Below are 57,671 nucleotides of genomic sequence, written 5' to 3'. Positions count from 1 at the left end.
ACGCGCAAGCGCGGCAGAGCGGGATGGTTCATCGGGGCGGACGCGCTTACTGGCGGGTGGCGCTGGCGGGCAGGATGATGCCCGAATCGCTGCCATTGCCGTTGCCGTTGGCGGCGCCTTGCTGCTGCTGTTGCAACTCGGCCAGGCGCTGTTCGTACAGCGCTTGGAAGTTCACTTCGGTCAGGTGCAGCGGCGGCATCGAGGTGCGCGTGATCGCGTCGGCGATGTTGGCGCGCAGGTACGGGTACAGCATCGTCGGGCAAACAATGCCCAGCAGCGGATCCAGCTGTTCTTCGGGGATGTTGGCCGCTTCGAAGATGCCGGCTTGCGTGCCTTCGACCAGGTACACGACCTTGTCGTTGATGCGGGTGGTGACGGTGACGGTGACCGTGGTTTCGAACACGGTGTCGGCCAGACGCTGGCCGCCCACGGTGATGCTGACTTCAACCTGGGGCGCTTCTTGCTCCAGGAAGACGTGAGGCGCGTTCGGCATTTCCAGCGAAAGGTCTTTCAGGTAGACGCGTTGCAGGTTGAACGAGGGCGCGTCGTTGCCGCCTTCTTGCTGGGTGTTTTGGTCTTGATCAGCCATGAGTGATTCCGTTGGTGGAGGGGGCAAAAGTAGAGGCGATTAGCCGTTCAGCAGGGGGGCAAGGCCACCCGAGCGGTCCAGGGCCATCAGGTCGTCGCAACCGCCGACATGAGTATCGCCGATGAAGATTTGCGGCACGGTGCGTCGGCCGGTACGTTCGATCATGACATCGCGCTGTGACGGATCGCGGTCGATCTGGATGATTTCCAGGTCGGTCACGCCACGCTGCTCGAGCAGGGCCTTCGCGCGTGAGCAATAGGGACAGTAGTCCTTGCTGTACATGACGACTTTATTCATAGGCGCTCCTCGATAGATTCAAGATTGATGATGGGACAGCCCCGGTTCAGCCCTTTTGGGTGACCGGCAGGCTGGCGGCCGACCAGGCGCGCATGCCGCCATCGAGCGGCACCGCGTCGGCAAAGCCTTGTGCGCGCAGCTTGGCGGCCACGCGGGCCGAATCGCGGCCATTGTCACAAACCACGACCAGCGGCTTGTTCTTGGGCAGCGAGGCGGCTTTCTGTTCGATGTCGGCTGCCGGCACATTTCGTGCCTGGGCGATGTGGCCGGCCTGGAATTGTTCGACGGGACGCACGTCCACCCAGACGGCGTTGCGCTGGTTCACCATCTGGATGGCCTCGCCAGTGCTGACGGCCGAGCCGCTGCGGCCCTTGCGCAGGGCAGGAATCGCCAGCATCACGCCGGAGATCACGGCGACGCCGACGATGAAGACGTTGTTTTTATCGAGCAAGAATTGCAAAAGATCCACGGGTCATCCTGAAGTGCGGCAGCTAGCCGGATATGGGCGAACCCTCGGCCAACCCGCGGGCGCCGCGCCAGGGAATTGGACGAGTGCGCCGGGGCAAAATCAAGGGCAAAATCACTCAATTATAAAATGAGCGCATTCTTTAACCATCCTTTAACTTTAACCCGCGCGGAAAGCGTGCCAAACCATGCATAAACTTGTTCTGATGCGCCACGGCGAAAGCCAGTGGAATCTGGAAAACCGCTTCACCGGCTGGACCGACGTCGACCTGACCGAAACCGGCCGCGAACAGGCTCGCCGAGCCGGCGAACTGCTCAAGAAAGAAGGCTACACGTTCGACCTGGCGTACTCGTCGGTGCTCAAGCGCGCCATCCGCACCTTGTGGATCGCGCTGGACGCCATGGACGCGATGTACACCCCGGTGGGTGTGAACTGGCGCCTGAATGAACGCCACTACGGCGCGCTGCAAGGCCTGAACAAGGCTGAAACCGCCGCCAAGTACGGCGACGAACAGGTCCTGATCTGGCGCCGCGCGTACGCCATCGCCCCGGAACCGTTGTCGCTGGACGACGAACGCCACCCGCGTTTTGACAGCCGCTACGCCAAGATCCCGGCCGATCAGCTGCCCGCCACCGAGTGCCTGAAAGACACCGTGAACCGGGTGCTGCCGTTCTGGAACGATTCCATCGCCCCGGCCATCCGCGCCGGTCGCAACGTGCTGATCGCCGCCCACGGCAACAGCCTGCGCGCGCTGATCAAGCATCTGGACAACGTGTCCGATGACGACATCGTCAACCTGAACATCCCCACTGGCCAGCCGCTGGTCTACGAATTGGATGATGACCTGCGCCCGATCCGCCACTATTATCTGGGCGATGCCGCCGAGATCGAGGCGGCCATGGCTGCGGTTGCCGCTCAAGGCAAGGCTAAGAAGGACTGATATCTCTATGCGTCGCACGGCAGGGTTGTTGTTGGCGGTCATGTTGACCGGTGGGGCGCTATCGGCTCGCGCCGCGCCCAACGACCTTGCCGGCCGCCAGTCTGACGCCGAACGTCAGCAGGCGGCGCTGCGCGACCGTATCGAGAATCTGCAAAAAGAGATCGACGGGCGCGAAGCCGCCCGCAAGGAAGCCGCCGACGCGCTCAAGCAGTCGGAATCGGCCATCTCGAAGATCAATCTGCGCCTGCGCGAACTGGCCGATGCCGGGCGCCAGGCGCAGACGGACCTGACCAGCCTCGAAAAGCAGATCGGCGTGCAGGAAACGGTGCTGGCCAAGCGTCGTACCGAACTGGCCGATCAGCTTCGCACCCAATACACCAGCGGGCTATCGCCCTGGACAGCGCTGCTGTCCGGCGACGATCCCCAGGTGCTGGGCCGCAATCTGGGCTACCTGGACTACGTGTCGCAGGCGCGAGCCAATGCCGTCAAGGCACTGCGGGCCGACATCGACCGTCTGGCCGCGCTGCAAACGCGCGCCGACGCCCGCCGTGCCGAGATTGAAAAAGTCGTGGCCGAAACCTCCGAGCAGAAGGCTGCATTGGTCGGGCAGCAGAAAGAACGCGCCACGCTGTTGGCGCAACTGGAAGGGCAGATCGCCGCCCAGCGCGCCGAAGCCAACAAGCTGGGGCGTGATGACCAGCGCCTGTCGCGCCTGATCACCGATCTGGACGCGGCGATTGCCAAGCAGATCGAAGAAGCCCGCAAGGCCGAAGAGGCGCGCAAGAAAGCCGAAGAGGCCCGCCGCATTGAAGAGGCGCGCCGCGCCGCTGAAGAATCCCGCAAACGCGCCGAAGCCGAGCGCCGCGCCGACGAGGCCCGCAAGAAAGCCGAGGCCGATAGCAAGCGGGCTGCCGAAATCGCCGCCCGCCGCGATCGCGATAGCCGCGATGCCCGCGACGCCGCCCAGGCGCGCGAGCAGGTCGAAGCGGCGTCGCGCCAAAGCCGTGGCCCGGTCGCCGTCGCCGATCCGGATGCCGCCGGATTACGTCCTGCTGAACAAAAACACACGCGCCTGACCGATCCGGCCCAGGCGCCGACCCAAGCGCCGGCCCAGGCGCCCGCCAAATCGGAAGATCCTCCAAAAAAGGCGGAACCCGCCGAGGCCGAGACCACTCCAACCCGCAGCGCATCGGCGCAGCAGACCCGTGCTGCCCCGCCCGTGGGCGGCGGCAACGGCCTGAAGCATGGCCTGACCATGCCGGTGCGTGGCCAGGTGCAGGGCCGCTTCGGGGTTGACCGCCCCGATGGCGGCGTCTGGCGCGGCGTGGTGCTGCGCGCGCCCGAGGGCACGCCCGTCAAAGTCGTGGCCCCCGGCACGGTGGTCTACGCCGAATGGCTGCGTGGTTTTGGCAACCTCATCATCGTGGATCACGGGCAGCAATACCTGACGGTCTATGCTTACAACCAAAGTCTGCTCAAACGGGTGGGGGATTCGGTGACAGGTGGCGATACTATTGCTACGGTAGGGGCAACCGGCGGCCAAGTGGAATCCGGCCTATACTTTGAAATTCGCCATCGTGGCGCTCCTGTGGACCCGGCCCAGTGGCTGGCCCAATAGGTTGGTAGGTACAAGTCGTTGGTAAATTACCAAACCCCCATCGGCGAAAACAAAATTCGGGAAGTGTGCATGGGCACTCGCAAGTTTCGCGGTTTCGGTCTGATTGCCATCGGTGCGGTGGCTGGCGTATTGCTTAGCGTAGGGGTGACGGCAGTCGCCCAGCGCGGCAGCCCTTTGCCCTTGGACGAGCTCAGGCAACTGAGCAATGTTTTCGCGGCCATCAAGAACAACTATGTCGAAGCGGTCGACGACAAAACCCTGATCGACAACGCGATCTCGGGCATGGTCTCGAACCTTGACCCGCATTCGGCCTATCTGGATGCCGACGCGTTCCGTGAAATGCAGACGGCGACCCAAGGCGAGTTCGGCGGCCTGGGTATCGAAGTTGGCGCGGAAGACGGCTTCGTCAAGGTCATCTCGCCCATCGAAGATACGCCCGCCGCGCGCGCCGGCGTCATGGCCGGTGACCTCATCATCAAGATCGACGACACGCCCACCAAGGGCATGACCCTGAACGATGCGGTCAAGCTCATGCGTGGCGCGCCCAAGTCGCCCATCACTCTGACCATCATGCGCGCCGACCGTCCTCAGCCCATCGTGCTGAAGATCGTTCGCGACGTCATCAAGGTTCGCAGCGTGCGCAGCAAGATGCTGGATAACGGCATCGGCTACGTCCGCGTTGCCCAATTCCAGGAAAAGACCGGCTCCGACCTGGCCAAGCAACTGAAGGACCTGGGCGCGAAAGAAGCGCCCAAGGGCTTGGTGCTGGACCTGCGCAACGATCCGGGCGGCTTGTTGACCAGCGCCATCGGCGTGTCGGGCGCGTTCCTGCCGCCGGATGCCCTGGTGGTGTCCACCGATGGCCGTACGCCTGACGCCCGCCACAAGTATCTGGCCACGCCGTCGGAATACGCTCGTGGTGAAAGCAACTACCTGTCCGGCTTGCCGGCCTGGACCAAGACGGTTCCGATGGTGGTGCTGGTCAACGTCGGTTCGGCTTCGGCTTCCGAAATCGTGGCCGGTGCGCTGCAAGATCACAAGCGCGCCAAGGTGCTGGGCAACCGCACGTTCGGCAAGGGCTCGGTGCAGGTGATCCTGCCGCTGTCCGAATCCACCGCCGTCAAGTTGACGACCTCGCGCTACTTCACGCCCAGCGGTCGTTCGATCCAGGCCACGGGTATTGAACCGGACTTCGTTGTTGCCGACACGGCCGACGGTGACCTGTTCCGCCTGCCGCGCGAAGCCGACCTGCAACGCCACCTGTCCAACCCCGAGACCGCCAACGAGGTGAAGTCCAACTCGGCGCAAGACAACGTGGACGTGCCGACCAAGGTGTTCGAATTTGGCGGCAAGGACGACTTCCAACTGCAACAAGCGCTGAATGTGCTGGCCGGCAAGCCGGTACAGAAGGGTTCGGCGCGCGCCCAGGCCAAGGCGGATGCCAAGGCCGGTGGCGGCACTCCCACGCGCATGAAGATCACGCCGACCGGAGTCGAGCCCAGCAAGGACAAATGAACGACGAGCAACTGCTGCGCTACGCCCGCCACATCCTGCTCGACGAGCTGGGTATCGAAGGGCAGGAAAAACTGCTGGCGGCGCGTGTGCTCATCGTAGGGGCGGGTGGACTCGGTTCACCCGCCGCGCTCTACCTGGCAACTGCCGGCGTAGGCGACATCACCCTTGCTGACGACGACACTGTCGAGCTCAGCAATCTGCAACGCCAGATTCTCCACACCACCTCCAGCGTTGGCCGTCACAAGGCCGAGTCGGGGCGCGACATGCTGGCCGCCTTCAACCCGCAGGCGCGAGTCCATGCCCGCGTGGAACGCTTGCAAGGCGATGCGCTGTCCGATGCCGTTGCCGCGGCGGACCTGGTGCTGGACTGCACCGACAACTTCACCACCCGCCACGCCATCAACCGCGCCTGCGTGCAGCATCGCAAGCCGCTGGTGTCGGGCGCCGCCATCCGCTTTGACGGGCAGGTCAGCGTGTACGACCTGCGCGACGACAACGCGCCGTGCTACCACTGCCTGTTCCCGGAAGCCGACGACGTCGAGGAAGCCAACTGCGCCACGATGGGCGTGTTTGCCCCGGTGGTGGGCATTATCGGCAGCATGCAGGCGGCCGAAGCCCTGAAGCTGCTGTCCGGCGTAGGCGAAAGCCTGTCGGGCCGGCTGCTCTGGCTGGATGTGCGCACCATGCAATGGCGCAGCGTCAACGTACAGCGGGACCCGGAATGCGCCGTTTGCGGCCATCGGGGGCGCTGAAACGGGCTTTTTCGCAACGCGAATCCCAGGGTCCGGCGTGCCCTTATTGCCCTTGCGGACAATATTAAAGGCCTGAAATACCTGCTATAACGCCAGCCAGCCTACCGAAATCAAAGGCGGCAATGTGGACGTGACGGCGTGGAAACAGGACTGAAGTTCAGCTTGCCCCAGTGGCGCCTGACGCGCTGGCTTACCCATTCCGGGCCGGATACGCCCGCGGACATCCGTGCCGCGCTGATCGCCAGCCTGTTCGGCACGCTGCCCATCTTTGCCGGCGGCGTCATCAACACCTTGATGATTTCGGGCGTGGTGACCTGGCGGCGGCCCGAACCGCTATACATATCCTGGCTGCTGCTGGAAGTGGTGCTGGCCATCGTGCGCGTCACGATCCTGCGCGCGGCCTTGCGCGCCGCGCCCAAGGGCGGCAACACCCATACCGACCTCTACATTCTGTTGGCGCTGCTGTGGGCGTTCAGCGTGGGGTACGGCGTCTTCATCACCTTCATCAATGGCGACTGGCTGGCCGCAACGCTGGCGGGCATATCCTGCGGCGCGATGGCGGGCGGCATCTGCTTTCGCAACTATGGCGCGCCTCGGCTGGTGGCCGCCATGATCTTCCTGAGCCTGGGCCCCATGTGCCTGGGCGCCTTGTTTACGGGCGAAATCGTTACGGCCATCGTCTTTATCCAGATTCCGTTCTACCTGGTCAGCATGACCATCGCGTCACATCGGCTCAACCGTATCCTGGTCTCTACCATGCTGGCCGAACGCGCCAGCGAACGCCGCGCCAATGAAGACGCGCTGACCGGGCTGGCCAACCGCACCGGCCTGCAAGTGGCCCTGGAGCGCGTTTGCGCCAGTGCGCGCGGGCACGACAGCGACGCGGCGCTGCTCTATATGGACATGGATGATTTCAAGCGCATCAACGACACCTACGGGCATGCGGCGGGTGACCTGGTGTTGACCACGATCGCCCGGCGCATGCGAGCCATGCTGCGGGTGGACGACGTGGCGGCTCGCATCGGCGGGGATGAATTTATCGTGCTGGTCACCGGCATCGACGCCACGGCGGCGCTGCGGCTGGGCGAGCATCTGCTGCTGGACGCCTTGCAGCCCATCGCGTTGGCGGACGGTACGCGGGTGATTGTGGGGATGTCGATCGGCATCTCGATCATCTCGGCCGGCAACCGCAACCCGCAGGCGGCGCTGGATTCCGCCGATGCCGCGCTGTACCGCGCCAAGGCCAGGGGCGGCCGCTGCTGCGAAGTCGACGGCGGGGCGGCCCGGGTGGACGAAGCCACTGTGGCCGGCGGCGACAGCGCGACGGCGGCGGCCTGAGAGCAGGTAAGAGCCTCAGCAGCGCCGGCAGTACCGGCAGTACCGACATCGCGCGCCCCTATCCATTCCTGGACTGAAAGTTATCAGATAACCTGAAAAGTTGTCTATAATCCGCCGATGCTCACCAAAAGCCTCACCCTGACTGAACAAGTCGCCCAGCAGATCGCCACGGATATCGCCGACGGCGTGCATCCGGTTGGCGCCAAGCTGCCGCCCGGCCGCGTGCTGGCGGACCAATACGGCGTCAGTGCCGCCGTCATCCGCGAAGTTACCGAACGGCTGCGCGCTCAGGGCCTGATTCAAAGCCGCCAAGGGTCGGGCAGCACCGTGGTGTCGCGCACCGGCGGGCAGGGGTTTCAGGTATCCAGCGGCATCGCGGTCAACCGCGAGCAGTTGGCCAACGTCTATGAATTGCGCATGGAACTGGAAGGGGGCGCGGCAGCGCTGGCCGCCATGCGGCGCAACGCCGCCGACCTGACCGCCATGGCCCAGGCGCTGGCCTCGCTTGAAGCGCATCTTGAGCACCCCGAGCAGGGCGTTGAACACGACATCTCTTTTCACGTTGCCATTGCCGCCGCCACGCACAACCGCAGCTATCAGGACCTGTTGCAGTACCTGAACCGACAGCTGCGCCTGGCCGTCAGCACCGCGCGGTCCAACAGCCGCTTGCACGACGGTTTGACCGCTGCCGTGCACCAGGAACACGTCGCCGTATTCGAAGCCATCCGCGCGCGCAACCCCGACCGTGCCCGGCAAGCCGCCGTCCGTCATTTGCAGCAGGCGGCCACCCGCCTGCAACTCGATCAACTTTTTCCCGCAGCCACGCCGACATCATGACCGCATCCGACTTTCCGCAACGCCTGGTCCAAGCCCTGGGCCGCGACACCGTGTTCACTGCCGAAGCGGACATCGCGCCCTGGTTGTCCGATTGGCGCGGCCTGTACAACGGCCACGCCCAAGCCGTCGTGCGCCCGCGCAACACGGCTGAAGTGGCCGCCTGCCTGGCCCTGTGCCAGCAGGAAGGCGTGCCGGTTGTGCCGCGTGGCGGCAACACCGGCCTGTGCGGGGGCGCCACGCCTGACGGCAGCGCCAGGAACGTCGTGTTAAGCCTGGACCGCATGAACGCCGTGCGTTCCATCGACACCGTCGCGAACACCCTGGTGGCCGAAGCGGGCGCCATCCTGGGCAACCTGCGCCGCGCCGCGCAAGACGCCGGCCGCCTGTTGCCGCTAAGCCTGGCGGCGGAAGATTCCAGCCAGATCGGCGGCAACGTCGCCACCAATGCCGGTGGCGTGAACGTGGTGCGCTACGGCATGGCGCGCGAGCTGGTGCTGGGCCTGGAAGCCGTGCTGCCCACCGGCGAAATCTTCAATGGCCTGCGCACGCTGCGCAAGGACAACACGGGCTACGACCTGAAGCAGTTGCTGATCGGGTCCGAAGGCACGCTGGGCGTGATCACGGCGGTGGCGTTGCGGCTGTTTCCGCGTACCGACGTGCGTTCCGTGGTGCTGACGGCGGTCGAGTCGCCCGCGCAGGCGCTGCAACTGTTCGAGATTCTGTTCGAGCAGTGCGGCGCGCGCTTGCAGGCGTTCGAATATTTCTCTGGCGACTGCCTGGACCTGGTGCTGACGCATGCCGAAGGCGTGCAAGAGCCGTTTGATCAGCGCTACCCGGCGTACGTGCTGATCGAGCTTGCCGACACCGCCGACGAAGCCGGGCTGACGGCCTTGCTGGAAAACGTGATCGGTACGGCGTTGGAACGCGGCTTGTGCCTGGATGCCGCCGTGTCGGCATCGATGGCGCAATTGCAGACCCTGTGGAAGCTGCGCGAAGAAATCTCCGAAGCGCAGCGTGCCGATGGTCCGCACTTGAAGCACGACGTGTCGCTGCCCATCGAACGCATTCCCGAATTCATGGTGTCCGCCGAGGCCCGCGTGCGCGCGCTATTCCCGGATATTCGCCCGTTCATCTTCGGCCACTTCGGCGACGGCAACCTGCACTACAACCTGTCCCGCCCCGCCGGCGCGGCGCGTGACTGGGTGGCCGTGAATGGCGCCGCGATTACCGACGCGGTGCTGGACGAGGTCAACCGCTACGGCGGCAGCATCTCGGCCGAACACGGCATCGGCCAACTCAAGCGCGACCACTTCCTGCACAGCAAAGACCCGGTCGAGCTGCGCCTGATGCGCGAGATCAAAAAAGTCATGGACCCGGCCGGGATCATGAACCCGGGCAAATTGCTGTAAGGCAAACCGCCATTGCATTGATCCCGGCGGCTTTCGCGCGCGCGGCCTGCTCCCACATCAGGTAGCAGGCCGCGCCGCAGTCAGCACCACAGTCCGCGCTTATTGCCGGTGATAGACCTCGGCACCCTTCTTCACGAACTCCACCGACTTTTCCTGCATGCCTTTCTGCAAGGCGTCCTTCTCGCTGACGCCTTGCGCCGCGGCATAGTCGCGCACGTCCTGCGTGATCTTCATGCTGCAAAAATGCGGGCCGCACATCGAGCAAAAGTGCGCCACCTTCATGGAGTCCTTCGGCAGCGTTTCGTCGTGGAATTCCTTGGCGGTGTCCGGGTCCAGCCCCAGGTTGAACTGATCGTCCCAGCGGAATTCAAAGCGCGCCTTTGACAGCGCGTTGTCGCGGATCGCCGCGCCCGGATGGCCCTTGGCCAGGTCCGCCGCATGCGCCGCGATCTTGTACGTGATGATGCCGTCCTTCACGTCTTTCTTGTTGGGCAGGCCCAAGTGCTCTTTCGGCGTCACATAGCAGAGCATCGCCGTGCCGTACCAACCAATCAGCGCGGCCCCGATGCCCGACGTGATGTGATCGTAGCCCGGCGCAATATCGGTGGTCAGCGGCCCCAGCGTGTAGAAGGGAGCTTCATGGCAGTGCTCAAGTTGCAGGTCCATGTTTTCCTTGATCAGGTGCATCGGCACGTGGCCCGGCCCCTCGATCATCACCTGCACGTCGTGCTTCCACGCCACCCGCGTCAATTCGCCCAAGGTCTTCAATTCCGCGAATTGCGCTTCGTCATTGGCGTCGTAGCCCGAGCCCGGACGCAGCCCGTCGCCCAGCGAGAAGCTCACGTCATACGCCTTCATGATCTCGCAGATGTCTTCAAAGCGCTCGTACAGGAAGCTTTCCTTGTGATGCGCCAGACACCACTTGGCCATGATCGAGCCACCGCGCGACACGATGCCCGTCATACGATCCGCCGTCATCGGAATGAACGGCAGCCGCACGCCCGCGTGAATGGTGAAGTAGTCCACGCCTTGCTCGGCCTGTTCGATAAGCGTGTCGCGAAAGATCTCCCACGTCAGGTCCTCGGCCTTGCCATCCACCTTTTCCAGCGCCTGGTAGATCGGCACGGTGCCGATGGGCACCGGCGAATTGCGGATGATCCATTCGCGCGTTTCGTGGATGTGCTTGCCGGTGGACAGATCCATCACCGTGTCGCCGCCCCAGCGTATCGCCCACGTCATCTTCTCAACTTCTTCGCCGATGCCCGAGCTGACGGCTGAATTGCCGATGTTGGCGTTGATCTTCACCAGGAAGTTGCGGCCGATAGCCATGGGCTCGACTTCGGGGTGGTTGATGTTGGCCGGGATGATGGCGCGCCCGCGCGCGATTTCGTCACGCACGAATTCCGGCGTGATGGCGGCGGGGATGGCGGCGCCGAACGATTGCCCCGGGTGCTGGCGCAGCAGGCGCTTGACCATCTTTTCGCCATCGGGACCGCTGTCGCGCAACGTTTGCAGGTAGTGCTCGCGGCGCAGGCTTTCGCGGATCGCCACGAATTCCATTTCCGGCGTGATGATGCCGCGCCGCGCATAGTGCATCTGCGATACGTTGGCGCCCGCCTTGGCGCGTCGCGGCGGGCGTTGCAGGTCGAACCGCATCGCCGTCAGCTTCGGGTCGGTCAGGCGCGCCTTACCGTAGTCGCTGGTCGGGCCGGACAGCACGTCGGTGTCGGCGCGCTCTTCGATCCAGGCGCGGCGCAGCTCGGGCAGGCCGCGGCGGATATCGATCTTGGCATCGGGGTCGGTGTAGGGGCCGCTGCAATCGTAGACGGTCAGCGGCGGATTTTTTTCTCCGCCGAACATGGTCGGCGTGTCGTCCTGCTCGATCTCGCGAAACGGCACGCGGATGTCGGGGCGCGAGCCCGTCTCATACACACGGCGCGATCTGGGCAGCGGTGCGACGGCCGCCGCGTCGACTTCGGCGGTAGCGGCCAGGAATTTGGGATTGGCGTTCATGGAAAGCTCCAAGCAAGTGGTTGGAGCCGATCGGGAATGGACTTCCGCCAGGCGTGCAGCGACGCCTGGCGGAAATACGGCTCCCAGCATCGGCATTATCCGTACTGGTACGAAGGGACTCTCTCAACCCGGCGCCGCCTGAAAAGGCGGGACGAGTACCCCTGCGCGAAAGCGAAGTATAGATCGCGCCAACGCGGCCCGGCGCATATGATGATTTGTGCGCATGAAATCATTCAAAGAACGCTTGCTTCCGAGAGCTGGTATTACTGCTTTACATTTGGATTCAGTCTGGGGCGACACCGTCATTTAGGTTCGGTACACTTTTTTCCAACCAACGCCCGGCCTGCCATCGACTCGCCGGGCATAGCTAACTTAAAAGAAGGAATCGAGCATGCAACTGACCCTACGCAAATTGGCGCCCGCCCTGGTTGTCGTGACGTTGGCGCTGGCGGGTTGCAAGACCGCCCCGACGAAACCGTCCGGCGCCGCGGCCACGCCCGAAGCCGGCCAGCAGTCGAGCGTGCCGGCTACCGCATCGTCGGTGGACTTCTACCTGGCGCAGCAACAGCCCGGCCCCGGCCTGCGCGAAATCGCGCTGCCCGACGGCAAGCTCTACATGCAGGAAGTGCCCGTGCTGACGCGCGCGGATCTCACCGACGCCGCCGCGTTGGTCGACCGTCAAGGCCAGAACTTCGTGGGCCTGCGCTTCTCTGAAGCCGGCGCGCGCAAGCTGACCGACGTCAGCACCAAGAACGTCGGCAACCGCCTGGCGCTGGTAATCGATCAGGAACTGGTCGCCGCCCCGAGCATCGCCGAACCCCTGAACCGTGGCGTGTTGGCCTTTGGTGTCGCCTCGGCGCAAGCCGCGTCCGAAATCGCCGCCAAGATCCGTGGTGATGCACCGCCCGCTCCGGCTGCCGGCGGCGCCGCGCCCGCACCTACGCCCAAGCCCTGATCACTGATCACCGATCTTCCTGCGGATAAGCCGAGGTCGCAAAAGCGGCAGAAGTTGGTTATTTGCAGGCGCTTGAATCAAAATATCCGCACCGAAAGGTGCGGATATTTTTTTTGCCCGCAAACGACGGCGCGGCTATCGCGCGCATCGGATGGACGGGATGAATCAGCCGATTTTGCGGCCGCGCGGCTTGACCGTGCGACGCGCTTGCGCGGTCTCGATGAAGGTTTGCGTCAGTGCTTCAAGCATGGCGCGATCATCGGGTGTCAGGCCGTCGAATTGCGACGGCGCAATGTTGGGAAACGGCCAGGGCGCTTGCGGACGGGGCCGTCGGGCCATGCGCGGCATGGTCTCGGCGACGCCCGCTGCGGGCAGCGTATCTGACAGGTCATAGCCTTCCATGGGTAGTTCCATGGGACCCTTACCGGTCTCCAACCACTCAGGCTCAATCTTCAGAATCTGCGCAAGCTTACGGACGGACCGGCTGGAATGCCGGAGCCCGTTTTCGTAACTGGCGATTGCACTTTGCGAGATTCGCGCAAGACGAGCGAGCGTCTTCTGCGTGTGACCACGCAGAAGACGGGCTTGCTTCAATCGGTCTGAAAATGTCTTCACGAGTCGATTGAAGCTTGCTCATGATTTACTTTGGTGGTTATAAGCATTACCTGGGTGATAGTTTTGGAGGCGAGGACACATGCATGAACGGGGCAACGTGTTCGTCGTGCAACTTGATGAAATGACGAGCAATCATTTTGTCGCTGCTTTGCGTGATTTTCAATGGCAGGTCAGCGCGTGCGCGTCACCGGACGAGCTTTTCGAACGGCTGCGCACGGACGATGTCGACGCGATGGTGTTGCGTGGGCAGGGCGCCGAGGTCCCCAAGCTGATCGCGGCCTTGCGCCGCGCGGCGCCGGACGCGGCGGTGGTGTGGCAGTCGCCGGTGGCCTCGGCGCGCGAACGGGTGGAGGCGCTGGAGGCGGGCGTGGACTTTTATAGTTCGGCCCGTATGGAGCCCGAGGAATGGGACGCGTTGCTGCGCAATGTGCGGCGCCGGCTCTTGCCGCCTTCCACCGACGGCCCTGCATGGCGCTTGGACCAACGCGTGCTGTCAGGCCCGGCCGGCGAACGCTTGCCATTGACGCTGACCGAACGCGACTTTTTTGTCCGCTTGCTAAGGGCGCCCGGCCAGTGCCTGCGGCGCGATCGCTTCTTTCCGTGCAATCCTCGCGAGGGCGCACGCAGCGTTGACGTGCTGGTGTCGCGGCTGCGCACCAAGGCGCGCCGCTTCGATATTGAACTGCCGGTGTTGGCCGTGCGCGGTTGGGGCTATATCCTGCTGCAGCACAGCCCGCCGCAAGAACCGCAGGATTAGAGAACGACCAGGTTATCCCGATGCATGAGCTCGGGTTCGGTCATGCTGCCCAGGATGCGAGCGATCTGCGACGAAGGCTGGCGCAGGATGCGTCGCGTATCGACAGACGAATAGTTGATGAGACCGCGCGCGCATTCGATGCCCTGGCTGTCCACGCAGGCCACCACGTCGCCACGGCCGAACTCGCCTTGCACGTCAGTCACGCCGATGGGCAAGAGGCTCTTGCCTTCGCGCATCAGGGCCTGCACGGCGCCGTCGTCCAGCACCACGCGGCCACGCAGGCGCAGGTGGTCGGCCAGCCACTGCTTGCGGGCTGACCACACGGGCAGCACGGCGCGCAGTTCGCTGCCGATGCATTCGCCCTGTGCCAATCGCGTCAGCACGTTGCGCTCGCGGCCTGAGGCAATGATGGTGTGCGCGCCGCTGTGCGCCGCGCGCTTGGCGGCCAGCACCTTGGTCAGCATGCCGCCCGTGCCGATGCCGCTGCCTGCGCCGCCGGCCATCGCTTCCAGCGCCGGGTCGCCCGCTTGCGCGTGCGACATGAATGTAGCGTCGGGATTCTTGCGAGGATCGGAATCGTACAAACCGCGCTGATCCGTCAGGATGATCAGCGTGTCGGCTTCGATCAGATTGGTGACCAGCGCGCCCAGCGTGTCGTTATCGCCCAGGCGGATTTCGTCGGTGACGACCGTGTCGTTTTCGTTCACGATCGGCACCACGCCCAGGCGCAGCAGCGCGAACAGCGTGCTGCGGGCGTTCAGGTAGCGGTGGCGATCGGCCAGGTCTTCGTGCGTCAGCAAAATCTGCGCGGTGCGCAGGCCGTACTCCGCGAACGCCGCTTCGTAGGCCTGGCACAGGCCCATCTGGCCGACGGCGGCGGCGGCTTGCAATTCGTGCATGACGGAAGGGCGCTTGCGCCAGCCCAGCCGCGCCATGCCTTCGGCGATGGCGCCACTGGAGACCAGCACGATCTGCTTGCCCTGCTTGTGCAAGGCAGCGATCTGCGAGGCCCAGTGCGCGACGGCGGCGCGGTCCAGGCCGCGGCCTTCGTTGGTGACCAGCGACGAGCCAACTTTGGCGACCAGGCGCTGGGCGTGGGTGACGACGGAAACGGCAGGTGTTTCAGCAGACATGGTAGGCGCCGGCTGCGGCGAAAAAAGACGTAATCGAAAGGACTGCGATTATGGCTTATTCGTCACCGCCGCGCGGCGCGGCCGGCTTGTCGGCGTCGGACCGCGTGTCGTCAAAGCGGGGGTCCGGCGCCACATAGGTGCCGTCCGCCTGGTCGCTCGACAGGTGTTCCTTTTCGCGCTCGGCGTCCAGGTAGTCTTGCAGCGCGTACAGCAGGTCTTGCGTGCCTTCGCCCGTCAGGCCGGAAATGGCGAACACGGGGCCCTTCCAGTCGTACAGTTCCAGGAAGCGGCGCTTGGTGTCTTCGGGGTCCGGCACCATGTCCAGCTTGTTCAGCACCAACCAGCGCGGCTTGGCGGCCAGTTCGGGGTCGTAGCGGCGCAGCTCTTCGACGATGGCGCGCGCATCGACCACGGCTTGCTCGACCGGATCTGCATCGGGGTCAGGGGTGGACACGTCAACCAGGTGCAGCAGCACGCGGGTGCGCGCCAGGTGGCGCAGAAACAGGTGGCCCAGGCCGGCGCCTTCGGACGCGCCTTCGATCAGGCCGGGAATGTCGGCCACGACGAAGCTGCGCGACGGCGACGTACGCACCACGCCCAGGTTGGGGTGCAGCGTGGTGAACGGGTAGTCGGCGATCTTCGGCTTCGCGTTCGAGATGCGCGTGATCAGCGTCGACTTGCCGGCGTTGGGCATGCCCAGCAGGCCCACGTCCGCCAGCACCTTCAGTTCCATGCGCAGGTAGCGATGTTCGCCTTCCTTGCCGGGCGTCCACTGGCGCGGGGCGCGGTTCAAGCTGGACTTGAAGTGGATGTTGCCCATGCCGCCCTGGCCACCGGCAGCCAGCACGACTTTTTGGTCATGGGTGTCCATGTCGAACAGGACTTCGCCGGTTTCGGCGTCATGGATAACGGTGCCCACGGGCACGCGCAGGGTGATGTCCGGAGCCGCTGCGCCGTATTGGTCCGAGCCGCGGCCGTTCTCGCCGCCCTTGGCGCGATGCAGGCGTGCGTAGCGGAAATCGATCAGCGTGTTGATATTGCGGTCTGCAACGGCATAGATGGTGCCGCCGCGGCCGCCGTCGCCGCCGTCCGGGCCCCCTTTGGGGATGAACTTTTCGCGGCGAAAGCTCGCCACGCCATTGCCGCCTTTGCCGGCGACCACTTCAATGGTGGCTTCGTCTACGAATTTCATGGTGTCTGCGCGTGTAGTGGGTAAATAGGACAGTTGCCCGCCATGGGGCGCTGCCAGGTGGCATTGGAAACTTTACTCGCCAATTGCCATAAACAAAAAAGCTTAAAACAAAAAAGCCCTGCCGCATGCGACAGGGCTTTTGCCGTTCGGCAACGCGGTAAACCGCGTTGCGCTGACCGTGGCTAGTCCGATTACTCGGCAGCGATGATCGAAACGGTTTGCTTGTTCAACGCGCCCTTGAAGCCGAATTGAACCTTGCCGTCGATCAGCGCGTACAGGGTGTGGTCCTTGCCCATGCCGACGTTCACGCCAGCGTGGAAACGAGTACCGCGCTGACGCACGATGATCGAACCAGCGGGAATCAGTTCACCGCCGAAAGTCTTGACGCCCAGACGCTTTGATTCTGAGTCGCGTCCGTTTCGCGTAGAGCCGCCGCCCTTTTTCTGTGCCATGTTTAGCTCCTGCTAAGTGGTACCGAGTCGCTACTTAAGCCGTGATGGCTTCGATGCGGATTTCGGTGTAGTTCTGACGGTGGCCCTGACGCTTCTGATAGTGCTTGCGACGGCGCATCTTGAAGATCTTGACCTTGTCGTGGCGGCCTTGCGCAAGAACCGTTGCCTTGACCACAGCGCCGGAGACGAGGGGCGTGCCAACTTTCAGTTGGTCGCCTTCGCCCACGGACAGCACTTGGTCCAGGGTGATTTCTTGCCCAATGTCTGCCGGTATCTGTTCTATCTTGAGTTTTTCGCCAGCGGCAACGCGATACTGCTTGCCACCGGTTTTTACGACCGCGTACATGGGGTGTTCCTTAAATAGGTAAATGGGTTCATTCGCGCGGCCCGCCCTGCTGGGTGGGATTGCCACTTTGGAAGGTTCGCTTTCCTGTCCGTGTGCCGGCATTTGACATGCGGCGGGCCAGAAGGAAAGGGGCCTGACTGCCAGGTACCGGGTGGAAATATCCCGAACAAGGCACCCAAAGGGTTTACGCGAACAACCGACGTAATTCGGGCATTGCTGACCGAATCCGCAATATTAGCGCGTGACTTTTCAAAAGTCAAAAACCTGTTGTGGGCTAAGGGCTTAGGTGTGGCGCGGGGGCTTCAGGCAGGCGCCACCACGCGCTGGGAGACGTGGCGCGCCACCCGGCGGATGCCCTCCATGATGTCGCGCCGGTGGGCATCGTCCAGCCGGTCGGTGGGTATCGACGTGCTGACCGCCACGCGCTTGCCCGTGGGCGTGACGCCCACATACGCGGCGTAGCACACCAGGCCGGTGGCCAATTCTTCCTGATCGTGGCCCAGCCCTGTCTGGCGCACCTTGTCCAATTCTTGATACAGCGCGTCGCGCGTGGCCAGCGTGCGGTCCGTCACGCGGGGCAGCGGGTCGGGCACGCTGGCGGCCAGGGCGTCGGGTTCCAGGCTGGCCAGCAGCACTTTGCCCAGCGCGCAAGCATGGGCGGGCAGGCGCATGCCCAAGTCGGAGACCAGCCGCACGGGGCGGCGGGCGTCCTCGCGGGCGATGTAGACCACGTCAAAGCCATCCAGCGCCGCCAGCTGCACGACTTCATTGCAGCGGGTCACGAACTCGCCGGCCGCCTCGTGGAACGCGGCTTGCAGGCCGTCGTGGCGCAGGTAGGCGAAGCCTAGCGACATCAGCTCGATGCCGATCAGGTAGCCGCCTTCTTTGCGTTCGATCCAGCGGCGCTGTTCCAGGCAGTCCAGCAACAGGTACAGCGTGCTTTTGGGCAGCTTGCAGGCCTGCGCCAGTTCGGCGGCCTTGACGGGGGTGCGGCGGCTGGCCAGCACCCGCAGGATGTCGTGGGTGCGGCGGATGGCGGGCACATCGTAGTCGGCGGTCATGTCTGTTTGTCCAACCTATTGGACTTCAATTCAGAATGTTGGACATGATAACGGCCTTCTTCTAGACTCGTTGCACCTTTATTGAAATGCCGCCCAGTCGGCATAAAGCGTGGAGACTCATGAACATAGACAACGCATTGCCCGTCGACCTGGCGGGCGCCTTGCTGGTGGGCCGTGTTTGGCGGCCGGCCCCGGTGGACGGGCCCAGCGTCGTGGTGGTGCGCAACGGCGAGGTGTTTGACATCACCGCCGTGGCCCCCACCGTGTCCGATCTGCTGGATCGCCCCGATCGCGTCACGCTGGCCAAAGGCGCGGCAGGCGAATCGCTGGGCGACGTGCGCGCGCTGATGGCCGCCACCTTGCAAGGGCAAGACGGGCCGCGCCTGTTGGCGCCGTGCGATCTGCAACCCATCAAGGCCGCCGGCGTCACGTTCGCCATCAGCCTGCTGGAGCGGATGATCGAGGAAGAAGCGGGCGGCGACGCCAGCCGCGCCGATGAAATCCGTGTGCGGATGCAGGCCTTGATCGGCTCGGATCTGTCTCGCTTGCTCCCCGGGTCCGCCGAAGCCATCAAGCTGAAAGCCGAATTGGTGGAACGCGGGCAGTGGTCGCAATACCTGGAAGTGGGCATCGGCTCCGACGCCGAGATTTTCTCGAAGACGCCCGCGATGGCATCGGTGGGATACGGCGCGCAGATCGGCGTGCTGCCCGAATCGCAGTGGAACAACCCCGAGCCCGAGATCGTGCTGGCCGTGGACAGCCGTGGCGAGATCGTGGGCGCCACGTTAGGCAACGACGTCAACCTGCGTGACATCGAAGGTCGCAGCGCCTTGCTGCTGACCAAGGCCAAGGACAACAACGGGTCATGCGCCATCGGCCCCTTCATCCGCTTGTTCGATGGGGATTTCGACCTGGACAGCGTGCGCCACGCCGATGTGTCGCTGCGCATCGACGGCGCGGACGGCTTCGCGCTGGACGGCGTCAGCCACATGCGCGAAATCAGCCGCGACCCCCAGGACCTGGTACGCCAGGCTTTTGGCGCGCACCACCAGTACCCCGACGGCTTCATGCTGTTCCTGGGCACGATGTTCTCGCCCAGCCAGGACCGCAAGGGTCCCGGCACCGGCTTCACGCACAAGCTGGGCGATCGCGTCCAGATCGCGTCCGAGCGTATCGGCGCGCTGGTCAACGATGTGCAGTTGGCCACCGAGATCACGCCGTGGACGTTCGGCGTGCGGGCCCTGTACGCCAACCTGGCCAAGCGCGGCCTGGTTCGATAGGGCGGCGACCGGCGCGCTTGCGCTGACTGGGGGGCGGCAGCGGGCCGCCCCGCACCCGCCGCACCCCGTATAATCGCTGGTCGAATCCCCCGCCATTCCTGGCGGCCCAGCGGTAAGAGCCCCCTCGCGGCTCGTTTCACTTGTCGGATACGTCTTGAATCTCCCCGCGCTTATTGCCCCCATTGCTGACGATATGAAGGCTGTCGACGCGGTCATCCGCGAGCGGCTGAATTCGGACGTGGTCCTGATCCGCACAATCGGCGACTACATCATTGGCGCGGGCGGCAAGCGCATGCGCCCGGCCATGGTCTTGATGGTGGCGCGCGCGCTGGGCTACGAAGGCACGCATCACCAACTGCTGGCCGCCGTCGTGGAATTCATCCACACCGCAACATTGCTGCATGACGACGTGGTCGACGAATCCGACCTGCGCCGCGGCCGCGAAACGGCCAACGCCGTGTTCGGCAACGCCGCCAGTGTGCTCGTTGGCGATTACCTGTATTCGCGTTCGTTTGAAATGATGGTCGAAGCCGACTCGATGCGCATCATGAGCATCCTGTCCGAAGCCACCACGGTGATCGCCGAAGGCGAGGTCTTGCAGCTGCTGAACGTGCACGACCCCGACGTCTCGCAAGACCGCTACCTGCAAGTGGTGCGCTACAAGACCGCCAAGCTGTTCGAAGCTGCCGCCCAGGTGGGCGCGGTGCTGGCAGGCGCCACGCCCGAACAGGAAGCCGCTGCCGCCGCCTATGGCCGCCACGTCGGCACCGCGTTCCAGCTGGTTGACGACGTGCTGGACTACAGCGGCGACGCCGCCGCGTTGGGCAAGAACGTGGGCGACGACCTGCGCGAAGGCAAGCCCACGCTGCCGCTGATCCGCGTGATGGAAGTGGGCTCGCCCGAACAACAACAACTGATTCGCGACGCCATCAAGACGGGCGACGCCGATTTCGCCGCCGTGGCCGCAGCCATTCAGGCCACCGACGCGCTTGAACACGCCCGCCTGGCCGCTGTGGCCGAAGCGGATCGGGCTCGCGAAGCGCTGTCGATTTACCCCGTTTCGCCTTTTCTGAATTCTCTGCTAGAATTCTGCGCTTTCGCGGTGAATAGAGATCGCTGAAGCCGAAATCCACAGCGGCGCTGAAGTTGGGCGTAGCTAGCTGGTTTGAAAGCGGGTGGGTTGTTGAAGCCAAAAGCAAAAGCTAAACGCAGAAGCTAAACGCAGAAGCCAAAGCAACCAAAGCAAAACCTGATTTTCAAAAAAGCGGAATATAGGTTCTAATAGCGGTCGCTGTTGAAACGGCGGTGATGGAAAGCGAAGGTGGGAAGCGAAAGCAAAGTCACCAGAGCATAGTCGCCGCAGCAGTCGCGAGACATGCAGCGGAAAGAAAAAACTTGGTAGCACTGAGCGCCGCTAAGTTGGTAGTACGAGTTTGTCAGCGCGGTTTTTTAGCGTGGCAAATTCACTGAATCGGGGCGTAGCTCAGCCTGGTAGAGTACTGCGTTCGGGACGCAGGAGTCGGAGGTTCGAATCCTCTCGCCCCGACCACTTATCTGTGGTCGAATTTTTGGTGGTGTTCTCGACACCAGCAGCAAGAGCCGGAACCGCGAAAGCGGCGCCGGCTTTTTTGCGTTTGCTTTCTTCCTGCGCCAGCAGGATGAACGTCGCATCGATTGCGACACCGGCTTCCTGAGCCATCAGCATAGCAGTCCGGTAGTCCGGCAAGTGCGTGCCTTTGACATAGCGATCCAAGGTCTGTTGCTTCAGACCCCACGCCTTCGCCATGCTGTTGACGCTGCGCCCCTTGAGCGCGGCTTCTACAAATTCCTGATATTCCATCGCCAGTCCTATCTTGCCGAATTACACGGATTCGGGTAATGTCGCCCTGAATTACACAAAATCGTGTAACACGGAACCGTGTTTTTTCTAACGATAACCGCCCTTGAACGGGTATGCAACTGGGCCGAACGGCCTACCGCCGAAAAAGAGGAACGCCATGCCACACGCGATCGCTGTCGCGTCCACCAAAGGTGGAGTCACGAAGACCACGACCTGCGCAAATCTCGCAGGAATATTTGCCGACTTCGGCATGCGGGTCTTGCTGATAGACGCTGATGAACAGAACAGCCTGACGAAGTACTACCCCATTAAACATCGCGCGGAGCACGGGCTGACACGCGTCATCACCCGGGGCGGCCTCGTCACCGAAGACTGCATAAGCCAGACCGCGATTCCTGGGATTGACATCATTTGCTCGGATGCTGTCGCGGGCAATCTTCAAACGTGGCTCAAGGATCGAGAAGATCGTCTGCTGATAATGCGCCGGGCAGTGAGGCGCTCAGCGGCCGTCGAGAAATACCACGGGATCATCATTGACACGCAGGGTGCTGCCGGCGAGCTACAGAAGACGGCGGCGATGGCGGCGGACGTGATCTTATCTCCCATCAAGCCGGACGTTTTATCTGCGGCTGAATTTGCCGACGGCACGCTGCGCATGATGGAGTCTCTGAACAGTCTTTCGGACTTCGGCTCGGACTTTCGCAGCGGGGACCTGTACGTCGTTATCAGCGCCCTGGAACGCAACAACAATGCCCGCCAAGTCGCGGATCAGATCCGCCGGAGCTTTCTTGGCCATCGGCAGGTGAAAGGGATTCTGGAGACTGTCATACCGCACGCCGCAGCCTATACCGCTGCCGCAACAGCACGTGTCCCAGTTCACCAATACGACCGTCGCAGGGGTGACAAGTCCCCCTGGGACGTCATGCACCGCCTGGCGTGGGAACTCTTCCCCGCGCTGAACGGCATTTATGTGGACGGTCAGGGCCAGGCCGGTGAGGCGGAGGCTTGATCGATGAAAAGAGCCAACCGACTGCCTGAACTGCCGGACATCGGCGACGTATTCCGAGCTACCGCGCCATCAGGAGGCGAACAACCGCCCTTGACGTTCTACGTGGCCGTGTCTTCGGACCACGCGCCGCTGGAAATGCGACGTGCGCGCGCTGCAGCCGTCGTTCAAACAGCACTCCTTGCGATGCGGCCCATTGGCCTTGACTCTGCGGAGACCGCTCCGTCGGAGGTCATGAGCTTCAGCGAAATGACGCTCATGGGGGTATCAAAAATGGAAGCTGCGCGCATCTTTGAGGACCCGGTCCTCCATCACTGGGTCCACCGACCCATCTTCATCGTGCCGGACCCGGCCCCGTACCTGAAGGCTTGGTCCGCGATCAGCTCAGGGAGGATCGAGGCGTGAGCACGAACAAAGAACTTGCGCTCCAGCACTTAAGCACTGAGCTGGACCTCTTGCACCGCGCAGCGGCCGGATCGCCCGAACGTGCCCTGCACTTGGGCGTTGTGCTGGGCGCCGTAAGCGCATATCGAAATCTGGGCGTACTTGGTGAAGACGACTTGCTCTTCATGGCCACCGCCCTCGCAGGCGAGGATGACAAGCTGCCTACTCTGAGGGGCAACGAATGAAGCCCGCATCGAAGAAAGTAGACCTGGACCAAATGATTGCGTCGCGGCTGAGCGAAAGATCTCCCGAGCCGGCTGCAATCGAATCGGCGGTGACCAATGTCATCACGCTGAACGTCAGGGACGACTGCCGCTTATACGAACGCAACCCGCGAACGGTCCGTAATGAAAAGTTCGACGAGATCAAAGAGTCGATCCGCAAGCGCGGACTCGACCAGATGATCGCGGTGACGCAAAGGCCGGGAGAGAAGCAGCACATCCCCGCCAAGGGTGGCAACACCCGCTTGGAGATCCTGCAAGAACTCGTCGCCGAAGGCGAAGTTCGGTTTCTGTACATGGACTTCGTGAAGGTCCCGTACCGCAGCGAGGCAGCCTTGCTCGCGGCGCATATGGTGGAGAACGATCAACGTTCGGGGCTCCTCTTTTGGGACGCTGCTCGGTCGACCTTTGACCTCAAACAGGAAGTCGAGCGCGAGCGGGGAGCCGCCCTGAGCTTGCGGGACTTTTCTGAGCACCTCAAAACCAACGAAGGCATACAAGCCTCTCCGGCGCTCCTCAGTCATTACGGCTTCACCATGAAGCATCTCGCCGACCTCGCCTGCGCGGCCAATCACCTCTCCAGACGGGATGTGCAAGATCGCTTCATACCGGCACGGAGTCGGCTGGCCGCGATTGCGTCGAAACTTGGTGCAGAGGATGCACTGGAAGAGGCTTGGACGCTCGCTATCGGCCACATGCGCGAAAACTATGTTGCGACAAAGTCGCTCGATTTTGGGGCATTCACCGCCAGACTTGACGAGAACTTTGCGCAGCGCGCGACCTTGACCGTGGACGAACTTCAGCGTGCGGCGCTAGTTGTGCAAGCGAATTCGGATATTGATGCTGCCAGTCTGATGCGCGACGCCAAGCATCCCCCGTCTGTCTCGGGCGGCACTTCCGCGCACAGCGAAGTCGTAGGTGGCGGCGAAAAGGGCTCCGCCCAACCGCCGACCTCAGGCGCGGTGGAGAAAAGCCCTGCGGAGCACCGCGAAAAGTCAGAAGACTCGCTTCCCAACCAGCATGAGAAGCCGCACGCCGCATCAGTAGTTTCGAAATCTGGCACGTTGCAATCCACGGTCGACGACAGAGGTGCTGCCGAGCGCGAGCTCTGGCACGCACTGGAGGAGCTTGCCATGGCCAGCCGTCTTCAAGGCTGCCTGCAGTCCATCGACGAACTGCCTTTGCGCTTCATGGTTGAGATTCCCTCAGATGTCGGCGGCCACTTGGGGTCCTTGCAGGAACAGGCGTTGCAGGGCGGCGACTTTGCCGAGCGCTACTACGCGTGGTGGTGGCTCGTGCTCCTCTCCCAGCAAAACACCCCCGCCGGCCTTCTCGTGATTCCGGACTGCGAGTTCAAGCGGCAGGCGGATAGCACTGAGTCCTGGCAAGAAGCATGCGAGACGTTGCTGGGAGATCCCGTATACGCCGACGGCTCGTATCACGTTGTGCGACGAATGACGGATGCCAGCGATGCGACGGGATTGATGTATCTCCGGGTCATTCAAGCGGTCCGTCAGTTCAATCAGGCATTCCCTGAGCGATCCACACAGTCCTTCTGGAGCTCGGTAGGAGTGCCGGCAGAACTCATGGGAGGTATGTCGTGAACTTCATGGAGCTGAAGCATCCGACGCTCAAGCGTAAAGCCCTGCGCGAGCTGAATGAACAGATCCGCCGGCACGCATGCGCCGATGGTGCTATCCCGCCGCATACGGCCCAACTTCTCCTGGCCGGCCTCCGTGACCGTGGACTTGACGCAATGCTGCCGGCCGTGACGGTTCGAATCTATGTGGATCCCGAAGCGCTCGTTGCTCAGCAGAGCGAGCATCAACAACGTATGGAGCTGATGGAGCAGCTTCGACGGTTTCTACGGGCACAAGCCAGCGGATCCCTGATACGCGCGCTGTTTCCGTCGATACCGACGATGGATGTCGAGCAATTGCGGACGCACATGAGACTGAGCCAGCCAGGCCCTGCGGTCGAGCTGGAGTCGGGAGAGTACTTGCGAGTTCACAGCATCTGGAAGGAATTGCAGAAATCGACCTCCGACGTTCGTGAACGCTACCTCGCGCTACACGATGCCTTCCCCAAGTACACCCTTCTTACGCTGTTCGCGGCGCTCAATCAGCGCTAGCAGGAGACCCGTATGAGCTCACCAAAGATGCAAGGCTGCGTGGCCGCGCCGGTGCCCGGCGAAAGCCATGCCGCCACTGTCACCGTTCTCGAGGGGACACCCGCGTTGCGACCCTTGGCCTACACGCTCGCCATGCGACGCGTCGCGGAACGAGCCGCCGATCAGCCTCCGATGAAGGCGATGTCCGGCCGCGCTGGATTCGGGAGGGGCGGTCGTGGATAAACGCACTTCACCCAAGACGTTTCTCCCCAAGTCCATAGGCGCGTGGAGTAACGCCAGCCCTGCGCTTGTCTTGTGGTTTCTGCTCGGGCGTGATGGCGAGTGTGGCGCCGCAGCTAACGACTCTCTGTTTGGTCACAACGAAGGGACTTCCTCGATCGACCGGAGCCCGCAATGACCACATGGGATTTCACGCTCGATCCTTACGGCCGGCGATATGCTGCAAAGAATGACGCAGGCACCGCGATTCAGCGCGACCAGGCCAACGAGCACTATCTGCTGCGTGTTCTAGACGCCCCAATCACAATCCACCGTGCTTTCGTCGAGCTCGCGGGAAGTCTGAACGCCGCAGCCATACTCAGCGATCTGGCGACCCAGTCCGACCTGGCTGAACTGGAGGGAGACTGGGTCTATCTCGACGCGGCCGAATGGCGTGCTCGCCTCGGCCTGTCCTACAAGGAGCAGCTCACTGCGCGCAAGCTACTAGAGCGCAAGGGGTTCCTTGAGACCCTGCGTACCGGAATGCCGCCTCGTACAGCAGTGCGAGTGAACTGGATTGCGGTAGACCGGGAGTTGCGTCAGCAGGCCGCAAATGCCGCGCTGGCGCGTCCCTTGCCCGTTCTCAGTAGCTGACAGTCGTATGTCGAAGAACTTCGCCTACGACCGTCTCTGGCTGGCCTTGAAGCAGAGCCGGCCCATCGCCTTTGGTCTCTTCCTGGCTCGCATGGCCGGGAATCCGAAGGCGGCGATCGTACTGTCTCAGCTCGCACACTGGACCCGAACCGGGCGTGACGTAGCTCAGACCAATGGCTGGATCTTTAAAACGCAGCAGCAGTGGTGGCTTGAGACAGGGCTGTCGCGTGCCGAGTTAGATACGGCACGCCGGCGCCTCCGCAATCTCGGGTTTGTGGAGGAGACGCTCGCGGGCCGGCCCGCCACGTTGTGGTACCGGATGAATCTGCCAAACATAGCGAGAGCGCTGGAAGTCTGCCGTAAGGAGGCCCTACCAGTGGAACTCACATTCGAGTTTATGCGCGCCCCTGAGCGCGCCGTCCGGGATCTCCTGGGTCCCACGACGGCTTATCACCGAATTCTCGCAGACGTGACGGGCGGAGTGAACGCAGGTTTGCTGCTGTCGCGTTTGCTTCAACTACAACGCAGGTCGGTCGAATCCGGCTATCCCTGGTTCAGCTTGACCGCGCTGAATTGGCAAGAGGATCTGGCGCTCAATCGGCGCTCATTGGAGAACGCCAAGGACCGATTGAAAGCCCTTGGTCTTGTTCAAGAGTTTCACCTGAATCGGGGTGCGAAACGCGTGTACACGCAGGTCGACCCAGCGTTGCTGTGCGAACTACTGGAGCAGCAGTTCGCCTCCCAGGCCGCTGTCCAAAAGAGGGCCGAGGTTGCGGGCATGGCTACCACTCGTCGTCACCAAGCATTCCAGATGGCCACGGACGATGGCATGGCAACCGCCCAGAAGCAGAGCGTCGGGCGGGCCAATGTACGAAATCAGCAAACTGGAAATACCCAACCGGAAATATCAGTTTGCGGGAATCGTCCATTGCAGATTGCTCGAAAAGTTCAAAGCAGTTTGCTGAATTCGTCCACTTCTATAAGGGGTACGACTACATCCTCGAATACACCAACGACCACAACCCACGCGAGCGCAAACGACGCCGTTTTGCTGCAAAACACATCCGTGGTGGTGGGCTTGGATTCGCTTATCTGGCCAGACGTGCTCCCTCCGGAGAGCCGAGAAGGTGCGATGACCATTCTTGGCTACGCACCGGACGTTTTCCGACAGACGCTCCTGGACGAATTCGCTGCCCGCGCTCGAAAGCAGACGGTGGAGAACCCGCTCGGATACCTGAGGCGGCTTGTGCTTCTGGCCCAACAAGGGCGCTTTGTTCCTGAACTTGCTCACGTTGAGGCGCAACGGCGTCGCAATCTCGCGGCGGTAAGCGCATCGGTTCGCGCCGCTGAGGCAGGGGTTATGGCGGACGTATCGCCGGCTTTGGAGCCGTCCTCGAAGGCGGAGGGTCGAGCCCGTATCGCGGAACTGCGGGCGGCGATGGCTGGACGGAGCACACGAACATGACCGTTTTGCAGCAAAACAGGCCCAGACAGGAAGTGCTTTGCGAGATGGCATTGCCGTCGTGGAGCAGCCTATCAGCGTCGTGGGCCAGCAGCACCCCAAAACATACTCAACAACGGAGAAGCGCCTGATGGCACCGAAAAAAATGGCGATTGATACTTCCTTGTCCGCGTTTGCGACGGCAGACACCTCCCCTTTTCCCGACGGCTACGACTTGGAGGGCGAGCGCCGCATTCTTGGTGCGTTGCTCAACGAAGATGACCCCGACCCTGCGAATCCGCTGTTTGGTCGTTTGCAGCTCTACTACGAGCGAGATGCCGAGTTCAAACGCATGCGGCAATCTCATGAGGCCCGTGCTGGCGCCGATCCTCTTGTGGGCAATTCGGAAGCCCGCCAGATAAAGTCGTTGCCTTCCCTTGTCGCGGAGAGTCAGGACGTGATGTCTCTCCACACTTTGGAGGCGCTCCGATTGTTCATGGGCAAGGCGGTCGAGCCGGGCAAGCAAGGCGCGCCGATCGCCGGAGGAAAGCGCGTGGCCGCGGCGCTTCGATCGCTCTGGTCGCTATCGTCCAATGACAATCCATATGCCGACTGGGCGCTGGTCGAGACGAAGTCTCGCATTGAAGAAGTGCGCGCGTACATCAAAGCGGAGCAAGCGCAACTTCTCCATAAGCTGGACGAGATGAAAGACAAGGGGCTGACGTACTCGGTTCTGCAATCGCGCGAGCCCGCGCAAATGCAGCTCGGCTTCGCGTCGCCCTACGGCTACATGGTGGCCCTGCTAATCGTCGAGGTGGACTATTTCACGCGGGTTTTGAAGAGCGCCCAGAGGCGCGACCTGGTGTCCGGACGGCAGGGACACGCACTGCTGCAATCGGTCAAGCACAAATGTCGGAGCGTATTCGAGCGCGTCCTCTACTGGCAGAAGTACCTGATGAATGAGGAGTTGGTCGCGCTCAGCCGCGTGGATTTCGTGGCCGGCGCCGACGCCGCGTCTCAGCAGAGAACGCAGGCCGTGAAGGCAATCTTCGGGGACGTGCCGAAGGCGGTGTTTATGGGTGAAGACGCGCCCCGTCACACCAAGCGCCGCTTGAATCTGTCTGCTGCGGAGTTACGGCTGTTGGATGCTGTCCCTCTGACCGACGAGGTTGGAGCGGGTGTCGATAAGAGCCTGTTGGCTTAGACGGAGCTCTTGATGTCGACAGCTTCAGTGCGTTTCATGTGCGGGGATCAGGCCGCTTTGCCGCCGCAGTCTGATCTTTCGGCTGCGAATGGGGACGTCCGGGCCGGATCGCGTTTGGCGTCATCCGTATCTGTGGACATAAAAGCCTTTAAGGGTAAGGGAGCGTTCCGCTCCCTGTCGAGGCAGCTATCTGAGTCCGTGGCGCAAACTCGGGATGCGATGAGCTCATTGGCGCGTGACACGACACGTTTCGATGCGGGTTGCTACCTGCGTTTGGTGGAGGAGCGTGGACGTGGAGAGATGGGACGGGCGCGCCTGCGCTGGTGCATTCGAGGACAAGCCAGGTACGTGCTTTTCGAAGCGTTGGAGCGTGCCTTGACCAGCCTTCCTCCGGCGGTCGTCGAGCACTTTCATGCCTGCGAAAAACGAGCGATGGAGCTCAATGTCCTCGAAAGCGTGTTGCGTCAAGCGGTCGATCAATTGGAGTCGTACCTGCGGAACGGGGCACTGCGCCAGAAAGCGGAGGGGGGGGGCTGAGCCGCCTGTTTTGCTGCAAAACAGGAACGGGCGATGAGCGAACTCACTAACCCAACGCGTGCATCTGCTCGCACCCTGTGCTGGGTTTGGGTCATCGCCGCCATTGCGATCGTAACGTCTCCCGCGCTGATAGCAATTGCTCTCCTCGTGCTCCACATCATGTATCCGCTCTGGCCGTATTGGACTGAGGTCGGAATTTGGATCGGCTTCGCCGCACTGCTGGCGTTCTTCGGAAGTGTGCTGGTGAACGACATCATGACGGGCCTTGAAGAATCAAGGGCGAAGCGGCGCGGTGTTGTCGTGAACGAGAGAGGTGTACCGATCCGGCAGGACGTTTTGCTGCAAAACAGAAAACGCTATGGACGAAACCAGCAATCTTGATGCCATCAAAGTTGGGCGGACGACCCAGTACAGATGGCTCAAATACATAACGAGGATAACTTTTTTGGAGTGTTGATATGGCAATGCGAAGTGAGATGGGCGGAAACGTCTTGACGAACCCGGTCTTGAAGACGGTGAAAGTGAAGGGTGAGGATCGCCAGATTTGTGAGTTGCGCGTGATGTGCGCCGACTACAAGTCGGACGGGAATGGTGGATACGTCCAAGACGACGTCCGGACATTTCCGGTGCAGGTGACCATTTGGCACGAAGGGACCGCCAAGCGCGTGTATGAGGTCGTCCGGGTCGGCGCATCCGTGACCGTGGTTGGAACGACGTATGCGCGGCCTTGGGTCAACGAGCAGAGCAACCAGGCCGAAGCTGGTATGTGCATGGATGCGGAACGGGTGACCTTGGGCCTTCAACGGGTCGAATCCGTGCAATACCGTGCGAAGGCTCAACCCGAGGCGCCGAAGGCTAGCGATACGGCTCCGGCTGCGATCTAACCCAGTGAACATATTCCGGGGGTGGCGCCGCTGCCCCTGGCTTGGAGGATTTGTGATGCGTATCAGCACGAGAAGGCCGAAGTGGGAGCAATTTCGGGAATCGCACGTTCTGCGTGTGGGCAAGGATCAGCGCGTGCTTGGCAGAGTGGACCTGATCGGATCGGTTGGATATTGGTGGCAAACGGCCGACAAAACGGATGTTGCCTACAACCTCCAGGACGCCAAGCGTAAGGTGGAGGATATTCTTAGGCTGAGCGCGGGCGTAGTGGTGCTCAAGGGCATGACGGCAAGCCCCATGGCCCGTGCGGCGTAGAGGCGACCATGCGCACTACTGTTGCTCAGCGAATTTCGTACGCTCGCGTCGCCGCTCGTGAGGCGGGATTAGGGGCAGCGGTCGTCGCCAAGAGGGCGCGCACCGCAGTGATGGGAGCCCCTCGCCGGTTGTGGGCGCTCCTAGCGATCGCCTGCTCTGGAGCGCTCGTTGTGAGCGCAATCTCTCATTTCCTGTCAGGAGGCGCGTCCGGGAGCCGAACGATCGCCGAGCTTATCGGGCGGCCGTTGAACACGGCCCTCATCGCCTACCTTGTCGGATACGCTGTCTGCTTTGGTGCATGGCACGCAATTTCGGTGTGCCGGCGGCTGGGGCGCGAGGAGATGACGCGGGCGTCCTTCCTACAGGGCAAGGCACAGCGCCCCAATTGCCCGCGCAATATCCTTCGGGAGCGTGACTGATGAAGACGCTCATCATTGCCGAAAAGCCATCCGTTGCGCGCGATATCGCTGCCGCAATCGGCGGGTGCCGCCAGGTCGGAAACTGGCTGGAAGGTGAACAGTTCGTCGTCAGCTCCGGTATCGGACACTTGGTGCAGATCGCCGATCCAGAATCTGGCCATCCCTCCGCGGGTTTCGGGGGCCTGCCCCGAATTCCACATCAGTTCGCTCTCAGTGCCATTCCGGGCACCGTAGATCAGCTCAAACTACTCGGGAAATTGATTGCCCGGCCCGACGTCTCCAAGGTGGTCAATGCTTGCGACGCAGGCCGCGAGGGCGAGCTAATCTTTAACCTGATCTACGAGTTCCACAAGGCACAAAAGCCGGTGTTTCGGATGTGGATTCAGTCCATGACTCCTGCGTCGATCCGTGAGGCATTTAAGGGGCTTCGGCCAGCGTCCGCTTTCGCGAGGCTGGGCGATGCGGCTCGGAGCCGCTCGGAGGCAGACTGGCTGGTTGGCATTAATGGATCCCGAGCGGTTTCCGCCCTGCTCGAAGCGCAGACTGATCGGCGGGAGCGAAATTCCGTCGGCAGAGTGCAAACGCCGACGCTTGCGATTGTCGTCCATCAAGAGCTCGCTATTCGCTCTTTCATTCCGAGGCCATACTGGGAGCTGCACGCGACTTTTGCGGTGCAGGCTGGGGAGTATGTTGCCCGCTGGCGTGGGCCGGCCATTGACGCAGGAGAATCCGCGGGGGATTCGAGACACCGCATATGGGATAAAGCCAAGGCAGACGCCTTGCTTGCAAGTTGCCGGGCAACTCCGCCCACATCCGTGCGCGATGAGTCTAAGGTAGTCACCAGCAGTCCTCCCAAGCTGTTCGACTTGACGACGCTCCAGCGCGAGGCCAACAAGCGGTTTAAATTCTCCGCGAAAAAGACGTTGGACCTGACCCAGGCCCTGTACGAGAAGCACAAAGCACTCACCTACCCAAGGACGGATTCGAACGCGCTTCCAGAGGACTACGTGGGCAAGGCCATAGCAGTCGTCGAAGCCTTGGCGGATAGCGCATACGGCGAGCATGCGGGACGGGTCATTGCCAACAGTTGGGTCCGTCAGGATAAGCGGATCTTTAACAACGCGAAGATCTCTGATCACTTCGCCATCATTCCGACGGGGCGACTTCCGGGCGACTTGACCGACGGCGAGGCAAAGGTCTTCGACCTGGTCGTTCGGAGGTTCCTGGCGGCCTTCCATCCGCCGGCGTCATTCGCCAAGACAGAGCGGACGACAATCGTGTCCGGGCACGAGTTCACCGCGACAGGCCGGGTGCTTCAAGACGCTGGATGGATGGCGGTCTATGGGCGAGACCCCGACGCAGAGGATGAGGCGCCGTCTCTTTGTCCACTGGTACAGGGAGAAGCCGCAGCAAACCGGGATGTGAAGCTCGTTGCCCAGAAGACCAAGCCTCCATCCAGGTTCAATGAGGCAACGCTGTTGGGGGCAATGGAAACTGCCGGTAAGCTGTTAGAGGATGACGATCTCCGCGAGGCGATGATAGAGCGCGGCCTTGGTACGCCCGCCACTCGCGCGTCGATTATCGAGGTGCTCCTGGCAGATCAAGACCGGGCCAAGCGTCCGATAGAGCCCTATTTGCGGCGACAGGGGAAAGAGCAGCACCTGGTTCCCACGGACAAGGGCATTCAGCTTGTGGAGTTTCTGGAAACCAATGGCCTTGAAGAGCTCACGTCGCCCAGGATGACCGGCGATTGGGAATCCAAACTTCGTCTTATGGAGCGCGCACAGTACGAGCGATCGCTCTTCATGACTGAGACTGCGCAGTTCGCACGTCGCCTCGTCGAGACGCTGAAGGCCAGGGCGGCTGCGTTGCCGGCAGCGCCGAAGACCTCCCTCGCTGCGCCTTGTCCTCGGTGCCAGGCCCCACTGCTGGCGAGCGCTCGTCAGGTTTCGTGCAGCGCCGGTTGCGGCTTTCGGCAGGATCGCTCGGTGGCCGGACGCGAGTTGTCTTATGCGGAGCTAACCGCGCTGTACAGCGTGGGTAAGACGGAGGTGCTGGAGGGCTTCGTTAGCAAGGCAAAGCGTTCGTTCAATGCCAGGCTTAAGCTCAATGAAGAACGACGTCTGGAATTCGAATTCGAGCCACGCGCCGGTACCGCGACGGGCGCGGGCGTCACTCCCGGAGGAACGCAGAAGGCATACCCATGCCCTCTTTGCCGTAAGCCTTTGCGCTTGCGACAGGGCTCACGGGGGGCTTTCTGGGGATGCAGTGCCTACCCAGAGTGCAAACATACTCAACCGGACGAGGGCGGTAAGCCGTGGGTTCGCGCAGGGTCTGTTGCGGCGTCGATGCCAACTGCGGAAGTATTGAGTGCCTCTGCCGGCGGTGAGCCCTGGGCGGGTTGTGCAGGGGCGGCGTGCCCTACCTGCGGGGCCGGCAAGCTTGTGAGCCGTGTTTCTTCCACCTCGGACAGACGGTTCCTGGGGTGCAGCAAATTCCCGAAATGCCGTCATTTCGAATGGGAGAAGGGCAATGGGACACGTTAGCGTGCAAGTGCCGTTCAGAGCGGCAATTGGAACGATGGGACAGGTGTCCTTTCGATTCGACGAGAGTGCCTTTCATGCGTCTTCAAAGGCCTGCCTGTCGATCGACCTGGGCACAGCGCAGGGGCGCGGCCCTGTGTCGGCGACTCTTGATGTCGAGGGAATGCGGCAACTCGTGGACCGGTTGATGGACTCGATCCTTGCAGTTGAACGACGCCAGCGGTTGGATTGCCAGGATCTGATTGGATGAGGAAGTTGCTGCTCACTGGGCCGACTGGCGGCTCTACCGTACACACTGCGCGGTGTGTACGGTATAGAAAAACTTGCGTCATAAATATGACGATTTTCATGATCGTGGTTTTGGAGGTTAGCCGGCAATGGGTAGGCCGTCCTTTCAGCTAACAGACGACCAGGCGAGACGCATCATGGTCGCCGTCGGGCGCCTGCAGGAAGCGTATCCGGCGGTAGCGGATAACCGCGCTTTTCTTGGTGGGCTAGTAAACGCGGTGCTGGAGGTTACGGGGCGCCTGTATGGCGTTCCCACGTACCAGCGAATTCTGCGGGCGTACGCACCGACGCGAAGCCCGTCCACCAAAACCATCCTCTCCGTGCTGGTGGGTGTGCAGAAAGCCATGGTGCAGACGCCGTCGACCGGCGCCGATCACGATAGCTGCGCTGCAGCTGCGCCGGCGCAGGTCCTGGCGCGTCAGGAGGACCCTACACCGGTACGTCTGCTCGCGATCGAGCTTGAGGAGAGTCGCCGCCGACGCCTGGTGCTTGAGGCAGACAAAGCTCGATTGGAGGCGGCGATGAGCGCGCAACAATGCGAGTTGGCTCGCGCGCTGGGGCAGGTTGATAGCGCTGACCGCGCCCTCTCTGCCCTGGCGGACAAGATGGCCGCGCTAGTGAATACGGTGACGCAGGTCACACAAGCCGAGCAGGGCGGGCGTGCCTTTGCGTTGCGGGCAATTGAAGCGGCACGCGCGGAAAGCCGGCTCTGGCGGGAACGCTATGAAGGATTGCAGGTACTGCGAAAGGAAGAACAAGCGCTGTTGGATTCATACAGGCGAGCCGCGTTAGGGGCCACCGGAGCGCCGCGATGAACGCCGTGGTTTCTACCGCGGCCTCTTCCATCACGAGCGGCTCAGAGGGCGTTCCGTGCGTCCTGGGATTGGTCCGCGATGACTGGGACGCCGCGGAGCGCTGGCTAGACGTGCTGGCAGCGCGTCGACCGCCGGTAAGTCCTCATACCCTCGCGAACTATCGGCGCGAGATTCAGCGTATCCGCTGGTACTGCAACCTGGTGGGATCGGATGGGCCTAGCCGGTGGTCTATCCCTGACGTGACCCGCTACCTTGCATTCCTGCGCGAAAGGTCGGGTGACCATGTTTGCGGTAGGCGCACCGCGCGCGCCGGCGATCCTGACTGGACGCCATTTCGAACCAGGCTCGGAGCGTCAGCACTCGCGAATGCGCAGAAGGTCCTGCATGCACTACTCAAGTTTTGGTTTGAGGCAGGGTATAGACGTGCGAATCCAATGGCGTCTATCGGAAGTGGCGGCGGGGTGGGGCGCGACGCGCCGCGTCGCCATGCAGTGCCTCCGGACTTGATCGAGGAAGTTCTGGAATCGATGGAACAGGCTGCGCGTGGGTCAGTCGAAAAGAGGCTGATGTTTCTGCGAGATCGGTTCATTCTGCGTCTGCTGCAGTTCACGGGGTTGCGGGCAAGTGAGGTTGTGTTAGCCACCATGGGGGACGTGGAGCTTTACGCGGATCCGAAGTCCGGACGCGCGCATTGGTCCTTGCTCGTCAGACATGGAAAGGGCGGGAAAGCCGGGCGAGTAGCCTTGCCGTCCAACGTCATGGATGACCTGCGTGCCTACCGCTACGCATTCAGCTTTCCGCCCGAGCCTGCCTCCGGAGATCCAACGGCGCTTATTCTCTCGACCCGCACGCGAAAAGTGGAAGGTCCGGGCCCTTGCTCGTCGTCGGTGGTGGGACGCCGCAGTCAGCGGCGGTGGCGGGAGATTCGACGGCGGGCTACCCTTTGGGACATACTCACCAGCGCGTTTCAGGGGTGTGCAGTGCGGCTTCGCGATGCGGGCCGGGATCAAGACGCAGGGCTGCTTGAGCGCGCTTCAACGCACTGGCTTAGGCATACGTTCGGCCGGCAATTGACGGCGATGGGCGTGGACGTGCGGGTGATCGCGAAGGCCATGCGACATGACGATGTGCGGACATCGATGGCATATACCGAGCTTAACTTTTTGGATGTTGTCCGCGAACTCGAGAAGGTGCGGCCGGGCGGCGTGTAGAGGCGTTAGCTCAGCGCGGGACACCTGCATTTACTAGATTGAGCGTTCCGAACGGGCGGAGTCCGGCCAGCAGCGCGCGCGCCGACGCTCCTAAAGCCAAACCTGGCCATGATGGCCTTCGGTGTAGAACTCTTCGAGGTAGTCCAGATACGGGCGGATCAACCGCGCGCTGTAGCCTGCTTCTTCAGCAAGCTGCCGCATTTGTCCGGGAAGAGGGCGGTATATCTTCTTGATCTTTCGCATGGCTCGGAGATTGAGGCCATGCAAATTGTTTGCATTGTCATAGACCTCATACAGATGCTCGTGGTCCACGGAAAAGCCGCGCTTCGCGAGTACCAAGTCCACTTGGCCCTCTGCGTCGTCTGGGTTTATCGGGAACCATTCGGAGTCGCGTCCAGAGTCGAGATGCTTGCGCGGATAGCCAAAAACAGACCGGCGGTGAATGTTCCCTTCAATAGCGTTTAGTTCCTGCTGCGAAATTCCGAATGTGCTCCGCCCGAGGTCGTATGTGGTAAACAAAGTGATAAACGGGTTATACGTTCGGCCTTGGGCCACCCTGCGGGCGGGTACTTCTTCTGTTGTGAGCCCAATCTTGCTGAAGCTTAGATCACGCATGTCGACTGCGATGTAGATCCAGCCATGTTTTTTGGTGGGATAGTCCTTGTAAACCGGATTAGGCTCCAGCAACTCTTGTTCATCGTTCATCGAAGATCCCTGCGATTGATGCCACGTGCCGCCATTAGGGAATCGACGCCGCTCCATCGCGAAGCGAAGTCTCCTGGCTTTCGCTCACGATTGTAACAATACTTCACAATAGACGCGGCGCGACAGGTACCTGCGCCGCCGTCCTTGCACGCCATGAGCTGGGACTTGATGTGGCCGCATACGTCGAAACCGTTTGGACCGAAGATCCCAAGCAGGGCCCGATAGAACTCGTTCTGTAGCTCGGGCAACTCGTACCCGTCCAGCGTACACGCCGGCGGGGCCCGATTGACTTTGACGATTCGCGAGGAGTAAAGTGCAGGAGCGCTGGCACGCGCAGGACACCGTCTTTCGAAGCTCCTAGAGCAGTGCTTTGATCTTCCATGGGCCGATGCCTTCCTTCCGGCTCTTTCAGAGCGACGGTGACTCTGTAAACGGGGCCTTGAGGATCGAAGCGCATGACTACCGCCAGCATTAAGCCGCTCACAGTGAACGGCATCAAGCAGCTCGCCAAAAAAATTAGCCGCGAGCACAACATCACGCACACAGACGCACTCAATCTTGCCAGTCGCCAGGCTGGCTACGAGAACTTCGTGCACGCGAAACGCCAGCTTCCGGTCGCAAATGCACCGCGCGGGTTTCCCGTCTACATCTCCGTGCACTGGTTCACCCGGCGCTCGCGCAACGATGACCAGACGCCCAACGGGCTGAGGCATGGCCGAGAACTGTTGTGTGTGCATCTCTCTCGTCCATTACCTGAAATCGTGGCTAAGCACCTCGTCGGCCACGCGCGAGGACTCTACGGTTTCCGGATGGAGTACGTCGATCATCTGGAACACCGGACCAATGTGAACAGCCAAGAGTCCGCCCGGGACCTCTTACTGAAGGCTGAGCGTAGCTTGCGTTTCATGGAAGCGACAGGCCTGCAACCGGTATCGACCAAGAGGTTCGACTCCATCTCCAGGGTGCTGACGGAGATGCCCGACAGAGACCATGACTCGGACTGGTTCGACCCTGTGAGCGGGAGCTATGTATGCCTGGACGAGCCGTATGCGGCCGCGGTCAAGGGCAGGGAGGCCAAGCGCGCCTACTGGCTGGAGAGTAATGACCTGAAAATGGTGGTGCCCCAGTGGGAGGGCATCTACTACGCCGGCGAGTGCATCCCGCACTTGGTTGGCCCGGACGGTGCCCTGCTGCAACGTGTTGCAGACACACTGGCCAGGCTGCGCCCCGTCGCGGAGCCCCACCCGTGGCCCCACGAGACAGGCATGTGCAATGACGATTTTGTCAGCCCCCAACGCGAAGCGGATGCAAAGCCGCGCCGGCGGCGGCCGGGGCCGTCTTACGGCGAGTACAACGGCGCAGTGCCGTATGGTGGTCAAACCGGTATCCCGTCGCGCTGGCGCCCGGCCAAGGCGATGCCAATTGAGCTCCATTTGCAGCTCGCCCCTCTAATGCGAGGCTTGGCGGCCGTCGGATTTTCCAGCCGCGTGCGCTCGAAGCTGGGCGCTGCCCGTTCCGAATTGGACGATTGGTGGCCGATGGAGCACCGGGATGAGCAGGGAAGGGCCTTGGACGATATCTATTATGGAGGGCCGATCGTGGTGTGCGGCGATTCGGACGTCGAGCGCCTGGCGATGCTCACGGAAGCCCGATCCATCGTCCTGCGAGGCTACGACGACTGCAAGCCGCGGCGTACGTTGCTCGCGGCGTTTGATGCGGGCGTGGCTGAACTGCAGAAGGCTGAGCGCAACGGCGCGGCTGCGTTCGCAGGCGCTCGCGGTGCGAACTGACGTCTCGAGACAAGCGCGCTCGCAGCAGAATGCCCCCGAAAGGGGGTATTTTGTTGGAAACGCTTCGCGCTCAATTGCCGATAGGTTTTGGAGTTGTGCGCAATCCGCGCTCCGGAACTAGGCATTTCAAGCGCTCTGAGAGGCAAATCAGTCTCCTAGTCCTATGATCGACCGATGGGGGCTGCTAGCACGCTCCAGGCCCTTCAAAAATGGCACTCAGCGGTATTGGGAAGGCCGCCGCGCGTCGAGATGGAGTACCCGAGATTTCGGTTTCCTGGCTTTTCTTTTGGAGGCACGTGCTTTGTGCGCGCGAGAGTTCGGCAGGATGGATTTGATGGCCCTATGCGCACAGCTTGAAGAGCGGCTTGGTGGGCCGCGTGCACCACAGGATGCGAAAAAGAGCGCCCGGAAATATCGGCCGCACGTTAACTTAACGCGCATTGCCGTGCCGTCAACCTGGCTTCAAAAAGTGCTGTTCGCCGCTCGTCGGGGCGGTCCAGTCCTTAAGCGATTAGCCCGCGTGCTCGGTCACGGATTTCGAAGGACGCGGCATCGAGTGAGCGCGACTGCGGGCGACCTGCGTAGCATTAGCTTGCGTCAGGGCGACGCGTCCTTTCCCACCGGCTGCGCCGACGAGGTCGTCCTTGGGACTTCGTGAGACCCGTTGGGCGCCTTGTGCAAATTTCGTACCTGATCCGCCTAGCTTTTTCGGTAGGCCAGCAATCTCAAAGCGTTAAAAACGACGAGCAGCGTCGAGCCTTCATGGACGGCCACTGCAGCGCCCATACTCAGCCCCATAATCGTCGCGGGCACTAGAACAGCGACGATACCGAGACTGACGTACAGATTTTGACGAATGATTCGTCGAGTCTGGCGGCTCAGTCCGACCGCAAAAGGCAGATGACGCAGATCATCCGCCATCAAAGCGACATCGGCCGTTTCCAGTGCAACGTCTGAACCGGCGGCACCCATGGCGATACCCACAGTCGCATTTGCCATGGCGGGGGCATCGTTTACACCGTCTCCGATCATCGCGATTTCAGCCTCAGCCCTAAGATCGCGAATCACCTGAACTTTGTCCTCCGGCATTAAATTGCCCCGTGCGTCCTCAATGCCCACTTTGTTTGCAATGGCGCGGGCGACGTTCTCATGGTCGCCAGAGATCATCACCATGTGGGAAATCCCCAGTTGCCGCAGATCTTCTATGGTTTCGGCAGCACCCTGCCGTGGCGTATCCATTAGTCCAATGGCACCGAGATCTCTGTCTCCCAGTCGCACGACCATAGTTGTTCGGCCATCCTCCCGCAACTCGTTGGCGGCGGCTGTCGTCGAGCTTTCGAGCTGTGGAATGCCAGACGCGCCGAACATCTCAACTTTTCCGATCCATACGCTTTGCGAACCCACTTTGGCCGTGATTCCTTGGCCAACGAAATTTTCCACCTGGGAAGCTTCTGGGATCGGATACGTTCCGAGAGTTTTGCGACCATCTCGAACAATGGCCGCGGCTAACGGATGATCACTTAGCGACTCTACTGCCACCGCAACCGCGACAAGCTCCTGTTCGGAGACTCCAGGTGCCGGCAAGATGTCGGTAATTCGAGGGCGGCCTTCAGTCAAGGTACCGGTTTTGTCAAAAGCTAGTGCTTTCAGGCTTCCAAGTTCCTCCAGCGGGGCGCCGCCCTTGATGAGTACGCCGCCCCGAGCCGCGCGAGCGATACCTGAAAGCACTGCGCTCGGCGTTGCGATGGCAAGAGCACAAGGGCTGGCTGCGACAAGTACCGCCATAGCGCGGTAGAAGCTATCGCGGAAAGGCTCATCAACAATGACCCAGGCGAAAAGCAATAGGAACGCGATGCTTAGGACGGTCGGCACGAAGATTCGCTCGAATCTGTCCGTGAACCGCTGCGTTGGCGACTTTCTAACGTCGGCCTGCTCGACCAGCGCTACGACGCGGGCAAGGGTTGAGTCGCTCGACTTACGAGTGACCTCGACCTCCATCAGGCCCGAACCGTTAATCGTGCCGGCGAACACTTGAGATTTGGGATCGACGCCGGCCGGCCGGCTGCGCGCAATGGCAGCGTCGGGCACGGGGGCCTTGTCTACTGGAATGCTCTCGCCTGTTATGGGGGCTTGATCGACACTTGAGCTTCCCTTGATGACAAAGCCGTCTGCGGGAAGCCGCGTATTCGGCTTGACGATAACCTGGTCGCCCACCTCAATTTCTTCGACTGCAATCTCGCGAACTTGGCCATCGCGACGCACCGTAGCCGTTTTTGGCGCAAGTTCTGCCAGGGCTTCGATTGCCCGCTTCGCCCGCCCCATCGCGAAATGCTCCAGCGCGTGCCCTAGGCTGAACAAGAAGAGAAGGAGAGCGCCTTCGGCCCATGCTCCGAGCGCGGCAGCGCCAGCGGCGGCAATGAGCATCAAGCTGTCGATTTCGAGGCGCCGCTCCTTCCAGCTATTGAAGGCGTCTCGCACGGTGAAAGCTCCTCCAAACACGTACGCCGAGACGTACATGGCGAGAGGCACCCATCCCGGGATAGACGGCCACCAGCGTTCAATCCCGGCCCCGGTCCCCAGCAACGCGCCGCACGCTAAAGCAAAGTACACCTCCGCTGAAAGCGCTGTAATCGCCCGGGTGATGCTAGTCGTCATTTTTACGTCCTTGCTTTGGATTTCACTGCCATTCACGCGAACCGCCGACTTATTGGTTCTCGGTCACAAGGCAACACTCAGAAGCCCCATGTGGTGTTTGGAGGAGGCGTGTCATGAAACGGCTATTCCGTACGCAATTAGTCGTTTATGATGCGCGCCAATTCCGCCGGTTTGGCCTAGTCGGAATTCTAAAAGCGGAACGGTCGACGAAGCGCATCATTACAGAATTGTAATAATAAAGACGGCAAACTGTCGAAACGCGATCTTTACATTATTAAGTCAGTCGCTTCTGCGCGACGACAACTAACGTGAGGATCACTGAGATGAAAGTAACTATTTCTAGCGCCGCCGTCGCACTTGCTTTGGGTGCTCTGAGTTCGACCGCCCAGGCCGACACATTTCACAATACAAACACTGAGATCGGCTACGAAGTTCACATTAGCGACAGCCAAAGTGGAAAAACCTCGGAGCAAGTTCGGCAGGAGCTCGTCGCCGCAAAGTCCAATAAGAGGGAATGGTTCTTTACCAACCTGAATGCGGCAAAGCCTGGTTGGATGGTTCCAACTGAAAAAACCCGTGAGCAAGTTGCGAAAGAACGCGATTCGATCACCCCCGAAGAGCGTGCGCGCCTCGACGAAATCTACAACACCGGTGCTTAAGTGCCGTCTGCTTTTGGCAGGAGGTAGCGCTCATTCGTGGGGAAATTCCACGCGTTTGGGTGCTCCTCCGTCCGTTGGCGAAACTAAATTCGAGGGTCATGTATGAGGATTCGTGTCGCAATTGCGCTTTCGGTGATGTTCCTTTCTGGCTGCGCGATGACGAGCGGCCCTGCACCAGCGGCCGAGGGCGCGAAAACGCGAGCAGAAGTGCGTGCTGACTTGGCCATGTGGAAGCGAGCCGGAATGAACAAGTTCTATAAAGGTCGGCACACACCCGATATCTACAGTGCGTCCTACCGTAAGAGCTATGCCAACTATTTGGAGCTTCGTAACGGACCGGAGTATCAGGAGGAGCTTAATCGCCTCAAGGGCGAAGAGCAATAATGCAGCGTCCCTTCATACAGTGCGTGTGGCTCTGCCAGAAACGACAGCGGTCCTGTCACCTGTAATTCGTCCACTGTCTAGATATATCGAAGAAAATCGTTGGGCAACCAACTTACCAACTTGGGACGCGATGCTCGAGGCCACCTTGGCTGTATGCGAGCGTCGCTCTCGCCGTTTTAACGGTCTGTTCTCTCTGCTTCCATTTATGATGTCGAGCTGCCGATACCGAAACGGCTAAGTCTCCATCTGAAGAAATTGTTCAATAAAAAAAGGTGCACATTTCAATAGAATGTGCACCAAAAAAAGGCCTCTTCCCTTCGCGGTGGAGGAGGCCGCTCGCCGCCGGTGGAGATCGCCTTAGCGTTTGAGGCGTTCCAGCTCTTGTTGATACTCGGTGCCGCTGCGAAGGCGAACATATTCCGCATACGCCATTCTGTATTCGCGGCTATAAATGTCGGGCGTTTCGTCTTGGTTCCAGAAGCGATCCACTCCTGCACGTTTCCACACTGCGAGATCTGCTTGTACTTCGGCTCGAGTGAGTCCCCGGTCAATTCCGCTAGAGTACGTCGAGGCTGCGTTGGCCGGCACTGCGGTTTGCGCGCCAGCGTACGCCATGGGCGCCGCAATCAATACGACCGCCGAAAGGATCTTGAGGGAAATTTTCATCGCCAACTCCATTTGATTACCGGCGGTACGCACTAACGCCGGTATTAATAAATCATCATCACTTAACGCGTATAGGAATTGTATCGAAGACATCCCATCCAAACCGCGACTACAGAATTACGTTTTTGTCCGGATTTGGAAATGTGGCGTCCACGTTTCCACTTCGATTTTGGAAAGAGTGTTGTGATTTTGCAACCGCACGTGCGGTGCGTGTGGGAATTAGCGGCGTGCGTTCCCGGGTATGGATCGCCTTTCGCTACTGCAAAATCGAGTGGAAACATAGAGTTGCGGGCGCGCGCAGCGGTACGCGGACATTAATGACTGGACGCGGACATATATGTAATCGAACGGTTGGTTTTTTGTCGATGAACACTCTCCACACTTGCTTGGCACTTGCCGAATAGACACCGCGAAATGCGAAACGGACTTCGCGTTTCTTCTATCGGCGAGGCATCCAGTCCGCCTCTGTGATAAAGGAGCAATTTGTGAAGAGATCTCTCTTGCTGGCAATTTCTGCGGCAACACTATCGACGGCTGCGTACGCCGAGTCGTCGGTGACGCTTTATGGAATTATTGACACCGGGATTGGCTACGCCAAGGTCGATGGGTCCTACACTGATCCTCGAACGGGCGCGAAGTCCGAATTCGACGGGAGCCGAGTGGCGATGACTACTGGCCAAACGGCCGGGTCGCGTTGGGGCCTGCGCGGAAAAGAAGATTTGGGTGATGGCCTGTACGCGACCTTCCGCCTTGAGTCTGGGTACGATTCCGCTAACGGCTCGTCTCTCCAAAACAATCGCCTGTTCGGCCGTGAAGCTACCGTCGGCCTTGGCAGCGACCAATGGGGTGAGTTTCGTCTTGGTCGTCAGTACAACGTAGCGTCGCGTCTTATGGCTTCGATGTATGGTTCCGGATTTGGCGGCGGCTTCTCGCAGCTCAATACGGGTGGAGGCCTTGGCTTCAGCGCGGCGTATTTCGTGCGCTATGACAACCTGGCGCTGTATGAAAGCCCTTCAATGGGCGGCTTCCGCGTATCGGCTGGCTATGCGTTTAATGCCGACGACCGCAACGCGGCCCAGACGGGCTTCCGGACGGCGGATAACACTCGAGCAATTACGACTGGCATTAGCTACGCAAATGGTCCGCTCATGGCATTCTTCGCCTACGACCAATTGAATGCGTCGAACAAACTATCCTCAGCCCAAACTGCGGCCACTCCTCGCTCGTTCACGTTGGGCGGCTCATACGACTTTGAAGTCTTCAAGCTGGCGCTGGCATACGAACGAGCAACGGATGGCTGGTTTGCTGGCAAGGGGCTCCCCTCGAGCGCCTCGGTCGGAACGTTCCGCGGTACGCCGTCCAACACATTCGTCGATGGTTTCAGCTCGAATTCCTATCTGATCGCAGCATCCGTCCCCTTGGGTGGCGCTAGCAGCATGTTTGGTTCGTGGCAGCGAGTCGATCCGAACAATAGCGACCTGACCGGTGGTGACTCGACCAGCAACACGTTTGCGTTGGGCTACTCCTACACGCTTTCGAAGCGCACGACGATGTACGCTGCTGCCACCTATACGAACAACTTTGCATTTCAAAACGATGTAAAAGCCAGGGAGGCAGTGATCGGCTTGCGCCACTCATTCTGACGCGAAATGCGCACCTAGCGTGCGGAGGACATAGTGGGGTGCCCATAACCCGCTATGTCCTCATTTTTTTGGCGAGAGGAGCCATTAGAGCGGCTAGACGCTTGCAGAGCGTCAGTGGCAAGCCTATTCGGGCTCGCGATACTCGATGGTGTAGCCCATTCCTCTGACGGTGTGCAGCAATTTTATGTCGAACGGATCGTCGACCTTGGCGCGAAGACGGCGGACCGCGACTTCAACCACATTCGTATTGCTGTTGAAGTTCATGTCCCAAACTTGTTCCGCGAGGACTAGGCGCGACAATACTTCGCCTTCACGCCGCATCATGAACGTCAGCAGCCCAAATTCCTTTGCAGTGAGGTCTATGCGGGAGTTGCCCCGGGCTACTCGTCGGCGAAGTAGATCCAGTTCAAGGTCCGCTACGCGAAGAATATTTCCGCCGGACATGGTATCGCCAGATCCCGCCGCGCGCCGTCTGAGAGCGAGGACTCTTGCCTGGAGCTCGGAGAGTGCGAATGGCTTGATTAAATAATCATCGGCCCCTTGCTCCAGACCGCGTACTCTGTCCTCAAGGCTTGACCTGGAGGTCAACATCATGACAGGTACATTGTCGTTTTTACGAATGCGTTGTAAAACCTCAAATCCATCTAAGCCGGGTAGGCCGATGTCCAATATGATTAGGTCATATTGCGTTTCATAGGCGAGTTGGAGACCGCTGACCCCATCCATTGCGATATCAACGATATAGCTGTTATCCGTAAGGCTGCGGCGTAACAACTCGGCGAGTTTTTGCTCATCTTCAATAACTAAAATTTTCATTTGTCGTTTGAATACGTCATTGAAAATGACGTTGAAAAAAGCGAAGGACGTGATCGGTGATCACTCCGCCGTTGCAGCCTAGTTGACGTAACGCTACAGTGCTGGTCTTCCGGCTCTTAGCATCGCTTTACATGTAAAGCTACTTTAGCGGCCGAGCTTCGTCAGAACCCGAACTCGTCAATTACGAATCTGCAAAAAAAAACGCGGAAATCTGTAATTTCCCTGTCGCTATTTCCGGAGAGCATCTTTTTAGAAGGATTGCTGCCTACGTGGACTCGCTAAATGTCCAATGATGCGCGCCACCTTGCTACTCTACAAACGACATTGGCGCTCACTGCACAAGTGTGCAGGAGCGCCAATGTCCAATGTGGTTCTACTTGGATGGATCGAAGTCTGCAGCTATGCTGAAGCCGATGGTCGTGCCCGTCGAGTCCGATTTTACGAAGGGAGTGCCGCCATGCATCCGTGCAATTGCGGCTACGATGGCCAGTCCGAGGCCGTGATGGTTCGCGTCGCTCGCACGCGCAGAGTCTGATCGGTAGAACCGGTAGAAGAGCCGCGGTAGATGCTGTGCTTCGATTTGCTCACCGAAATTGTGCACGGTGACGTGTACTTTCCCGTCGTCGGCCCTGTATAGCCTAACCGTTACACTTGACTTCGGCTTGCTGTAGCGAATGGCGTTCGAAACCAGATTTGAAATAGCGCGTTGATAGAGCGAGCGGTCTACACTGCCAGCTTGATCTCCCAAGACGTCAAAGCTAACTCTCGCGTCGAGCGCCTCGGCTTCGTGATATTCAAGAACTTCCGTAGTAATCGCGCGGAGGCTCTCCACATGTTCGGCCCGCGCCCTCGCTCCGCGGTCAGCCTGTGAGAGAAAGAGCATGTCATTGACAATAGCGGTCATGCGTTGAAGCTCTTCCAGATTCGAACCAAGCACGTCTCGCAAATCCACTGGCGACCGATTTGCCGCCAGCGCGAATTCGGTTTCTCCTATAAGCGTCGCGAGAGGAGTACGTAGTTCATGTGCTACATCTGCATTGAAGCCTTCCATTTGGACATAGGCCCGCTCTAGCCGTTGCAGCAGCGCATTGAACTGCAGGACCAACGGTTTGATTTCTTGCGCCAACCCCGTTTCCTTCAGTCGTTCCCCGATGCGGTCAGGCGATATTAGCGCGGCCTGGAGCGCCACTTCGTGTAGAGGAAGCAGCGCGCGCCGGACAAGGACGTTGGCTATAACGGAAACTACTATCGCTCCGATCACAGCACACGAAAACAACGTCCATGCCAGCATCACTCGAAGCCGCACATCCGGCGTGGTATCCAGAAACAGCTCTGCGGTCATTCTCCTGTCCGGCTGGCTGGGCGCAGGCAAAGAAAAGAGCGTCTGTATTCGATTTACGTCCTTCGCCGCTACGGCAGGCTCACCATAAACGCTGACTTTTTGATTAATGACGAGTCGCAACGAAAACTCAGACTTTCCATAGAAAAAGTCATTTAGCTTATGCTCGAGCGCGGGTAGGTCGCCTTTAACGGCGAATTCATCCGCAAGGTGCTCGATGACTTCACGCTTTTGTTCAAGTAGTGCCTGCTGACGATGAGAGAGATTTATATTCGTCGCCCAGTACACAACTAGGCATACGACCCCCAGTGCGACAAATGTCTGAAGCGCGAGCCAGCGAGACAGCCATTGGCGCAGAGAACTGATCTCGCGAAATCCCATTACTCATCCCTCAGTTCGAGCACGTAGCCCATCCCGCGCACGGTGTGAAGGACCTTAGTTTCAAAAGGGTCATCAACTTTTCCACGAAGACGCCGTACAGCAACCTCCACCACATTGGTATTGCTATTGAAGTTGATATCCCATACTTGTTCGGCGAGATCCAGACGAGACAGAACTTCTCCCTGCTTTCGCATCAAGAGGGCAAGCAGCGTAAATTCCTTGGCTGTCAAATCAAGGCGCGTGCCGGCCCTACTAGCCTTGCGCCTCAGCAGATCAAGTTCGAGATCTCCCACTTTCAAAACATTCTGTCTGCTTGCCTCGGCGACGATATGACCCCTCCGGCGCCCCAACGCAAGGACGCGCGCCAGCAATTCAGATAACGCAAACGGCTTGACCAGGTAATCGTCTGCGCCGTCCTGCAGTCCCCGAACTCGATCCTCGACCTTGTCTCGCGCTGTGAGCATCAGGACAGGTACGCGATCGGACTTGCGCAGTTCGTGCAGAACGTCAAAGCCATCCATCCCCGGGAGCATCACGTCCAGAAGAATGAGGTCGTACTGAGTTTCTCGGGCAAGGTGAAGTCCGCTGACGCCGTCCGATGCAACGTCGACCACATAGTTGTGTTCTGAGAGAGCACGCTTTAGGTACTCAGCGAGCTTGCGCTCGTCTTCAACGACCAAAATCTTCATATTTCACAACCGTTCGAATCGTGAATGGCACCCTCGAAGGTTGAATCCGGTGCCAAGCGGGAATTGGTGCGCGAGCTCGAGCTCGCATAGCCACCAACGTTGCGTGTTCAGAAACGCGCACGTCTTGCACTTGAATGGGAGCACGCATTCTAGGGCAGGTTAGCCGTCAGTCTACCTTCACCAGGATTACGAATCTGTAATGCACGGCAATCTTACAGAATTGTCATCTGGGGGTCCGGATTCTGACGAAGGCGCTTGGATACAGTACGGGCGGTCATCCGTCCTGGGCGTCCCTATTGTGTCCCACGTGCGACAGCCCGGCATAGGCACCAACATCTCCTCAGACACTACCAAGGTTAAATGATGCGCCTCAAGTTGCTTCCATTGTTCCTGATGGTCGCCGCGCTGTGCGGTCCGCAGGCTCGGGCTCAGGCTACGCCAGAAAAGTACACCCGGGAAGACGCATCGATTGCGTCGGCAAACGTTCTGACGCTGTCCGAGGCGCTGGATGCCGCGTACAGGTTGAATCCCCAATTGTCGGCGGCCAAGAATGATTTCGGAGCATCGAAGGGGTTGGTGGAGCAGGCAAGCCTCCTGCCAAATCCTTCCCTGGACGTCAGCATCGACGACCAGCAACGTCCGACGCGGACGACCACGGCGATGCTCAGCATGCCCGTTGAGTTGGGCGGAAAGCGACGAGCACGTACAGAAGCCGCTCAATTAAACAGTGATTTGGCTGGCCGGGACTATGAGATCGCGAGGGCGGAGATAAAGACCTCCGTTACGTCTCGATTTTTTGCAGTCGCAATCGCGCAGGAAACGGTGCGCGTCAATCGCGATATGGCTGAAGTGGCTGTCGGGGCATTGCGTGTAGCTCAAAAGCGAGTGGACTCAGGAAAGGCTCCGCCTTTGGAGAGAAACAAAGCAGACATCGAGCTAACGAAGGCGCAGATTGAAGTGCGTCAAGCAGAAAATGAGCTCACCGTCGCACGCAGAGAACTGTCATTACTGTGGAACGACCCAGCTCCGAAATTCACGGCAGTGCGTGCGGATATCGAGGATCTTCCGCCGCGACAATCGCTGGATGAGTTGCGCGGCGCCTTGTTGGCGTCCCCGAGAATGACTGCCGGACGCCTCGCATTGGAAGTGAGCAAGGCCGAATTGAATGTCGAGAAGAGCAAGCGATATCCGGACATCACGATAAGTGGTGGAGTGGCTCGCGACAATGAAATGGGGCGCAATAAGGCTCAATTTGGGATCTCCGTGCCATTGCCGATTTTTGACAGGAATCAGGGGAACGTCTATGCCGCCACCATGCAAACCTACAAGGCCCAAGACACTTACAGAGAGCTAGAGGCACGATTGAGTGCTGACTTGGTATCCGCCGCCTCTACTTACGATCTTGCATTGTCTTCCGCGAGCGACTATCGCCGGTCTGTTATCCCCACATCGCAGAAGGCATACGATGCCGCGCGTAAGGGCTTTGAGGCTGGAAAGGTCGGCTATCTGGAAGTCCTAGATGCGCAACGGACTTTATCGCAAGGGAATATTTCCTACCTGACGACGTTGTCGCGCGCGGCGTCGGCCCGCGCTGAAATCGATCGCATCCTTGGCCAATAAACAGAGATGAACATGAGCCCGTATTTCAATCTAGTACAACGTCGCGCCGTCATTGCGGTCGCGCTATCCCTTCAACTCCTGATTCCGGCGCCGGGGCTTGCAGGGCCATCTGACCACGCTGGGGACAGTCATTCCGAAGCGGCTGTGGGGCCGAATAAGGGTGAAATCACAACGGTCGGAGACAACACGATTGAGGTGGGTCTGGTTGAGGAGGGCGAGGCGGCTCGGCTAAAGGTTTGGATAGCGGCGTCAGGCAAGCCTGTGAATGCAAAAGACCTAACGGCAACCGCGACTTTGAAAAGGCCAAATGGGGAAGAGAAGGTGCTCAAGCTGACCCCCTCTACAGAAGGATTTGTCAGTGATCAGCTTATCGCTGAGCCACATTTCTTTGAAGTCGAAATTAGCGTCTCTATTCCTGGAAGGCCTGACCCTATCCGCGCAGAATTGCACAAAGAGGAGGGGTTGGTCGCGCTCACCCCTGAACAAATTTCCGCGGCTGGAATTGAGACAAGTGAAGCCAAGGCGCAGAGCCTTGAGTCGAGCACGAAATTCCCCGGGGAGATCCGATTTAATGCAGATCGCACTGCACACGTCGTGCCTAAGGCCGCAGGCACCGTTCAACAGGTCTCAGCTGATCTCGGACAAGAGGTGAAAAAAGGACAGCTATTGGCGGTCATTTCAAGCGCATCGCTCTCCGAGCTCAGAAGCGAGTGGCTTGCTGCGACGAAGCGTCGAGCATTGGCTGCCGCCACGCACGCTCGAGAGTTGAAGTTATGGCGGGAGCAGGTTTCAGCCCAACAGGACTATCAACAGGCTCAGACTGCGCTTCAAGAGGCGGATATTGCCGTGCAAAACGCAGCTCAGAAGCTTCGGGCAATTGGCGCGGAACCGTCCGCAAAAGACTTGAATCTTCTTGAGATTCGGGCGCCCTTCGATGGTGTCATCGTCGAGAAGCACATCGCTTTGGGCGAGGCGCTATCCGACACGGCAAGTATCTTCACAATCTCGGATCTGAGCACGGTATGGGCAGAGTTCGTAATCGCGCCCAAAGATCTCCGGGACGTCCGTGTAGGTGAAGATGCAAAGGTCACCTCGACTGCCTTTTCCGAGGAGGCGTTCGGCACCGTGTCCTATATAGGTGCATTGCTTGGACAGCAAACGCGCACAGCGACTGCGAGGGTGACATTGAAGAATCCCGACATGGCCTGGCGGCCCGGTCTGTTCGTTTCCGTAAGCGTCGTGGTGGAGCGAAATGACGTTGGAGTAGCTGTGGAGAGCGACGCGATCCAGGATGTCAACGGACAGCCTACGGTGTTCATCGAAGTTCCTGGTGGCTTTCTTCCCCAGCCCGTCAAGCTAGGCGCGACGACAGATAAGAGCTCGGAGATTGTGTCAGGGCTCAATGCTGGAACACGCTATGTCAGCTCCAATGCTTTCGTGCTGAAGTCCGAGTTGGGCAAGGCAACGGCAGATCACGCGCATTGAGTCGGAGCCCACATGTTTGAACGTTTAATTCGCTTTGCCATTGAGCAGCGTTGGCTTGTCTTGTTCATCGCTTTTGGAATGGCCGCCGTTGGGGTGTACAACTACTCGCGACTGGCCATTGACGCGGTTCCCGACATCACCAACGTCCAGGTTCAGATCAACGCGAGTGCACCTGGCTACTCTCCTTTAGAAACGGAGCAGCGCGTCACGTATCCGATCGAGACCGTGATGGCTGGTCTGCCGGGGCTGCAGCAAACTCGCTCGCTGTCTCGTTACGGCCTATCTCAGACGACAGTGATCTTCGAGGACGGGACAGACATCTACTTTGCCCGTCAGCTCGTTAATCAGCGTCTGCAGGAGGCCAAGGAAAGCCTGCCGGAGGGGATCACCCCCGTCATGGGGCCGATTTCCACCGGATTGGGAGAGATCTTCCTGTGGACCGTTGAAGCAAAACCCGATGCAAAGAAGGAAGACGGTTCGCCATATACGGCCACGGACCTGCGCGAGATTCAAGATTGGGTCATCAAGCCGCAACTGCGCAACGTCAAAGGCGTGACCGAGGTCAATTCAATCGGAGGCTACGCAAAGGAGTACCAGGTAGCGCCAGATACCGAGCGCTTGGCATCCTATGGACTCTCGCTCACCGACATCATCACCGCCCTAGAGCGAAACAACGCGAATGTTGGAGCTGGGTATATTGAGAGAAAGGGCGAGCAGTACTTGATTCGTGCTCCGGGTCAGGTTCGGTCGATAGCCGATATTCAGGATATTGTCCTGACCGCGAGAGATGGGCAAGCCATACGCGTTCGTGACGTTGCGGATGTTTCAATCGGGAAAGAGCTTCGCACGGGCGCCGCTACAGACAATGGCAAGGAGGTGGTGCTCGGTACCGTCTTCATGTTGATTGGCGAGAACAGCCGGGCTGTATCCCAAGCAGTGTCGAAAAAGCTCGGGGAGATAAACAAGAACTTGCCCGACGGGGTAGAAGCGATCACCGTCTATGACCGTACCGATCTCGTAGACAAAGCTATCGCCACGGTAAAGAAGAATCTTCTCGAAGGCGCGATCTTGGTGATCGTGATCCTGTTCGTTTTCCTCGGAAACATTCGTGCTGCGATCATCACGGCGATGGTGATCCCGCTATCTATGCTGTTCACGTTTACGGGAATGGTGACCTACAAGGTCAGCGCCAACCTGATGAGTCTCGGGGCGCTTGATTTCGGGATCATTGTCGACGGGGCGGTAGTGATCGTGGAGAACTGCGTCAGACGGCTGAGTCATGCACAGCTGCATCACGGTCGTCCCCTCACTCGCTCCGAACGCTTCCACGAAGTATTCGCGGCCGCTCGCGAGGCGCGACGTCCGCTGCTGTACGGCCAGCTGATCATCATGGTTGTTTACCTTCCAATATTCGCGCTCAGCGGGGTGGAAGGGCGCATGTTCCACCCCATGGCCCTCACCGTGGTGATGGCATTGCTCGGCGCCATGATTCTGTCGGTCACGTTCGTGCCGGCGGCCGTGGCTATGTTCATCGGGAAGAAGGTGTCAGAGAAGGAAATTCGGGTAATGGCGTGGGCACGTCGACGCTACGAACCTCTGCTCGACCTGGCACTTCGCCGCACTCCTCTCATGCTCGGTGGGGCACTAGGGTTCTTGCTCGTGTGCGGTTTTATCGCCACTCGTTTGGGAAGCGAGTTTATTCCGAATCTCAACGAAGGAGACATGGCAATCCAAGCATTGCGCATTCCGGGCACAAGTTTGACGCAATCAGTCGCCATGCAGGTTCAGCTGGAAACCCGTTTAAAGGAGAAGTTTCCCGAGATCGAGCGTGTGTTCGCGCGGACCGGCACTGCCGAGATCGCATCGGACGCTATGCCCCCCAATATCTCCGATGGCTACATCATGCTTAAGCCCGAAAAGGACTGGCCGAGCCCGAAGAAGTCTCATGCGGAGCTGCGTGAGGCGATTCAGCGTGAAGCACAGAACATTCCGGGGAACAACTACGAGTTCTCGCAGCCGATTCAGCTACGGTTCAACGAACTGATTTCTGGCGTTCGCAGCGATGTCGCGGTGAAGATATTTGGTGATGACAACGATGTGTTGAACAGAACTGCAACTGAGGTAGCTGAGGTCCTCCAAAAGATCCCAGGCGCCTCGGAAGTCAAAGTGGAACAGACCACGGGTCTTCCCATGCTGACCGTGTCGATCGATCGAGCTAAAGCAGCGCGCTATGGCCTTAGTCTGTCGGATGTCCAAGACACCCTGACGATTGCGGCGGGTGGTCGTGAGGCGGGCACGTTCTTCCAGGGCGACCGTAGGTTCGATGTCGTCGTTCGACTTCCAGAAAAGGTCCGCGAGAACATCACCGCACTCAAAAATCTTCCGATTGCGTTGCCGAGAGGTGAGGGTCAGCTTCAAACAGCCTACATACCACTATCTGAAGTTGCGACATTCGATCTGGCGCCTGGCCCTAACCAGGTCTCCCGAGAGGATGGAAAGCGAAGGATCGTGGTCAGCGCCAACGTTCGTGGCAGAGACCTCGGATCGTTCGTCGGCGAGGCAGAGACGGCGATCGCTGAACAAGTCAAGGTCCCAACGGGATACTGGACAGCATGGGGGGGTACTTTCGAACAACTTGAATCGGCTACCAAGCGATTGCAGGTTGTGGTCCCAGTCGCCCTGCTTTTGGTGTTCGTCCTGTTGTTCGCGATGTTTGGAAACGTTAAGGATGGACTACTCGTCTTCACCGGTATTCCCTTCGCGTTGACAGGCGGAATTCTTGCGCTGTGGATCAGAGGAATTCCTTTGTCAATTACCGCTGCAGTGGGATTCATTGCACTTTGTGGTGTCGCTGTTCTCAACGGTTTGGTTCTGTTGTCCTTTATTCGCTCCTTGAGAGATGAAGGAAAGCCGTTGTACACCGCGGTGCGAGAAGGCGCCTTGACTCGCTTGCGTCCCGTGCTGATGACCGCCCTCGTGGCTTCGCTTGGATTCGTACCTATGGCTATCGCAACGGGGACAGGAGCGGAGGTGCAGCGGCCGCTGGCCACAGTGGTTATCGGAGGCATCATCTCCTCCACCTTCTTGACGCTTCTGATCCTGCCGGCGCTCTATCGCTTGGTACATCATAAAGACGCCGAGGAGGAGGAGCTAACCGGCTAGGAGTGTGAACTGTCGCGAGCTTGGAGGGGCCCGGTCTCCTCCAAGCTTGCGGAAATGTAATTACAAGGTTCGACGATTGTCGAGCGCACTTTCGTACATTGGCAGCCTTCGATACCGAATGGTTAGACCTCCATGGTTACTTTGCCGTTAGACCCCGCAGAAGCCAATAAAAAAGCGGAGAACGCAATCCAGATCTCGATTGTGATTCCGTTCTTGAATGAACAAGATGTCTTGCCAATTTGTCACTCGAAGCTGAAAGAGATTCTCGGTGAGCTAGGCCTACCTTACGAGATCGTGTTCGTGGATGACGGTAGCACGGACAAAAGCGTATTGATCTTGACTGCGCTGATGGAACGGGATCCCAGAGTTCGAGTGGTTCGCCTGAGTAGAAATTTTGGGAAAGAGGCTGCGATGAGCGCTGGCCTGGCGCATGCGCGGGGTGAGGCGGTGATCATGTTGGATGCCGACCTGCAGGATCCTCCGGCACTAATTCCGGATATGGTCAAGGCATGGCAGGATGGTTTCGATGTCGTATCGATGCGCCGGCGCAAGCGTGAGGGTGAAGGTTTCGCAAAGCGTTTGTCTGCTTATGCGTTCTACCGAATCATGAGTCGCTTGAGCCGGTCGAGGATACCCGCAGACACAGGGGATTTCCGGCTTATGAGTCGTAGGACCGTTGAGGCCTTGCTCCAGATGCCAGAGCGGTGTCGCTATATGAAAGGTCTCTATGCTTGGATCGGGTTTCCCACCAAAGTGATCGACTATGATCGCGCGCCCAGGGCCGCCGGCAAGACCAAATGGAACTACTTCGCGCTATTCGGGCTCGCCCTTGAAGGCATCACCTCATTCTCTACCGCTCCGCTGCGCTGGGCAACTGGCATAGGAGCTGTTGTCGCATTGACAGGTGGCATGTTTGGCCTTTGGATTATCTTCAAAACGATCGTGTTCGGTCACGACGTGCCTGGCTATCCATCACTAACAGCCATGATCACCCTCTTAAGTGGGATTCAGCTCCTGACGATTGGGCTGTTGGGCGAATACGTTGGAAAAGGATACATGGAGACGAAGCAGCGTCCAATCTTCATAGTGCGCGATGTGCTCGAGAAAGCCACGCAGATGGCCTCACAACACGCCGGGATTGGATCGAAAAATGCAGTTGAAGGCTAAATGGTTTTTGTTGGCCCTAGCGGGCATCGTTATCGCCCGGCTTTTTTCAATGGCTGCGATGCCGTTGATCGACACCTCGGAGCCGAGATACGCTGAGATTGCGAGATTGATGGCGGAAACCGGGGATTGGATCACTCCTTGGTTCGAACCCGGGGTTCCGTTCTGGGGAAAGCCACCGCTCTCATTCTGGAGTCAGGCGATGGGGATAAGGATCCTTGGTGGGTCCGAGTTCGCGGTTCGACTCCCCTCATTCCTTGCGATGGTTGCGCTCGCAGCAATGCTCTATCGCGCAACTGCTATCTTGGTCGATCGACAGGCGGCCCGATGGACGACGCTCATATTGTCTTCTATGCTGCTCCCGCTCGCTGCGGCCGGTGCTGTGCTCACAGACTCCTTCTTGGCTCTAGGGATCACCTATTCGATGTTGGCGTTCCTAGTCGCGCCGACAGCACCTACACCTTTCTGGCGGTATGGGTTTTTTGTGGGCATAGCCATTGGCCTGTTGTCGAAAGGGCCGCTCGCCTTCGTCCTCCTGGGCATAGTCCTCGTTCCTTGGCTTGCGCTTTATCGTGATCGTAGGGCGCACCTGACCAATCTTCCTTGGCTCACGGGCACGTTGTTGATGGTCGCGCTGACTGTTCCTTGGTACATCGTCGCTGAGATAAAGACCCCAGGATTCGTCCAGTACTTTTTAGTAGGTGAGCACTTTCTGCGGTTCCTAGACTCAGGTTGGCAGGGAGACCTGTACGGTACTGCTCACGAGCGACCTTTTGGCGGAATTTGGGGTGATTGGCTGCTAGCTTCGTTCCCATGGGGATGGGGCGGAATTCTGCTGGGTGTATGGATAGTGGCTAATGCCTCTCGCAGGGCTCGGGCTCTTCAGGTTTGTCGGTCTCCGGTCGTCGGATACTTGGCGTTGTGGGCCGTTGCCGCTCCGGCCTTCTTCACCTTCTCTGGAAACATACTTTGGACGTATGTGTTGCCTAGCCTGCCAGCTTTTGCACTGCTCCTCGCAATATTCGCCAAAGAGCTATCGCCAGCAAAAGCGATGCCGCGCCTAGTCCGGATCTTGGCTGCCACGTGTGCAATAGTGCCGATAGCGGCAATTGGTCTCGGGCTGGTCTCGCTCACGGTGCCCACAAAGCTCAAAACAGAGAAGCAATTAGTGGCCATTGCCGAATCTCAGATGAGCGAAGGTCAGAAGCTTTACTTTGTGCATAGCCGCCCTTTCTCCGCGCGTTTTTATTCGCGCGGCACGGCAGAGCTAATTACTCCGAGTGAGTTGGAAAAGTTGTCCTTGGAAAAGGACGCATATGCTTTCGTGGCAATTCCAAAGGGTAAAGAGTCCTCACTTGAGGAAAGCGTGAGAGAACGGTTGGTGCCGATCTATCAAAGTCGTCGCTACGCGCTTTACAGAATAAATGGGTAAACCTGTGTCAGCGCTAGAAAAGTATCAACGCACCTTCGCGCTTCTTGGTCGCGCGTCCGCGGTGGGGCATTCGCGGTCTCTTCTGAGGGTCCTGCACGTGAGCCTGTCCAGCGGCTTTGGTGGCAAAGAACTGCGTATCCTCAATGAGATGCTCGCGATGCGCGATCGCGGACATACGCTTGAGGTTGTTTGTGCCGCACGGTCTGAGCTCGGGCAGCGCTCTCAAAATCACGGCTTTAGAACGCACCACATTGAGGTAGAGGGGCTGATTGCTTCTGCAATGACTCCGTTTCGCATCGGCGGGATAGTGCGAGGAGGAGACTTTGATGTAGTCAACACGCATTCCGTGGAAGATGACCTGCGCGCCGCGCTGTTCGCGCGTTTAGCGCGAACACGATTGGTAGTTAGAACGCATCACCGGGAAAGCAGGCTGCACGTGCCGCGACTCAGCGGCGCGGTGAGCGGTCATGTGATAACCGTAAGCACGTATCAGCGACAGCGATACCTCGAACGTGGTCATTTCGAGCAGCGTGTTCGGACGATTCCTACAGGCCTAGACGTTCAGTATCCCAGGCCTGCGATGCCTTCGATGCGCCAAGAACTCGCCATTCCCGACGATGCGATTGTCATTGGAAACGTTGCGGACGATCAGGATGCGCAAGGGCTTCGAATTCTCGTCGAAGCGATGTACCCGTTGATGGAGGTCTACCCACAAGTTCACCTGGTGCTTGGTGGCCTGCATGAGCCCCGACTCAACCAGCTAAGGAGACGTGCGGTCGAAATTGGGTTGATAGGAAGGATCCACTTTCCAGATTTCTTCTTCTGCGTTGGTGACTTGTTAGGCGCGGTGGATATTTACGCAATGGTGCCGGAGTGCGAGGTGTTGGGATCCACGTTTGTCGAAGCATCTGCGTCCGGTGTGCCTGTCGTAGCTACCGCAGTTGGTTGCCTGCCAGAGGTCATCGAAAACGGTGTTTCGGGATATGTTGTACTGCCTTTCGATCGGGTGATACTCCGTTCGGTGATCAATAATCTGATCGTAGAAAGCAGCCTGCGCAGCCGATTCGGCAAAGCTGGGCGAGCAAACTTCGTTCTCCGGGAAAGGTTCAGTGCGGCGAAAATGGCTGAATCTATCGAGGATGCTTATCTTGGGTGGCTTAACGTGAGGGCGGATAAAGCAGGGGTTGGCCGGTGACATTTGACTTGGGATCGTCTCGGATCATTCCGCACTGGCTCTAGTCCCAGCACGCGGCAAAGGTGACGCGCTAGTGCTGCTTAAGGGGGTTGTGGCGAATCAAGCGCGCGCATCAGGTTCTCGATGTCCTGCCGCGCGGCGGCCAGCAGCCAGTTGCGGAATGCGCCGTAAC

The 57,671-nt window shown here is 60.0% G+C and carries 54 protein-coding genes and 1 tRNA gene (2 of these 55 cut by a window edge); 37 read left to right on the top strand and 18 right to left on the bottom strand.

Annotation, left to right across the window (positions count from 1 at the left end):
- The 4 genes in view from YH64_RS05640 to YH64_RS05625 are tightly spaced (at most 46 nt apart) and all read right to left on the bottom strand, a layout consistent with a single transcriptional unit that may run on beyond the window.
- On the bottom strand, positions 1-32 hold the 5' end (the start) of the coding sequence (locus tag YH64_RS05640) for an NAD(P)H-dependent glycerol-3-phosphate dehydrogenase (protein ID WP_046803158.1). Its footprint begins 1,075 nt before the window's first position; 32 of the gene's 1,107 nt are visible here — the first part of the coding sequence; its start codon is at positions 30-32; its stop codon lies off the left edge, out of view.
- Between the two features lie 14 nt (positions 33-46).
- Positions 47-589 (bottom strand): protein-export chaperone SecB, encoded by a 543-nt coding sequence (gene secB / locus YH64_RS05635; RefSeq protein WP_006216245.1) that lies wholly within the window; start codon positions 587-589, stop codon positions 47-49.
- A gap of 39 nt (positions 590-628) precedes the next feature.
- A complete protein-coding gene (grxC, locus tag YH64_RS05630) occupies positions 629-886 on the bottom strand; it encodes a glutaredoxin 3 (RefSeq protein ID WP_006216244.1) in 258 nt (85 codons plus the stop codon).
- Positions 887-932: 46 nt separating this feature from the next.
- Positions 933-1,355 (bottom strand): rhodanese-like domain-containing protein, encoded by a 423-nt coding sequence (locus YH64_RS05625; protein WP_046803159.1) that lies wholly within the window; start codon positions 1,353-1,355, stop codon positions 933-935.
- 184 nt (positions 1,356-1,539) lie between these two features.
- On the opposite strand from YH64_RS05625, the gene gpmA reads away from it, so the two are divergent.
- From gpmA to YH64_RS05590, 7 genes are all read left to right on the top strand, one after another.
- Positions 1,540-2,292 (top strand): 2,3-diphosphoglycerate-dependent phosphoglycerate mutase, encoded by a 753-nt coding sequence (gene gpmA / locus YH64_RS05620; RefSeq protein ID WP_046803160.1) that lies wholly within the window; start codon positions 1,540-1,542, stop codon positions 2,290-2,292.
- A 7-nt stretch (positions 2,293-2,299) separates the two neighbouring features.
- Positions 2,300-3,910 (top strand): murein hydrolase activator EnvC, encoded by a 1,611-nt coding sequence (locus tag YH64_RS05615; protein ID WP_143215259.1) that lies wholly within the window; start codon positions 2,300-2,302, stop codon positions 3,908-3,910.
- A 69-nt stretch (positions 3,911-3,979) separates the two neighbouring features.
- A complete protein-coding gene (locus YH64_RS05610) occupies positions 3,980-5,425 on the top strand; it encodes a S41 family peptidase (RefSeq protein ID WP_046803162.1) in 1,446 nt (481 codons plus the stop codon).
- Positions 5,422-6,177 carry a molybdopterin-synthase adenylyltransferase MoeB gene (locus tag YH64_RS05605; protein WP_046803163.1) on the top strand — a complete coding sequence of 252 codons (756 nt, stop codon included), beginning with the start codon at positions 5,422-5,424 and terminating at the stop codon, positions 6,175-6,177. The genes YH64_RS05610 and YH64_RS05605 overlap by 4 nt, the downstream gene beginning before the upstream one ends.
- A 138-nt stretch (positions 6,178-6,315) precedes the next feature.
- A complete protein-coding gene (locus YH64_RS05600; protein WP_046803164.1) occupies positions 6,316-7,515 on the top strand; it encodes a diguanylate cyclase in 1,200 nt (399 codons plus the stop codon).
- A gap of 117 nt (positions 7,516-7,632) precedes the next feature.
- Positions 7,633-8,352, top strand: a complete 720-nt coding sequence (locus YH64_RS05595) for a FadR/GntR family transcriptional regulator (protein ID WP_120157178.1) — start codon at positions 7,633-7,635, stop codon at positions 8,350-8,352.
- The gene (locus YH64_RS05590) at positions 8,349-9,761 is read left to right on the top strand and encodes an FAD-binding oxidoreductase (protein WP_046803166.1); all 1,413 of its coding nucleotides are present in this window, start codon (positions 8,349-8,351) and stop codon (positions 9,759-9,761) included. The genes YH64_RS05595 and YH64_RS05590 overlap by 4 nt, the downstream gene beginning before the upstream one ends.
- Before the next feature lie 99 nt (positions 9,762-9,860).
- On the opposite strand, the gene thiC is transcribed toward YH64_RS05590, so the two are convergent.
- Positions 9,861-11,774 (bottom strand): phosphomethylpyrimidine synthase ThiC, encoded by a 1,914-nt coding sequence (gene thiC / locus YH64_RS05585; RefSeq protein WP_046803167.1) that lies wholly within the window; start codon positions 11,772-11,774, stop codon positions 9,861-9,863.
- Between the two features lie 391 nt (positions 11,775-12,165).
- Between thiC and YH64_RS05580 the strand changes: the two genes are divergently transcribed.
- Entirely contained in the window at positions 12,166-12,729 is a 564-nt protein-coding gene (locus tag YH64_RS05580; RefSeq protein WP_046803168.1) for a hypothetical protein, read from the top strand.
- Positions 12,730-12,894: 165 nt separating this feature from the next.
- On the opposite strand, the gene YH64_RS05575 is transcribed toward YH64_RS05580, so the two are convergent.
- Positions 12,895-13,344 (bottom strand): helix-turn-helix domain-containing protein, encoded by a 450-nt coding sequence (locus tag YH64_RS05575; RefSeq protein WP_162941286.1) that lies wholly within the window; start codon positions 13,342-13,344, stop codon positions 12,895-12,897.
- A 79-nt stretch (positions 13,345-13,423) separates the two neighbouring features.
- Here YH64_RS05575 and YH64_RS05570 point away from each other — a divergent pair, with 79 nt between their 5' ends.
- Positions 13,424-14,101, top strand: coding sequence for a transcriptional regulator (locus tag YH64_RS05570; RefSeq protein ID WP_046803170.1), 678 nt, complete (start codon positions 13,424-13,426; stop codon positions 14,099-14,101).
- Here the strand turns inward: YH64_RS05570 and proB are convergent.
- The 5 genes from proB to YH64_RS05545 all read right to left on the bottom strand — a co-directional run bounded on the left by proB (position 14,098) and on the right by YH64_RS05545 (position 18,285).
- Positions 14,098-15,234: a glutamate 5-kinase gene (gene proB, locus YH64_RS05565; protein ID WP_046803171.1), complete on the bottom strand. Its 1,137-nt coding sequence runs from the start codon at positions 15,232-15,234 to the stop codon at positions 14,098-14,100. The genes YH64_RS05570 and proB overlap by 4 nt on opposite strands.
- 55 nt (positions 15,235-15,289) lie before the next feature.
- Positions 15,290-16,426, bottom strand: coding sequence for a GTPase ObgE (gene obgE / locus YH64_RS05560; protein WP_046803172.1), 1,137 nt, complete (start codon positions 16,424-16,426; stop codon positions 15,290-15,292).
- Between the two features lie 191 nt (positions 16,427-16,617).
- Positions 16,618-16,878 carry a 50S ribosomal protein L27 gene (rpmA, locus tag YH64_RS05555; protein ID WP_046803173.1) on the bottom strand — a complete coding sequence of 87 codons (261 nt, stop codon included), beginning with the start codon at positions 16,876-16,878 and terminating at the stop codon, positions 16,618-16,620.
- 34 nt (positions 16,879-16,912) lie between these two features.
- A complete protein-coding gene (gene rplU / locus YH64_RS05550; RefSeq protein ID WP_006216228.1) occupies positions 16,913-17,224 on the bottom strand; it encodes a 50S ribosomal protein L21 in 312 nt (103 codons plus the stop codon).
- Between the two features lie 302 nt (positions 17,225-17,526).
- Positions 17,527-18,285 (bottom strand): IclR family transcriptional regulator, encoded by a 759-nt coding sequence (locus tag YH64_RS05545; RefSeq protein ID WP_046803174.1) that lies wholly within the window; start codon positions 18,283-18,285, stop codon positions 17,527-17,529.
- A gap of 119 nt (positions 18,286-18,404) precedes the next feature.
- Here YH64_RS05545 and YH64_RS05540 point away from each other — a divergent pair, with 119 nt between their 5' ends.
- The 18 genes from YH64_RS05540 to YH64_RS05455 all read left to right on the top strand — a co-directional run bounded on the left by YH64_RS05540 (position 18,405) and on the right by YH64_RS05455 (position 35,714).
- Positions 18,405-19,565, top strand: coding sequence for a fumarylacetoacetate hydrolase family protein (locus YH64_RS05540; protein WP_046803175.1), 1,161 nt, complete (start codon positions 18,405-18,407; stop codon positions 19,563-19,565).
- A gap of 154 nt (positions 19,566-19,719) precedes the next feature.
- On the top strand, positions 19,720-20,685 hold the full coding sequence (gene ispB / locus YH64_RS05535; protein WP_046803176.1) for an octaprenyl diphosphate synthase: 966 nt from the start codon (positions 19,720-19,722) through the stop codon (positions 20,683-20,685).
- 352 nt (positions 20,686-21,037) lie between these two features.
- A tRNA-Pro gene (locus YH64_RS05530) sits at positions 21,038-21,114 on the top strand.
- Positions 21,115-21,562: 448 nt separating this feature from the next.
- Positions 21,563-22,414: a ParA family protein gene (locus YH64_RS05525; protein ID WP_006216223.1), complete on the top strand. Its 852-nt coding sequence runs from the start codon at positions 21,563-21,565 to the stop codon at positions 22,412-22,414.
- Between the two features lie 3 nt (positions 22,415-22,417).
- Positions 22,418-22,816 (top strand): hypothetical protein, encoded by a 399-nt coding sequence (locus YH64_RS05520; protein WP_081451497.1) that lies wholly within the window; start codon positions 22,418-22,420, stop codon positions 22,814-22,816.
- Positions 22,813-23,040, top strand: a complete 228-nt coding sequence (locus YH64_RS05515) for a hypothetical protein (RefSeq protein ID WP_006216221.1) — start codon at positions 22,813-22,815, stop codon at positions 23,038-23,040. Before YH64_RS05520 ends, YH64_RS05515 begins: the two co-directional genes overlap by 4 nt.
- Positions 23,037-24,680: a ParB N-terminal domain-containing protein gene (locus YH64_RS05510; RefSeq protein WP_061306519.1), complete on the top strand. Its 1,644-nt coding sequence runs from the start codon at positions 23,037-23,039 to the stop codon at positions 24,678-24,680. The genes YH64_RS05515 and YH64_RS05510 overlap by 4 nt, the downstream gene beginning before the upstream one ends.
- A complete protein-coding gene (locus tag YH64_RS05505) occupies positions 24,677-25,207 on the top strand; it encodes a hypothetical protein (protein WP_046803178.1) in 531 nt (176 codons plus the stop codon). The genes YH64_RS05510 and YH64_RS05505 overlap by 4 nt, the downstream gene beginning before the upstream one ends.
- Positions 25,208-25,600: 393 nt before the next feature.
- Entirely contained in the window at positions 25,601-26,059 is a 459-nt protein-coding gene (locus YH64_RS05500; RefSeq protein WP_052945930.1) for a hypothetical protein, read from the top strand.
- Between the two features lie 7 nt (positions 26,060-26,066).
- Positions 26,067-27,524, top strand: a complete 1,458-nt coding sequence (locus YH64_RS05495) for a hypothetical protein (protein WP_052945931.1) — start codon at positions 26,067-26,069, stop codon at positions 27,522-27,524.
- 127 nt (positions 27,525-27,651) lie between these two features.
- Positions 27,652-28,704, top strand: coding sequence for a PFL_4669 family integrating conjugative element protein (locus tag YH64_RS05490; protein WP_046803337.1), 1,053 nt, complete (start codon positions 27,652-27,654; stop codon positions 28,702-28,704).
- Positions 28,705-29,079: 375 nt separating this feature from the next.
- Positions 29,080-29,241: a hypothetical protein gene (locus tag YH64_RS30075; protein ID WP_156487187.1), complete on the top strand. Its 162-nt coding sequence runs from the start codon at positions 29,080-29,082 to the stop codon at positions 29,239-29,241.
- A gap of 33 nt (positions 29,242-29,274) precedes the next feature.
- On the top strand, positions 29,275-29,622 hold the full coding sequence (locus tag YH64_RS05485; RefSeq protein ID WP_006216219.1) for a hypothetical protein: 348 nt from the start codon (positions 29,275-29,277) through the stop codon (positions 29,620-29,622).
- 110 nt (positions 29,623-29,732) lie between these two features.
- Positions 29,733-30,125: a single-stranded DNA-binding protein gene (locus YH64_RS05480; RefSeq protein WP_232294644.1), complete on the top strand. Its 393-nt coding sequence runs from the start codon at positions 29,733-29,735 to the stop codon at positions 30,123-30,125.
- Between the two features lie 55 nt (positions 30,126-30,180).
- Positions 30,181-30,438, top strand: coding sequence for a hypothetical protein (locus YH64_RS05475; RefSeq protein WP_006216217.1), 258 nt, complete (start codon positions 30,181-30,183; stop codon positions 30,436-30,438).
- Positions 30,439-30,856: 418 nt separating this feature from the next.
- The gene (locus YH64_RS05465) at positions 30,857-33,403 is read left to right on the top strand and encodes a DNA topoisomerase (RefSeq protein WP_006216215.1); all 2,547 of its coding nucleotides are present in this window, start codon (positions 30,857-30,859) and stop codon (positions 33,401-33,403) included.
- A 422-nt stretch (positions 33,404-33,825) separates the two neighbouring features.
- Positions 33,826-34,503: a hypothetical protein gene (locus YH64_RS05460; RefSeq protein WP_232294643.1), complete on the top strand. Its 678-nt coding sequence runs from the start codon at positions 33,826-33,828 to the stop codon at positions 34,501-34,503.
- A 503-nt stretch (positions 34,504-35,006) separates the two neighbouring features.
- The gene (locus tag YH64_RS05455; protein ID WP_039883693.1) at positions 35,007-35,714 is read left to right on the top strand and encodes a site-specific integrase; all 708 of its coding nucleotides are present in this window, start codon (positions 35,007-35,009) and stop codon (positions 35,712-35,714) included.
- Positions 35,715-35,804: 90 nt separating this feature from the next.
- Here the strand turns inward: YH64_RS05455 and YH64_RS05450 are convergent, their stop codons facing one another.
- Positions 35,805-36,419 carry a hypothetical protein gene (locus tag YH64_RS05450; RefSeq protein ID WP_006216211.1) on the bottom strand — a complete coding sequence of 205 codons (615 nt, stop codon included), beginning with the start codon at positions 36,417-36,419 and terminating at the stop codon, positions 35,805-35,807.
- Between the two features lie 455 nt (positions 36,420-36,874).
- On the opposite strand from YH64_RS05450, the gene YH64_RS05445 reads away from it, so the two are divergent.
- Entirely contained in the window at positions 36,875-38,209 is a 1,335-nt protein-coding gene (locus YH64_RS05445; RefSeq protein ID WP_046803181.1) for a DUF5623 domain-containing protein, read from the top strand.
- A 699-nt stretch (positions 38,210-38,908) separates the two neighbouring features.
- On the opposite strand, the gene YH64_RS05440 is transcribed toward YH64_RS05445, so the two are convergent.
- Complete coding sequence (locus YH64_RS05440) at positions 38,909-40,900, bottom strand: heavy metal translocating P-type ATPase (protein WP_006216208.1); 1,992 nt, start codon at positions 40,898-40,900, stop codon at positions 38,909-38,911.
- Positions 40,901-41,187: 287 nt separating this feature from the next.
- Between YH64_RS05440 and YH64_RS05435 the strand changes: the two genes are divergently transcribed.
- Both YH64_RS05435 and YH64_RS05430 read left to right on the top strand, forming a co-directional pair.
- Complete coding sequence (locus YH64_RS05435) at positions 41,188-41,523, top strand: DUF4148 domain-containing protein (protein WP_006216207.1); 336 nt, start codon at positions 41,188-41,190, stop codon at positions 41,521-41,523.
- 102 nt (positions 41,524-41,625) lie between these two features.
- On the top strand, positions 41,626-41,907 hold the full coding sequence (locus tag YH64_RS05430; RefSeq protein ID WP_006216206.1) for a DUF4148 domain-containing protein: 282 nt from the start codon (positions 41,626-41,628) through the stop codon (positions 41,905-41,907).
- A gap of 357 nt (positions 41,908-42,264) precedes the next feature.
- On the opposite strand, the gene YH64_RS05425 is transcribed toward YH64_RS05430, so the two are convergent.
- Positions 42,265-42,573: a DUF4148 domain-containing protein gene (locus YH64_RS05425; RefSeq protein ID WP_039882452.1), complete on the bottom strand. Its 309-nt coding sequence runs from the start codon at positions 42,571-42,573 to the stop codon at positions 42,265-42,267.
- Between the two features lie 485 nt (positions 42,574-43,058).
- On the opposite strand from YH64_RS05425, the gene YH64_RS05420 reads away from it, so the two are divergent.
- The gene (locus YH64_RS05420) at positions 43,059-44,216 is read left to right on the top strand and encodes a porin (RefSeq protein ID WP_039882451.1); all 1,158 of its coding nucleotides are present in this window, start codon (positions 43,059-43,061) and stop codon (positions 44,214-44,216) included.
- 123 nt (positions 44,217-44,339) lie between these two features.
- Here YH64_RS05420 and YH64_RS05415 read toward each other — a convergent pair whose 3' ends face one another.
- The 3 genes from YH64_RS05415 to YH64_RS05405 form a co-directional block, all read right to left on the bottom strand.
- Positions 44,340-45,032 (bottom strand): heavy metal response regulator transcription factor, encoded by a 693-nt coding sequence (locus tag YH64_RS05415; protein WP_006216203.1) that lies wholly within the window; start codon positions 45,030-45,032, stop codon positions 44,340-44,342.
- A 373-nt stretch (positions 45,033-45,405) separates the two neighbouring features.
- Positions 45,406-46,752, bottom strand: coding sequence for a heavy metal sensor histidine kinase (locus tag YH64_RS05410; RefSeq protein ID WP_006216202.1), 1,347 nt, complete (start codon positions 46,750-46,752; stop codon positions 45,406-45,408).
- Positions 46,752-47,441 (bottom strand): heavy metal response regulator transcription factor, encoded by a 690-nt coding sequence (locus YH64_RS05405; protein WP_006216201.1) that lies wholly within the window; start codon positions 47,439-47,441, stop codon positions 46,752-46,754. Before YH64_RS05405 ends, YH64_RS05410 begins: the two co-directional genes overlap by 1 nt.
- 360 nt (positions 47,442-47,801) lie before the next feature.
- Between YH64_RS05405 and YH64_RS05400 the strand changes: the two genes are divergently transcribed.
- From YH64_RS05400 to YH64_RS05375, 6 genes are all read left to right on the top strand, one after another.
- Positions 47,802-49,061: a TolC family protein gene (locus tag YH64_RS05400; protein WP_006216200.1), complete on the top strand. Its 1,260-nt coding sequence runs from the start codon at positions 47,802-47,804 to the stop codon at positions 49,059-49,061.
- Between the two features lie 12 nt (positions 49,062-49,073).
- Positions 49,074-50,546, top strand: coding sequence for an efflux RND transporter periplasmic adaptor subunit (locus YH64_RS05395; protein ID WP_143215258.1), 1,473 nt, complete (start codon positions 49,074-49,076; stop codon positions 50,544-50,546).
- A 12-nt stretch (positions 50,547-50,558) separates the two neighbouring features.
- Complete coding sequence (locus YH64_RS05390) at positions 50,559-53,708, top strand: CusA/CzcA family heavy metal efflux RND transporter (protein ID WP_006216198.1); 3,150 nt, start codon at positions 50,559-50,561, stop codon at positions 53,706-53,708.
- 132 nt (positions 53,709-53,840) lie between these two features.
- The gene (locus tag YH64_RS05385; protein WP_006216197.1) at positions 53,841-54,875 is read left to right on the top strand and encodes a glycosyltransferase family 2 protein; all 1,035 of its coding nucleotides are present in this window, start codon (positions 53,841-53,843) and stop codon (positions 54,873-54,875) included.
- A complete protein-coding gene (locus YH64_RS05380) occupies positions 54,859-56,304 on the top strand; it encodes a glycosyltransferase family 39 protein (RefSeq protein WP_006216196.1) in 1,446 nt (481 codons plus the stop codon). Before YH64_RS05385 ends, YH64_RS05380 begins: the two co-directional genes overlap by 17 nt.
- A 97-nt stretch (positions 56,305-56,401) precedes the next feature.
- Positions 56,402-57,499, top strand: a complete 1,098-nt coding sequence (locus tag YH64_RS05375) for a glycosyltransferase family 4 protein (protein ID WP_167351706.1) — start codon at positions 56,402-56,404, stop codon at positions 57,497-57,499.
- Between the two features lie 80 nt (positions 57,500-57,579).
- Here the strand turns inward: YH64_RS05375 and YH64_RS05370 are convergent, their stop codons facing one another.
- Positions 57,580-57,671, bottom strand: the end of a protein-coding gene (locus YH64_RS05370; protein ID WP_046803339.1) for a LysR substrate-binding domain-containing protein. The gene runs 856 nt beyond the window's last position; the window shows 92 of its 948 coding nt (coding positions 857-948); the start codon falls outside the window, past its right edge; its stop codon occupies positions 57,580-57,582.

Origin of the sequence: Achromobacter sp. LC458, assembly GCF_001005835.2 — a bacterium.
GTDB lineage: Bacteria > Pseudomonadota > Gammaproteobacteria > Burkholderiales > Burkholderiaceae_B > Achromobacter > Achromobacter spanius_B.
Note: the sequence above shows the minus strand (reverse complement) of the source record. Positions and strands in the feature narration are given on the sequence as shown.

Coding starts and splice junctions, on each gene's coding strand:
- secB (WP_006216245.1), bottom strand. CDS start 589: ATGGCTGATCAAGACCAAAACACCCAGCAAGAAGGCGGCAACGACGCG.
- grxC (WP_006216244.1), bottom strand. CDS start 886: ATGAATAAAGTCGTCATGTACAGCAAGGACTACTGTCCCTATTGCTCA.
- gpmA (WP_046803160.1), top strand. CDS start 1,540: ATGCATAAACTTGTTCTGATGCGCCACGGCGAAAGCCAGTGGAATCTG.
- YH64_RS05615 (WP_143215259.1), top strand. CDS start 2,300: ATGCGTCGCACGGCAGGGTTGTTGTTGGCGGTCATGTTGACCGGTGGG.
- YH64_RS05610 (WP_046803162.1), top strand. CDS start 3,980: ATGGGCACTCGCAAGTTTCGCGGTTTCGGTCTGATTGCCATCGGTGCG.
- YH64_RS05605 (WP_046803163.1), top strand. CDS start 5,422: ATGAACGACGAGCAACTGCTGCGCTACGCCCGCCACATCCTGCTCGAC.
- YH64_RS05595 (WP_120157178.1), top strand. CDS start 7,633: ATGCTCACCAAAAGCCTCACCCTGACTGAACAAGTCGCCCAGCAGATC.
- YH64_RS05590 (WP_046803166.1), top strand. CDS start 8,349: ATGACCGCATCCGACTTTCCGCAACGCCTGGTCCAAGCCCTGGGCCGC.
- thiC (WP_046803167.1), bottom strand. CDS start 11,774: ATGAACGCCAATCCCAAATTCCTGGCCGCTACCGCCGAAGTCGACGCG.
- YH64_RS05580 (WP_046803168.1), top strand. CDS start 12,166: ATGCAACTGACCCTACGCAAATTGGCGCCCGCCCTGGTTGTCGTGACG.
- YH64_RS05570 (WP_046803170.1), top strand. CDS start 13,424: ATGCATGAACGGGGCAACGTGTTCGTCGTGCAACTTGATGAAATGACG.
- proB (WP_046803171.1), bottom strand. CDS start 15,234: ATGTCTGCTGAAACACCTGCCGTTTCCGTCGTCACCCACGCCCAGCGC.
- obgE (WP_046803172.1), bottom strand. CDS start 16,426: ATGAAATTCGTAGACGAAGCCACCATTGAAGTGGTCGCCGGCAAAGGC.
- rpmA (WP_046803173.1), bottom strand. CDS start 16,878: ATGGCACAGAAAAAGGGCGGCGGCTCTACGCGAAACGGACGCGACTCA.
- rplU (WP_006216228.1), bottom strand. CDS start 17,224: ATGTACGCGGTCGTAAAAACCGGTGGCAAGCAGTATCGCGTTGCCGCT.
- YH64_RS05545 (WP_046803174.1), bottom strand. CDS start 18,285: ATGACCGCCGACTACGATGTGCCCGCCATCCGCCGCACCCACGACATC.
- YH64_RS05540 (WP_046803175.1), top strand. CDS start 18,405: ATGAACATAGACAACGCATTGCCCGTCGACCTGGCGGGCGCCTTGCTG.
- YH64_RS05525 (WP_006216223.1), top strand. CDS start 21,563: ATGCCACACGCGATCGCTGTCGCGTCCACCAAAGGTGGAGTCACGAAG.
- YH64_RS05520 (WP_081451497.1), top strand. CDS start 22,418: ATGAAAAGAGCCAACCGACTGCCTGAACTGCCGGACATCGGCGACGTA.
- YH64_RS05510 (WP_061306519.1), top strand. CDS start 23,037: ATGAAGCCCGCATCGAAGAAAGTAGACCTGGACCAAATGATTGCGTCG.
- YH64_RS05500 (WP_052945930.1), top strand. CDS start 25,601: ATGACCACATGGGATTTCACGCTCGATCCTTACGGCCGGCGATATGCT.
- YH64_RS05495 (WP_052945931.1), top strand. CDS start 26,067: ATGTCGAAGAACTTCGCCTACGACCGTCTCTGGCTGGCCTTGAAGCAG.
- YH64_RS05490 (WP_046803337.1), top strand. CDS start 27,652: ATGGCACCGAAAAAAATGGCGATTGATACTTCCTTGTCCGCGTTTGCG.
- YH64_RS05485 (WP_006216219.1), top strand. CDS start 29,275: ATGAGCGAACTCACTAACCCAACGCGTGCATCTGCTCGCACCCTGTGC.
- YH64_RS05475 (WP_006216217.1), top strand. CDS start 30,181: ATGCGTATCAGCACGAGAAGGCCGAAGTGGGAGCAATTTCGGGAATCG.
- YH64_RS05465 (WP_006216215.1), top strand. CDS start 30,857: ATGAAGACGCTCATCATTGCCGAAAAGCCATCCGTTGCGCGCGATATC.
- YH64_RS05460 (WP_232294643.1), top strand. CDS start 33,826: ATGGTCGCCGTCGGGCGCCTGCAGGAAGCGTATCCGGCGGTAGCGGAT.
- YH64_RS05450 (WP_006216211.1), bottom strand. CDS start 36,419: ATGAACGATGAACAAGAGTTGCTGGAGCCTAATCCGGTTTACAAGGAC.
- YH64_RS05445 (WP_046803181.1), top strand. CDS start 36,875: ATGACTACCGCCAGCATTAAGCCGCTCACAGTGAACGGCATCAAGCAG.
- YH64_RS05435 (WP_006216207.1), top strand. CDS start 41,188: ATGAAAGTAACTATTTCTAGCGCCGCCGTCGCACTTGCTTTGGGTGCT.
- YH64_RS05430 (WP_006216206.1), top strand. CDS start 41,626: ATGAGGATTCGTGTCGCAATTGCGCTTTCGGTGATGTTCCTTTCTGGC.
- YH64_RS05425 (WP_039882452.1), bottom strand. CDS start 42,573: ATGAAAATTTCCCTCAAGATCCTTTCGGCGGTCGTATTGATTGCGGCG.
- YH64_RS05415 (WP_006216203.1), bottom strand. CDS start 45,032: ATGAAAATTTTAGTTATTGAAGATGAGCAAAAACTCGCCGAGTTGTTA.
- YH64_RS05410 (WP_006216202.1), bottom strand. CDS start 46,752: ATGGGATTTCGCGAGATCAGTTCTCTGCGCCAATGGCTGTCTCGCTGG.
- YH64_RS05405 (WP_006216201.1), bottom strand. CDS start 47,441: ATGAAGATTTTGGTCGTTGAAGACGAGCGCAAGCTCGCTGAGTACCTA.
- YH64_RS05400 (WP_006216200.1), top strand. CDS start 47,802: ATGATGCGCCTCAAGTTGCTTCCATTGTTCCTGATGGTCGCCGCGCTG.
- YH64_RS05395 (WP_143215258.1), top strand. CDS start 49,074: ATGAGCCCGTATTTCAATCTAGTACAACGTCGCGCCGTCATTGCGGTC.
- YH64_RS05390 (WP_006216198.1), top strand. CDS start 50,559: ATGTTTGAACGTTTAATTCGCTTTGCCATTGAGCAGCGTTGGCTTGTC.
- YH64_RS05385 (WP_006216197.1), top strand. CDS start 53,841: ATGGTTACTTTGCCGTTAGACCCCGCAGAAGCCAATAAAAAAGCGGAG.
- YH64_RS05380 (WP_006216196.1), top strand. CDS start 54,859: ATGCAGTTGAAGGCTAAATGGTTTTTGTTGGCCCTAGCGGGCATCGTT.